This is a genomic window from Castellaniella caeni NBRC 101664, assembly GCF_001592225.1.
GTDB lineage: Bacteria > Pseudomonadota > Gammaproteobacteria > Burkholderiales > Burkholderiaceae_B > Castellaniella > Castellaniella caeni.
The window spans coordinates 1-42,199 of the sequence record NZ_BCWN01000027.1; the positions used below are offsets into that span (position 1 = coordinate 1).

A 42,199-nucleotide genomic window follows, 5' to 3' on the forward strand; every position below is an offset into this window, starting at 1 on the left:
ATGACGCCGACGATGTCGGCCACTTGCTGTGATTTGGCGTTGATGTCGGCCATGGTCGAGACCAGCTCGCTCACCGTGCTGTTGCCCGTCGTGGTGGTGTGCGCCGTGGTTTCGGCCAGCGTATTGGCCTGCTGCACGTGATCCGCGTTCTGGCGCACGGTGGCGGTGATTTCTTCCATGGTGGCGGCGGTCTCGGCCAGCGAGCTGGCCTGCTGCTCGGTGCGCGAGGCGAGATCCTGGCTGCCCGAGGCGATTTCGGTGGCCGCCGTCTGCACGGATTCCGCCGAGGTGCGGATGCGCAGGAAGACCGCCGAAATCTTGTCGGCAAAGAGGTTGAAGGCGCGCGCGATCTGCGTGAGCTCGTCCTGGCCGGATTCGCTGACGCGGCGGGTGAGGTCACCTTCGCCCGAGGCGATGTCCTGCAGCACGTCGCGCACGACGATCAGGCGCGCGAGCTGCTTGCGTACGAACAGCGCCATCAGCACCCCGGCGACCACCACGGAAATCGCCGCGATCAGGATGGCCAGCCACAGCATGTGGCTCAGCGAGGCCGTGGCCTCGGCGCGGTCGATGCTGATGCCCAGCACCCAGGGGGTGCCGGAGACCCGCGTGGCATAGAGCATTTGCGGTGTGCCACCGATGTCCACCACCTGGTGCCCGCCCTGGTCGGCCAGTTGCGCCATGAGCCGGGTGTTCAGCGTCGGGGCGAGGTCGGACAGCGGTTTGAGCGACAGCTTGGTATCCGGGTGAGCCAGGATCGTGCCGCTGCCGCCGTCGATCAGAAAGGCGAAGCTGTGTTGATAGGGATGGATGGCGGCGACTTTCTTGATGACCGAGGCCAGGGTCATGTCGGACGCTACCACGCCCAGTACTTTGCCGTCCTGGATGACCGGCTGGGCGAAGCTGAGGGTTAGTTCTTTGGTCTTGGAGTCTTCGTAGATGGGCGTCAGCACGGGCTTGCCCGCCGCCACGGCCTGCTTGTACCAGTCGCGCTGCGTACCGTCGTAGCCCGCTGGCTGTTCGCGGGTGAAGGCGTAGCTCTTGTCCGCGCGCACGAAATACGCCAGGTCGAGCCCTGATTTTTCGGCGGCCCGCAGGAAGGGGACGGGGTCTTTTTGCTGGAACGCCAGCAGCAGGGAGCCGGTGATGGCCTGCTTGTCCTGCGTCCACTGGGTGATTTCTTCCGCGTAGGTCTTGGCCAGCCGGTCGGTGTCCGCGTCCAGGGTGCCGAGGACGTCGGCCCGGACTACCCAGAAAACGGCGGCGGTCAGGATGACGAGGGCGAGGGACACGATCAGGACACTGACGCCGGTGAGGCGGGCACGCAAGGTGTGAAACATGGTCTTCTCTCTGGAAATGTTTCCGGGTTCAAGCATTTTATCGGGCTGTATCACGGCAAATTGCATGAATACAGGCCAATTGACCGGCAATGGTGGACGCAGGGGCACCGCCTGTGGCCAGGGTGAAGATGCCGGGGGTGTCATAACATGTGGGTTCCGGCGGCGCGAAGATATACCGCGCCGTCGTCCCGATTCCGCCGGAGGCCCGCTGCATGACCGTACCCGATCCGACACCCAGCTTCGATCTGCAGGCGGCTTTCCGGCAGTCCGCGCAGGCCTCCATCCTGTATGCGCCCGGCCGTTCGCCCGAAGATGTCGGCCTGGCCGCCCTGGGCACCGCGGCCACCGAAGCAGGCCTGCTGTGGGTGGGGCTCAAAGACCCCGCGCCCGAGCTGCTGTGCAACATCGGCCAGCGCCTGGGCCTGCCCGAGCGCGCCATCGAAGAAATCAACGCGCCGCACCGTCGCCCCAAGATCATCGAGTACGACCGCCTGACGCTGGTGGTGGCCATCACGGTCGAGATCGAGCACGAACGCCCAAGCTTTGGCGATACGCAGATTCTCATCGGCCCCGGGTATCTGCTCACCATCCGCCGTCATGCCGTCGGTTCGCACCGCGAGCTGCGTGGCCTGCTGGCCGACAGCCCGGACTTGCTCGAGCGCGGCAGCGACTACGTGGCTTCGACCCTGCTCGATCTGTTTGCCGACCGCTACGTGCAGGCGCTTGACCACATGGAGGCCCGGGTCGAGCGGGTAGAGCAGCAGTTTTTGTTGCGCGGCCTGCGCGAAAAGGACATCCGCAGGCTGTACCGCCTGCGGCGCGACCTCTTGCGCATGCAGACGGCCATCGTGCCGCTGGTGGAAATCTGCCGCCGCCTGGCGCGCGTGGATACGCGCAACATCGGCGCCGACAGCCGGGGCTATTTTGGCGAGGTGGCCGATCGTATCCAGCGGGTGGTGGAAGGGTTTGCGGGCCTGCGCGAGGCGCTGGCCTTTGCTTTCGAGGCCAGCATGATGATCAGCCAGATGCAGCAGACCGACATCACGCGCAAGCTGGCCGCCTGGGCCGCCATCCTGGCCGTGCCCACCGCCGTGGCGGGCATCTACGGCATGAACTTTCACGACATGCCCGAGCTGAACCTGCCATACGGCTATCCCGCCATGCTGGCGGGCACCGCCACCGTGTGCGGGCTGCTGTACTGGAAATTTCGCCACATCAAGTGGCTGTAGGGCGCAGTGCCTTGCGCCGGACGGGGGGCTCGGCCGCGAGAAACACCTGGTTTTATAGCATTGAAATGCCCGCGGGGGCCGAATATCCAGGTTCCAGAGGCAAGTTTCAGCACGTTGTACGCAAGACGGTAGTACGTTGACGGTTCAACCTTTGTCGGGAGTTTGCCGTGTCCGCACAATTTCCAACCTTAGCCTCCGATACCGAAGAACTGTCACCCTGGTGGATTCGATCCATCCTCATCGTGATGGTCTTTGGCCTGGCCATCCTGATTGCCATCACCACCGACGGCTACACCAAGGCGCCGCCCATTCCCGGCAAGGTGGTCGATGCCCAGGGCTCGACGCTCTTTACCGGCCAGGACATCCGCGACGGCCAGGGCGTATTCCTGAAGTACGGCCTGATGGACAATGGTTCGATCTGGGGGCACGGCGCCTACCTGGGGCCCGACTACTCGGCCGCGGCACTGCATCGCATGGGTGAAGACACCGCCAGCGCGATCGCTCAGCGCCGCTTTGGCCAGCCGCTGGACGCGCTCGATGCCGCCCAGAAGGCCGCCGTGCATGCCGAGGTGGCGGTGCAGCTGAAGCAGAACCGCTACGACGCGGCTGCCGACACCCTGACGCTGACCCCCGAAGAAGTCCTGGCCTGGCAACAGCAGCAGCCCTACTGGACGCACTACTTTCAGCATCCCGAGGAAAACGGCGGGCTGAAGGCCGGCCTGATTTCGGATGCGACCGAGCTGCGCCAGTTCTCGGCCTTCGTCTCCTGGGCCGCCTGGGCGTCGGTGGCCAACCGGCCCGGCTACGATTATTCGTACACCAACAACTTCCCCTACGATCCGGCAGTGGGCAACACGCCGATTCCGGGGGCGCTGTTCTGGAGCGCCATGAGCCTGCTGGTGCTGCTGGCCGGCATGGCCGCCGTGCTGCTGGTCTCGGGCAAGTTCGATTACCTGGGCTGGGTGTCGCGCGGCCACCGGCCACACCCCAACATCGTGCCGGGGCAGTCCAGCCCCGCCGAGCGGGCCCTGGTCAAGTTCTTCGTCATCGTCGCGCTGCTATTTCTGTTTCAGACGCTGGTGGGCGGGGCCACGGCCCACTACCGCGCCGACCCGGGCAGCTTCTACGGCATCCCGCTGGAAGACTGGTTTCCCAGCAACCTGATGCGCACCTGGCACCTGCAAAGCGCCATCTTCTGGATCGCCACCGCCTATGTGGCGGCGGCCCTGTTCCTCGGGCGTTCGCTGCGCAAAGAAGACCCTCCGGGCCTGCTCGTCTGGACGAACATCCTGTTTGCCGCCTTTGTGGCGGTGGTGGTGCTCAGCATGCTGGGCGAGTGGCTGGGGATGAGCAACCTGATGGGCGACTGGTGGTTCTGGCTGGGTAATCAGGGCTGGGAATACCTTGAAATCGGTCGCTTCTGGCAGATTCTGCTGATCGTCGGGCTGTCGGTCTGGTTCATCCTGCTGTTCTGGCTGTGCCGACCCGCGCGCATCCCCAACAAAGACGTGCGCCCCATTGCCCGCATGTTCCTCTGGGCCGCCTCGGCCATCCCCGTGTTCTACCTGCCTGCCCTGTTCTATGGGGCGCACACCAATTACACGGTGGTTGAAACCTGGCGCTTCTGGATCATCCACCTGTGGGTCGAGGGCTTCTTCGAGTTCTTCGCCACCACCGTGGTGGCCCTGATGCTCTATCAGCTGGGGCTGGCCAGCCGCAACGTGGCCTTGCGCGTCATCTACCTGGACGCCATTTTGTACTTCCTGGGCGGGCTCATCGGCACCGGCCACCACTGGTACTTCGTCGGCCACGTGCAGCTCAACATGTCGCTCTCGGCGCTCTTCTCGGTGCTTGAAGTCGTCCCGCTCACCTTGCTGACGCTGGATGCCTGGGATTTCGTCCACACCACCAAGGGCCAGGTGATGATCGATGGCCAACCCCAGCGCGTGCAGCACAAATGGACGTTCTACTACCTCATGGCGGTGGGCTTCTGGAACTTCGTTGGCGCGGGCATGTTCGGCTTCCTGCTCAACCTGCCCATCGTCAGCTACTACGAAGTCGGCACCCAGCTCACCCCCAACCACGGGCACGCTTCACTGATGGGTGTCTTTGGCATGCTGGCCCTGGCGCTCATGACGTTCGTGCTGCGCCAGACGGTGGATGAAAAACACTGGCCGGGGGTCGAAAAGTACATCAAGATCGGCTTCTGGGGCACCAACATCGGCCTCATCATGATGGTGGTCATGAGCCTGTTCCCCAGTGGCGTGCTGCAAATCTGGGACGTGGTCGAGCACAGCTACTGGCACGCCCGCAGCCTGGATTACATCGGCACGCCGCGCCAGCACCTCATCGAATGGCTGCGCCTGCCGGGCGACCTGGTGTTCATCATCTTCGGCTCCATCCCGATGGTGATTGCCGCCGGCAAGGGCTGGCTGAGCGTGCGGGCGCAGCGCGCCTGACGCCCGCCTCCGGCCCGGCGCCGCGGCGCCGGGCCGGACGGCAAGCGTTTGTGCCCGCGCACCCCCGGTGGGGTGCAATTTTTTGCTGTGTTGTCACGTGTCTTGGCAGGTAAAATCCAGTATCCGCTTGCAGGCGGGCATTTGCTGCCTGTCTGCTTGGTCGTTCATCTGCCGGGATTCATCATGTCCGAACCGCAATCTTCGCTTCGAGAGCTCACCCTGCGGGGCGTGGTTCTGGGGGCGCTCATCACCCTGGTCTTCACGGCCTCCAACGTCTACCTGGGCCTGAAGGTGGGGCTCACTTTCGCGTCCTCCATCCCGGCGGCGGTCATTTCCATGACCCTGCTGCGGGCGTTCCGGGATTCCAACATTCTCGAGAACAACATCGTCCAGACGCAGGCGTCGGCGGCGGGCACGCTGTCGGCCATCATCTTCGTGCTGCCCGCCCTGCTCATGATGGGCTACTGGTCGGGCTTTCCGCTCTTGCAGACGGCCATGATCTGCGCCTGCGGCGGCATCCTGGGGGTGGTGTTCACGGTGCCGCTGCGCCGCGCGCTGGTCGTCAACAGTGACCTGCCATACCCCGAAGGGGTGGCCGCCGCCGAGATTCTGCGGGTGGGGCAGGGCGGCGGTGCCCAGACCGCCCCGGGGGTGGCGTCAACGGGTGCCGCCGATGCCGGACAAGAGTCGGCTGCCGCGCGCGGGCAGGGGCACGGATTCCGGGAAATCCTCCTGGGTGGCTCGCTGGCGGGCGGCTTCAGCCTGCTCACCGGCGGCCTGCGCCTGGCGGCCGACAGCGTCGGCCATTGGTTCAGCGTCGGGCGGGCCGTGTTCCAGCTGCCGCTGGGCCTGTCGTTCGCGCTGGTGGGGGCGGGCTATCTGGTGGGCATCACCGGAGGCATCGCCATGCTGGTTGGCGTGTTTCTCGCCTGGGGCGTGGCCGTGCCCTGGCTGACGCACCTCGTGCCCATGCCCGAGGGCGCCACGCTGGCCAGCTTCGCCTCGGGGGTCTGGGTGTCCAAGGTGCGCCTGATCGGCGCCGGGATGATCGCGGTGGCCGCGGTCTGGACGCTCATCACCCTCATCAAGCCCATGATCGAGGGCATGCGCATTTCCCTGGCCGTGCTCAAACGCGGCCAGGGTGCCGCCAGCCAGGCGCGCGCCGATGCCGATCTGTCGCCCCGGCTGCTGGCCCGGCTGACGCTGCTCATGGTCGTGCTGCTGGGCGCCACCTTCTGGACGTTCGTGGCCGATTCGGGGCTGCCGGCCGTCACCGCCTGGACGCTGGTGGTGGCGGGCACCCTCATGGCGTTCTTCTTCGGTTTTCTGGTGGCGGCGGCCTGCGGCTACATGGCCGGGCTGGTGGGGTCGTCGGCCAGCCCGATCTCGGGCATCGCGGTCATTGCCATTTTGGCGTCGTCCATGGTCTTCATTGGCATCGGCCAGGCGCAGGGCGTGCTGGGCAGCCATGAATCGGTGCGCTTCTTCACGGCACTGGCCCTGTTCTGCACGTCGGTGGTGGTGGCCATCGCCGCGATTTCCAACGACAACCTGCAAGACCTGAAAACCGGCTGGCTGGTGCATGCCACGCCCTGGCGCCAGCAGGTGGCCCTCATCATCGGCTGCGTCATCGGCGCCGTGACGATTCCGCCCGTGCTCGAGCTGCTGTACCACGCCTACGGTTTCCTGGGCAGCCTGCCGCGCGAGGGCATGGACGCCTCGCAGGCGCTTGCCGCGCCGCAGGCCTCGCTCATGATCACCATTGCCGATGGCCTGTTCAGCCATACGCTCGACTGGTCGTACATCCGTTTCGGCATTTACGTCGGGGCCGCCTTCATCGTCTTCGACGCCCTGCTGGCGCGCTTCACGCGCTTTCATCTGCCGCCGCTGGCCGTGGCCATGGGGGTATATCTGCCGCCCACCATTGCCACACCGCTGTTCGTGGGAGCCTTGATCTCGTGGCTGGTGCGTCGGCGCATCCAGGCCCAGGCCCTGGCCGAGCAGCGTGATGCCGCCCCGCGTCTCGCGGCGGCGGAGCGCAAGGGCACGCTGTTTGCCTCGGGCCTCATCGTGGGCGAAAGCCTGGTGGGCGTGGTGCTCGCCATCGTCATCGTGGCCTCGGTGGCCTCGGGGGGCAGCGATGCGCCGCTCGCGCTGGCGGGGGCGGGCTTTGCGCCGGTCGCCACCCTGATCGGCCTGTTGGCGTTCGTGGCCATGTGCCTGCTGTTTGCGCGGCGCCTGCTGGCGCGTACCTGATCCAGGCCAGTGTCGGCGGCCGGGCCTGCCGCCTGCCGCGGGCCATCGCGGCGGGGCGGGCGCGCGTCAGTGCGGCGCGCCGCCCTTCACGAAGGGGGGCCGGGCCAGCCAGACCACGGCAATCAGTGCCAGGAAGGCAAATCCCAGGCCATCGAAGATGTTGTTGAACGACACCTGCATGGCCTGCTGGGTGATCGCCTCGTTCATCCCCGCGCCGTAGTGCTGCAGCGACCCGCCCGCCTGCTCGATGCCCTGGCGCACTTCGGGGTTGGCGAGGGTGATGAATTCCACCAGGTGCGCGTGGCTGGCGGCGGCGCCGCGTGTCCACAGATACGTGGTGATGGACACGGCGAAGCTTGCGCCCAGGGTGCGCAGGAACGTGGCTGAGCCCGAACCCTCGGCGATTTCCAGCCCTTCGAGGTCGGAGAGCAGAATCGTCAGGATGGGCATGAAAAAGAGCGCCACACCCAGCCCCATGATGAATTCGGTGAGGGCGATATGGATGAAGTCCACGTCCGTGTTGAAGCTGCCAAAGCGAAAGCAGACGAAGCTCATCACGGCAAAAGAGATGGCGGTGAGGATGCGCAGGTCGAAGCGCCCCGCGTATTTGCCCACCCAGAAGGTCAGCAGGATGGGGATGAAGCCGATGGGCGCCACCGCCAGGCCCGACCACAGCGCCGTGTAGCCCAGCGTGTTTTGCAGCCACAGCGGCAGCAGCAGCGAGACCGAGAAAAACAGCCCGAAGGCCAGCACCAGGGCGAAGGTGCCGGCGGCGAAGTTGCGGTGGCGAAACAGGCGCAGGTTGACGATGGGCTTGTCGTCTGTGAGTTCCCAGATGACGAAGACGGTCAGTGAGACTGCGGCCACGGCGGCCAGGATCCGGATCGTCGGCGAGTCGAACCAGTCCAGGTCGTTGCCCTGGTCGAGCAGAATCTGCAGCGCGCCCACGCCCAGCACCAGGGTGGCCACCCCCACCCAGTCGATGCGATCTTTGATGAGTTTTTCAAGGCGCCCGCCCATCTGCCCGAAGGCCAGCGAGGCGGCCAGCAGGCCGATGGGCACGTTGATGAAGAAGATCCAGCGCCACGAATACGAATCGGTGATCCAGCCGCCCGCCACGGGCCCCACAATGGGGGCCACGACCGTGATCATGCTGATGATGGCCAGCGCCATGGCGCGCTTGTCGCGGGGGTAGATCGACACCATCAGGCTCTGGGTGATGGGATACATCGGCCCGCAGACCGCCCCCTGAAGCGCACGAAATGTAACCAGCATGGGCAGGCTGGTGGCCAGGCCGCAGGCCAGTGAAAACAGGGAAAATAACAACACGGCCCAGACAAATGTCCTGACTTCTCCAAACCAACGTGATAAAAACCCTGTCATGGGAAGGGTAATGGCCTGGCAGACCGTGAACGAAGTGATCACCCAGGTGGACTGGTCGCGGCTGGCGGCCAGGTTGCCGGCGATGGTGGGCAGGGAGACGTTGGCGATGCTGATGTCGAGTACCTGCATGAACGTGCCCAGCGACAATCCGATGGTGGCCAGCACGAGACTGGCTGGCTGGAAGTTCGCGGGCGGCGTGTTTTCGGCAGGCGTCATCAGTAAACCTTTGTGGCCTTTTCTCTGCATTATGACGCTTTACCCGCAGGGTAGAATCAATCGATCGTGTGAATGATCAGATGAATGAGGCGCCATGACTGACTATGACGAGATACTCCGCCTGCTGAACCAGCAGGGCTGGGCCGTATCCGACACCGCCATCCCCGAGGCATGGCACAGCAGTCTGCTGGCACAGGCTCGGCAGCTGTGGGCGGACGGCGAGTTCACCGGCGGAGAAATCGGTCGTAGCGAGCATGACGCCCGTCAGCCCGCCATCCGGGGCGATGCCATCTGCTGGGTGCCGCCCGGCTCGGCGCTGGCTGGACACCCCTTCTTCCAGTGGATGGCGCAGCTGCGCCAGGTGCTCAACACGCACTACGACATGGGCTTGCGCAGCCAGGAATTCCACTTTGCCCGCTACGACGATGGGGCCGGGTACAAAAAGCACATCGATCAGCATCGCGGCACCGACTACCGCAAGATTTCCATCGTGCTCTATCTCAATCCGGGCTGGGATGCCGCCAACGGCGGCGAGCTGTGCCTCTACGACCCCTACAACCCGGACGTCGAGCTGCGGCGCTTCGCCCCCGTGGCCGGGCGCCTGGCCGTGTTCGTCAGCGGCGTCATGCCGCACGCGGTGTTGCCCAGCCACGCCAGCCGCTGGAGCCTCACCGGGTGGCTGCGCACCGATCAGATCTGAACAAGGGCCCGCGACATGGCAGACGATACCGAAGATGCCTTTGTCTTTATGGATGAGGAGCCCGCGCGGCCCGTGCCCAGCGCGCCCGCGGCCTGCTGGCACGTGCTGGTGGTCGATGACGAGCCCGACGTGCACGCCGCCACGCGCCTGGCGCTCAAGGGGCTCGAAGTCGAAGGGCGGCACCTGGTCTTCAGCCACGCGTATTCGGCACAGCAGGCCATCGATCTGCTGCGTCAGCACGACGATTTCGCCGTGGCGCTCATCGACGTCGTCATGGGGGGCGATGACGAAGGCCTGCAACTGGTGCGCCACATCCGCGAGGCGCTGGGCAACCGGGCCATCCGCGTGATCCTGCGCACGGGCCAGGCGGGCTACGCGCCGCAGCTCGACACGATCCGCGCGTACGACATCAACGACTACAAGACCAAGTCCGAGCTCACCCAGGTGCGCCTGTTCACCAGCCTGATGATGGCGGTGCGCTCTTATGCGCAGATTTGTCATATCCACGAGCTGGCCTATTACGACGCCCTGGTGCGGCTGCCCAACCGCAATGCCCTGCTGGCCGCGATCGACGCCCGCGCCCACCGGGGCGACGTGGTGGCCCTGCTCGATCTCGACGGCTTTTCCGACATCAACAGCATTCTCGACGACAGCTACGGCGATGCCGTGCTGCAGGCGGTGGCCGCGCGGCTGCGGGCCATCTTCAGTCCCACGGTGCTGGTGGCCCGCCTGGGCGGCGATCTTTTCGGTCTCTATGGCCGGGCGGAAGACCTCGGCCCGCAGCGCCTGGCCCAGGCGTTTGCCGATCCTGTGCCCATTGTCGCGGGCGAATCCCTGCGGCTGTCGGCCACGGCGGGCCTGGCGCAGCTGGAAGATGGCGAACAGGCCGGCGTGGCCGTGCTCAAGAATGCCGGGGCCGCGCTCAAGCAGGCCAAGCGCTTCCAGCGCGGCAAGGCGCTGTATTTCGAAGCCAGCCAGGCCGATGCCGCGCGCGACCGCATCCACATGCTCAACGAGCTGCGCGCCTCGTTTTCCGAAGAACGCCTGTTTTTGCATTACCAGCCTTTCGTGCGCCTGCGCGATGGCCGGGTCACCGGGGCCGAGTGCCTGCTGCGCTGGAAAACCCCCGATGGCCGCTACGTGCCGCCCGAACGCTTCATTCCGCTGGCTGAGCAATCCGGCCTCATGGTGCCCCTGGGCGAGTGGGTGATCCGCACCGCCTTGCGCTGGCGTCGGCAGCTTGCCGCCCTCGTCGATCCGTGCTTCCGGGTGGCCATCAACGTGTCTTACGTACAGTTCGCCGAGCCGGGCTTCGGCAGCCGGGTGCTGGCTCTGCTGGACGAGGCGGGGGTGCCGGGCAGCCAGGTCGAGATCGAGCTGACCGAATCGGTGGCCATCAACGATGTCGAGCTGCTGGCCACCCGCCTGCGCGAACTGCGCACCTGTGGCATCCGGGTGGCCATGGATGATTTCGGAACCGGCTATTCGTCCCTGAGCATGGTGCAGCGCCTGCGCCTGAAGCTCGATCGCCTGAAGATCGACCGCAGCTTCGTCAGCGGCGGCAACGACCAGTCGTTTGAAATCGCCCGCACGATCATCGCGCTGGCCGGGCATCTGCAGGTGGCCACGATTGCCGAAGGCATCGAGACCGAGGCCCAGCGCGCGGCCCTGCTGGCCATGGGCTGCGAAGAAGGGCAGGGGTATCTGTTCGCCCGCCCGCTGGACGAAGCCGCGTTTGCGCGGTGGCTGCTCGCGCGGCCCGCCGCCGTGCGGCCATGAAGCCCCCCACCTTCGCATCCGCTGCCCAGCTCGCGCAAGCCAGCCTGCGGCGCGAAAGCGCGCGCTTCAGCGTCCTGGCCCAGGTCTCCGGCATGGGGGTCTGGGAATGGGATCAGGAGCGCCAGCACTTGTGGTGCAGCCCCGAGTATTTCAAGATGCTCGGGCGCGATCCCGCCGCGTTTGGCAGCGGCGAGCGGCCCAACCTCACTGAGGTCTGGGCCAGCTGGCTGCATCCCGACGACCGCGAACGGGCCGTCCAGGCGTTTGCCGATTACCTGCGCCTGGCCCCCGAAGGCCTGTACGAGAGCGCCTTTCGCATGCGCCACAGCGGTGGCGGCTGGGTCTGGATTCTGTCGCGCGGCAGCACCTTGCGGGACGCCGACGGGCGCTGCACGAGCCAGACGGTGGGTGCCCATATCAACGTCACCTCGCTCAAAGAGGTGCAGATGCGCCTGCACGAAAGCGAGCAGCGGCTGCAAAGCCTGAATGCCAGCCTGGAGCAGCGGGTGCAGGAACGCACGGCCCGGCTCAGCACCGCCCTGAGCCGCCTGCGCCATGCCCAGGACGAGCTGCTGCAAAGCGAGAAGCTGGCCTCGCTGGGGGCCCTGGTGGCGGGGGTGGCGCACGAGCTCAACACGCCCATCGGCAACGCCGTCACCGTGGCATCCACCTTGACGCAGGCGCATCGCGATTTCCGCGACCAGGTGGCGCGCGGCCTCACGCGCGGCGCCTTGCAGCACTATCTGGCGGACGTCGAGGAAGGCGGCCAGATCATCGAGCGCAACCTCAGCCGCGCCGCCGAGCTCATCGGCGGCTTCAAGCAGCTGGCCGTGGATCAGACCAGCTACCAGCGCCGCCGCTTCGAGCTGCACGGGGTGGTACGCGAAATCATTCTGGCCATGCGCCCCGCCTTGCGCAAGACGCATTGTCAGGTGGTGGACGCGGTGCCCGAGGGCTTGCCGCTGGACAGTTTCCCCGGGCCGCTGGGGCAGGTGCTGATGAACCTCATCAACAACGCCCTCGTGCACGCCTTCGAAGGCCAGGCCGACAAGGTCATCACCGTGACGGCCCGGGCCGTCGGCCCGGCCTGGCTGTCGGTCAGCGTGGCCGACAATGGCTGTGGCATGGCGCCCGAGATTCAAAAGAAGATTTTCGACCCTTTCTACACCACCCGGCTGGGGCAGGGCGGGTCGGGCCTGGGGCTGCACATCGTGTACACCCTGGTCACGGGCCTGCTGGGCGGGCGCATCGAGGTGCAGAGCGCGCCGGCGCAGGGCAGCTGCTTCACCGTGCTGCTGCCGGTGTATGCCCAGCGGGCCGATGCCGATGCCGTTGGCGCCTGAAGTTGACGTGTCTTGCGGCTACTGGGGGTGCGGATTCACGCGCCGTCGCTTAACGCCGCCATACAATATGAGACGCGCATCTTCGAGGGAAACACCATGACGACGCCATCCGTCCTGAACCCCCTGGGTCAGCCCATCGGCCTGCCGCTGGGGGGCTGGCAGCCCCCTGCGCCGCCTTCGCACGAGCCCATGGAAGGGCGTTTCTGCCGGGTCGAGGCGCTCGACCCCGCCCGCCACGCCGAGGCGCTTTTCGCCGAGTACGCGCACGACCGGACAGGTAGGCAGTGGACGTACCTGTCCTATGGCCCCTTCGAGTCGCTGCAGGCCTATCAGGCGTGGCTCGCGCCCGCCGGCCAAAGCCGCGATCCGCTCTTTTTCGCCATCGTCCGCAAGGCGGACGCGCGCCCCGTCGGGGTGGCCAGCTACCTGCGCATCACGCCGCAGAGCGGCTGCCTCGAAGTGGGGCATCTCAGTTTTTCGGATGCGCTCAAGCACACGCCCGTGGCCACCGAGGCCATGGCGCTGATGATGCAGCGGGCCTTTGCGCTGGGCTATCGGCGCTACGAGTGGAAGTGCGACGCCCTGAATGCCGCCTCGCACGCCGCGGCGCGGCGCCTGGGTTTCCGCTACGAGGGCTTGTTTCGCCAGGCCACCGTCTACAAGGGCAGAAGTCGCGATACGGCCTGGTATTCGGTCATCGACAGCGAGTGGCCGCGACTGCGGCAGGCCTACGCCCAGTGGCTGGCCCCTGAAAACTTCACGCCCGACGGGCGGCAGCGCACGCGCCTGAGCGAGCTCACGCACGCGCCCGGGCCGTGATCCCCAGCAGGCCGTCGATGGGTGTCACGGCGCCCAGCGCCCGGGTGCCGCGTGGCGTCGCGCCTGGCCGTGGCGGCGGCCGGGTTCAGGCATATCATGGCGAAATGGCGGTGGGTCTGGCCCTTGCCGCACTACCCGAAAAAGGAGCACACATGCGTAAAACCCTGTCCACGATCTGCCTGGCGTCGGCGTTGTCCGTCTGCCTTGCCGCGCCCGCCTGGTCGTCCGACCTGCTGGGCAGCCTCAAGAGTGAGGCGGCCAAGAGCCTGGGCGGCGCCGACACGTCATCGCAATCAACCTCCGGCCTAGGCGGCCTGCTGGGCGGGGGCGCCACAGGTTCGGCCCTGGGCCTGCCCGGCCTCAGCGATGGCATGGCGGGCAATGCGGCGGGCGTCCTGCAATATTGCATCCAGAACAAATACCTGGGCGGCACCGACGCCACGAGCGTGAAAGACAATCTGCTCAACAAAGTGGGCCTGGGCAGCGCGCAGAAACAGCAGCAGGACACCGGCTACCAGCAGGGGCTGGGCGGCGTGCTGTCGGGTAGCAACGGCTCGTCGTTCGACTTCAGCAAAGTCAAGGGCGAGCTGAAAGACAAGGCCTGCAACTACGTGCTGGAAAATGCCTCGTCGCTGATGTAGGGGCGCTGCGCCCCGGTTCAGCCGGCCGCGTCCGGGCTGGCCTCGCGCCATGCGCCGGGCGCCAGGTCGGCGAGGTTCCAGGGCCCGATACGCATGCGCACCAGGCGCAAGGTGGGCAGCCCCACGGCGGCGGTCATGCGCCGCACCTGGCGGTTGCGGCCCTCGCGGATGACGAGTTCCAGCCAGGTGGTGGGGATGCTCTGGCGAAACCGGATGGGCGGGTCGCGCGGCCAGAGCCGCGGCTCGGTCAGCGGGCGGGCCCGGGCGGGCAGGGTGGGGCCGTCTTTCAGCATGACGCCCGCCCGCAGGCGCTGCAGCTGGGCGTCCGTCGGGATGCCCTCGACCTGCACCCAATAGGTTTTTTCCATCTTGTGGCGCGGGTCGGCGATACGCGCTTGCAGGCGACCATCGTTGGTCAGCAACAGCAGGCCTTCGCTGTCGCGATCCAGCCGTCCGGCGGGGTACACGCCGGGCACCTGGACGCAGTCTTTCAGCGTGGCGCGCCCCTCGTCGTCGCTGAACTGGCTCAAGACCCCAAAGGGCTTGTTGAGCAGCAGCAGGCGCGGCTGCGCGGGCGGCGCCTGCGGGGGCCGGTGGGCGGCGTAGTCGGCGGTGTCCACGGCGCCCAGGCCGGTTGTTCCGTGGGGGCGTGTGTTCATGGTGATGTCCTTGGTCGCATACCCGCGGACACCGCCGCGCACGTTGCGCCGATGCCGCCCGTGGGTGATGTTCAGGCGTTCAGCGAGGCGCAGTCGATGACGAAGCGGTACTTCACGTCGCCCTTGAGCATCCGCTCGTAGGCGGTGTTGATCTGCTCGGCGCGAATCATTTCAATGTCCGCGACGATGCCGTGTTCGGCGCAGAAGTCGAGCATTTCCTGGGTTTCGGGGATGCCGCCGATCATCGAGCCCGCCAGGCTGCGGCGCTTCGTGATGAGCTTGAACACCGTGGGCGAAGGGTGCGGCGAAGCCGGCGCGCCCACCAGCGTCATCGTGCCGTCGCGCTTGAGCAGGGAGAAGAACGGATCGAGGCTGTGCGGGGCCGCCACCGTGTTGAGAATGAAATCCAGGCTGTCGGCGTGCGCCGCCATCTCGTCCGGGTTGCGCGAGACGACCACCTCGTGGGCCCCCAGCGCGTGGGCCGCCTCGCGCTTGGATTCGGACGTGGTGAAGGCCACCACGTGCGCCCCCATCGCGTTGGCCAGCTTGATGCCCATGTGGCCCAGGCCGCCGATGCCGACCACGCCCACCTTGTGGCCCGGCCCCACCTGCCAGTGGCGCAGCGGCGAATAGGTGGTGATGCCGGCGCACAGCAGCGGCGCCACGGCGGCCAGCTGCGCCTCGGGGTGATGGACGTGCAGCACGTAGCGCTCGTGCACCACGATCTGTTGCGAATAGCCGCCCAAGGTGTGGCCGGGGGCGTCGGGTGTCGCCCCGTTATAGGTGCCGACCATGTGGTCGCAGTAGTTTTCCAGCCCTGCTTCGCAATCGGCGCAGTGCTTGCAGCTGTCGACGATGCAGCCTACCCCGACCAGGTCGCCGACCTTGTGGCTGGACACCTGCGCGCCCACGGCCGCGACGCGGCCCACGATCTCATGGCCGGGCACGCAGGGGTAGAGCGTGCCGGCCCATTCGGAACGCACCTGGTGCAGGTCGGAGTGACAGACGCCGCAGTAGGCGATGTCGATGCGCACGTCGTGTGCGCCCGGCGTGCGGCGCGTGATGGTGAGTGGCTCCAGCGGGAGGTTGCCCGCACGGGCGCCATAGGCGTTGATGGTCATGGTGTTGCTCCTTGTGTGGTGGTCATCGGCAAAGCCCCGCGTCGGCGGCAAGGGCGTCCCGGCGGCCACTTTGCTATGTTATGCCAATCGCCATCCGGGCGTGGGGACGGTGGCCGACGTGTGGTGTCACCGTGCGGCGCCGCCGGGCTGGGCCGCTTGCACTACAATTTTCCAATGAACGACAGCAGCCAATGGATCCATCAAATACGGGCCTGGGCACACGAGCTGGGTTTTTCCCACATCGGTGTCTCGGGGGTGGATTTATCCTCGGCCGAGCCGCAGTTCCTGCAGTGGCTGGCCAATGGCTACCATGGCGACCTGCACTATATGGAACGCCACGGTCTCAAGCGCACGCGCCCGGCCGAGCTCGTCCCCGGCACGGTCAGCGTCATCACGGCGCGCATGCCCTACCTGCCGCGTGATACCGCGCCCGACTGGCAAGAGCGCGAGCGTGCGCGGCTGTCCCGGCCCGACGAGGCCGTGGTGTCGCTCTACGCCCGGGGTCGCGACTATCACAAAGTGGTGCGCGGGCGTCTGCAAAAACTGTGCGACCGCATCGAAGAACTGGTCGGCCCGTTTGGTCATCGCGTGTTTTCCGATTCGGCACCGGTGCTGGAAAAAGAACTGGCCAGCCGCAGCGGTCAGGGCTGGCGCGGCAAGCATTCGCTGGTGCTGTCGCGCGACGCGGGGTCGATGTTCTTCCTGGGCGAAATCTACGTGGATTTCGCGCTCGAACCCACCGAGCCGGTGAGCGCGCACTGCGGCACCTGCACCGCCTGCATCGACGTCTGTCCCACGCAGGCCATCATTGCGCCCGGCGTCGTGGACGCGCGCCGCTGCATTTCGTACCTCACCATCGAAAACCACGGCCCCATTCCCGAAGAGCTGCGCCCGCTCATGGGCAACCATATCTACGGCTGCGACGACTGCCAGACGATCTGCCCCTGGAACAAATATGCGCAGACCACCGAAATCCCCGATTTCGACGAACGCTCGCCCCTGGTGGGCCGCCAGCTTGTCGATCTCTTCGCCTGGGACGAGGAAACCTTCCTCAAGCGCACCGAGGGTGGGCCGATCCGGCGCATCAATCACGAGCGCTGGCTGCGCAACATCGCCGTGGCGCTGGGCAACGCGCTGCGCGAAGCCGACGACGAACAAGCCCAGGTACTGCGTGCCGCCTTGCAAAGCCGCGCCGACCACGAAAGCCCCCTGGTGCGCGAGCACGTGGCCTGGGCGTTGGCGCAGCGGTGAGCGCTGGTTCGTCAGGGTTTTCGCGTGTATGCCTGTGCGATTTCGATGAAGTTGCGTGCGCGTCGTGTCAGATGCACCCCGCGTGGCCAGGCTAGAAGCACGTCCAGGCGTGGAAAGTTCTCTTTGATGTTTTGCAGTCAGGGCCAGCTGTACCTGCTGGGCTGACGCGCACAGCAAGCTGAGGCTTAATGGCCGATGGCTGACGCAAGCCACGGCCCATTATGCTGGTTCGGTACGCAATTTTGCAGGCACCGCCTCGAGGAGTCCGCGATGCGATACGTTGCAGCTGCCTTTTCATGCGTCGCTCTTGGCGCCGGCGCGCAGGCCCAGTCCCTCGATTGGCAAGGCCTTCTTCAACACGGAGTGAATGAGGCAATCCGCTCCATCCAGACCCCACAGCAGGCCCCGGCACCTACACCTGCCCCGGCTCGCAAGTCGGCACCTGCGTCGGCTACACCCCAGTCTTCCAGTTCGACGACGCGGCCTTCCACAGCCCGTCCGGTGCAGGCCCGCCAGACAAGTCCATCCAAGCAGACCGGCTCGACATCAGCGCCGTCCACCGCGCGTGAAACCGTCAACGCGCGCCTCGTGGACAACCTGGGGGTGACGCCAGCCGAGTTCCAGCGCTTTTTCGATCGCTTGAAAACCGAGGTCGCGGCCGGCAACCGCAAGGCACTCGCAAACATGGTGCATTACCCGCTGGGCGTCGGCGGCAGCGAGATCAAGGTGTTCACGAGGGCGGATTTCCTGACCCATTACGATTCGATCTTTACCCCTTCCGTTGTGGCTGCCGTCCGGGATCAGGCCTACGAGACCCTGTTCGTGCGCGACACCGGCGCCGCCTTTGGCGACGGCTTGCTATGGGTGTCGGGCAGCTGCATGGACTCGGGCTGTGCGAGGCGTGCCCTCAAGGTGATTGCCGTCAATCCGCCCGATGACGAAAGGACGGTGCAGCCGCCGACCGCCGTCCGGCCAAGCGCTGGCAAGGACGTGCTTCTCGGTAACTCGTTGCCCGAAGGCGCGCCAGGCAGTTCTGGCCCTTGCCGAGAGCTGCCTCCGGTCACTGGCTCGATCACCGTTGCCGGTTCGGTTCCGCCCGACGATGTGCACTGCTACCGGCTGGTTGGGCACAGTGGGCAGACGGTACACATCGAATTGAAATCGCTCAATACGGGCTTCACGATCGAGCCGTTGGCTGACAATCGCAGCGACCGGACCTTCAAGGCCAAGAACCAGCCCTACGATATTCTGCTGGGCCAGACCCTGCGCAGCGTGAGTGACGACTATTACGAAATGCGTGTCACGGTCAGGTGCGCGCCGGGCACCCTTACAGCCAGGGGGCCAGGGTTTTGTCCGCGGTGTCCGCCCAGCCCTTGTTGGCCGACGGGTTGGCGGGGCTGGGATGCAGCAAGTAGGCCGTTGGCACCCGGCCGTCCGTGATGATCTGCGCGCGGCCATGGGCAAAGCGCCCGATTCCGACCACCACGCGTGGCTGGATGACGTGGATCACGGCATCCAGCGCGGCGTCGCAGATACCAAACAGCGGGTCGCGCTCGGCCTTGTGCAGTTGTTCGGGGATCAGGTTGCGGTTATTGCGCAGGAACAGCAAAGGGCAGTAGTTCCAGACGAAAATGTCCTGGAAGAAGCGCTCGGGGCCGCCGAAACGCCGCTGCGCCCAACCCCAGAACCGGTCGCCGCTGCCTTCGCTGCGATGGCAGGCAAACCCCGCGATAGGGTACTTTTCGTGCTGGCTGGGCAGCGGGCCGCCCAGCGGTTTTTCGATCCCCAGCCAGTCGCGCGCCATGGCGACTTCGCCAAAAGGCACGCCGGTCTGGGCCATGCCCCATGGGCCGGGGTTCATGCCCACCAGCAAGATCCGGTGCTGGCGGCTGCCGTATCGCTGCAGGTATTCGCGGTGTGCCGACCACATGTAGATCAGCGGGTTGTAAACGTGGCTGGCACTGGGAAATGACAGCACTTGCAGGCTGCCTGCCAGCACGCGCGCGATGGCGGTGCTGGCGTTATCGGTATCTGGGGCGGAAATTGCGGTCATGGGGTCTGCTGTGGGGGAGACCAGAATCGGTCTCGGTGCTGCCGGTTGCAGCTCGAGAGCCATTGTGGTGCCGTGGGCAGCGAATTGCAATGCGGACGCCGCAGGTATGGGCGATGTGGTTCAGAACATGGGCCGGGCCGATTTCTGGGTGGCCTGGATCCTGCCGTAGGCCGCGTCATGGTTGGCCTGGTAGGCTTGCGTATAGGCTCCGATGTCGGTCAGCGTTTGCTCCACCAACCAGTCCACCGGGACGGTCTTGTCGCGTATTGAAGCCGGGTTGGGCGCGGGGTAAGGGCGCACGTCCGCTGTCAGGACAGGCCCGCACAACGATGCGTTTTGCTGCTCGTAGTGCGGGTTGAACGGGTTGAAATAAGGGCCTGGCAGCCTGGCTTCCATCATCGGCTTGCCGTCCTGTTGCTTGAGATCGGCTGGCTTGCCATGATCTGTCCAAGCTTCCGAGATGGGCCGTTCGGGGGCGCTGAAATCGCACGAGGCGCCCTGTGTATACCACCGAAGCGGCAGACTTTGCCGTGCCTGATTGGTAGGGTCTCCGTATTTTTCAAGCAGTGCGGTGCTGATGACGTCTTTAGGCGTCGTGTTGATGGCCATGTATATCTGCCGCCATACTCCCAAAACCTTGCCTGCCGCGAGGGGCGGCTCGTCGATGAGCGCGATGAGTTCCCGCTGGTCTCTGGAAACAAACAGCTTGCCCGCTGTCATGGGGGTCGGCAGGCCCGACTGTTGCCCCGTATCGGATGCGCGCCTGCCTTCCAGCACCTGGCCGACGTCCATGTGCTTGCGGATGATGGCTTCGGCTTCGTCGAACGGCATGCCGAGTTGAACCCCGACGATGTCCTGGCCGTAGGGGCCCGCAGGCACGCGATAATCGTCGTCCAGGGCGGGCACTGCCTGTGCCGCCGCGGTCAGACTTTGGATCGACAGCCTGGGGTCGGGCGGCTGGCGCCCGATTTCTGTCGTACGGTTCCGGTCGACCGAAAAATAGACGATTTCTTTCAGCGTGGCCTCGAGAATGATCGCTTGATGATCCCGGTCGCTGCGAGAGAGCTTGTGCCTGTCGACGAAGTCGGGCGGCAGCAGATCCGTGTAGTGCGGCTCCCTGGGCACGATGCGCGCTGCGGTGATGTCGAGCGTGACCTCTGCCTTGAACGTCTTGCCGCCTTGCTTGGACGGCGGCGGAACGCCGTCCTGGAGATGCAGGTACAGGGCCGCCAGTTCGGGGTGGTCGGGGACATAGCCGTTCAAGCCGCAGGCCTCGCCGATCTCGATGTATCGATCCGAGACTCCAATCGCAAAATCAAGCATTTGCAGGCGCTTCAATTGCTGCATCCGTTCGTCTTTTGTCAGATATCGTGAACCGGCCCGCTCTGGGCGCACGCGCAGAGATTCACTTCTTTGCTCCCGAATGATTGTGTTGCGCTGGGTGTTTTCGGCCGCGTCGGACGCCTGGCGTATTTTCGTGGCGGCCTGGTTTCTTTGAGGGAGGCGGGATGAATTGCCCAGGTTGGCGGCCGCCGCCGTGCAGCGCATCTCGCGCCATGAGCTGCCGTCCAACGCCACTTTCAGCTGCCACGGGGCGTCGGCCAGGGCTGCCGCTGTCCATGCCTTGAATTGGGAGGCCACCTTGGGCAGGTCTTGTGGTTCGGGGGCGCGTCGTCCCTTGATATAAAACGCGCCGCCGAAGGGTGCCGTGGGGGCTTGTTCAAAACGCCAGCGGCGCAAGGCGGCAGCGCTTGCAGCTGCCTCGGGCAGTTGATCCCCGAGCGCCTTGAAGACCAGCATATCCAGTACCGCGGGGCTGAGCGCAAGTGGGCCGTCGTGGCGTGGCGGCGTTGGCGGCGCGCTGGTCTGGGCGAAGACGCCTGCCAGCTTTTTGACATCGGCAAAATCACGTTGGGCAAGAACTCCTTGCTGGTTTTCAAGGCGCATGTGCAGCGGTTCGAGCTCGATGAGAAAGCCTGCTTGCCCATTGTCGCGGGTGATGGGCTTGATGCTTTCGAGCCGAAACACGGACTTTTGGCGCATGCGTGTCTTGGATGCGGACAAGGTCGTGCTGGGAACCTCGAGCGTATACAGGTCGAGCTGATCGGGGCCAGTCAGCAGAAGGTCGATGTTGTAGCGGGACGCATAGGCGATCTGGTCTTGGCGCAAGTGGTTTGCATCGATCGCTTTGTCGAAGGTGTTTTGCGGCAGGCGCCGACCGCCGAATGCCCGCAAGGTGGTGACTGCGGCTTTGCTGTTGGTGTCAGGATAGATGTCTAGACCGAGTTCGACCTCGTCTGGCAGCCCGGCCAGGTAGGCCGCCACCCAGCGCTCGATCTTTGGCTGATGCGCGGTGTCATATTGGCTCGAGTCGCGTGGGAAGACGGGCAGTCTTGAGTCATCGTTTGACAAGGCCTTTTCAGGTGGATTGGCATAGAACTGCACATCCCGCTGCTTGAGCTGCCCGAACAACGATTCCCAATATTTTTGCGTGTCGGCGTCGTGATTCGCTGGATGGGAAACGCGTTGTGCCAGGACGAAAATCTCGTCGAGTGCCACGGGTGACGGGATCTTGAGGCGTGCCGGGATTTCGCCGCGAACGAAGGCCCCGAAGTCGGGGGGGAGCGTGTAGTCGTGAATGGGCTTGTCAAGGTCGGGGCCGTACAGGCCCACAGACACCAGTTGCGTGTTGATGCGCCGCGCGTCGTAATCGACACCCAGGATGTCCAGGACTGCCACGACGTTGAGGTCACGGGTGTTGGTGACGGGATCGCCACGGGTTTTCGGATACGTAAATGACGCAATCTTTTCGAGGAGCTGGCGCGCGGCATCGGCCGTGATGGGCAATGTGGGCTTGGGCCAAAGCCCCGCCAAAACGGGCTGCAGGCCGCCATTGCGGGATGTGTCGCGAAAGCCGTAGTCAAAGGCCCACGACAGGCTTTTGTTGAACGTGAATTGCGCTTTGGCCGCGTCATATTGGTCGAGCGATACCCGGTGAATCAGCGCGATCCGAAAGGGTGCCGACGGAGCGGACGATTTCAGGAGTTCGAGATTTTGCGCATAGAAATTCCGGTACGAGTCCTGAGTCTCGAATTCGTTGTTGCCCTGAAAACATTTCGAATCCGAGAGCCCTTTCGATATGTAAGCCTGCTTGGCCTGCTCGGTGAAATACCTTGAAATCAGGCTGCATTCCTGTTTTTTGAGCGCAGAGGGTTCCCCTTTGGCCAATTTGGGGGCTTCGTGCGCAAAGGACATCAGTTCGAATGCGTTCCTTTGCCAGGTGTCGGGCCATATTGGCACACCCTTGAAATAATTGAAGGTGATGGGCTGGATGCCCGGGGGCGGCGTAGCCAGTTTGCGCAGGCCGACGCTTTTTGTTGCGTCGGTGGCCAAGGGGATCCGTTCCGTTGTGGCTGTGTCGGACGAGACGCTGACAGGCCGTATCTCTTGCGCCGACGGCATCGACTGCGCCGGGGCGGGCGCGGTGGTCACGGCGGTGCCACCTGTGTGCCGGTGTATGGCGGCCAGCGTGGCCGCTGTGCTTTTGTCGACCCTGGCCGTCACAGGCAGGCCATTGTCACGTTGAAAGGCGTTCAAGGCGGCGATCGTTTTAGGGCCTGCCGACCCGTCGGGCACGCCGGTGTCGTAGCCCATGTCATTGAGCATCTGTTGGGTTTGCTGGATTTCAACGCGTGAGAGTGTCGGGGCGGGGGCCGGGGCGCGTTGCTGCGGGTAGGGCTGCGGCGCTGGCGTGTGTGTCGGCGGTGGCACATATACGGGGGGCGGCGTGGGCCGTTGTTGCGTCAGCGGCGGGATGATGATTCTCAACAAGTCATTGAGGTTTTGTGCTCTCGCGTTTGGCACGCTTGTTATCAGCAAGGCCAGGCCAGCCGCCAACAGCCATCGTGGCCGCCGCGGAAAACATGCGGCCTGTTCATGGCGCCATCCGGTCTTTGTCGCCTGCATACGTGCCCTCCTTTGGGTGGACTGCACGCGTAGCAAACGATGTGCCCGCCTTTGCAATCACGCCTGGGCTGGATATGGAGTTGTTTTTTCGCAGTGTAGGGGACGGGAAATCAGCCCAGCCATAGGCCGAAAGACCCGGCGTACGGGATTGTCTTAGGTCTTTCGGCCCATGGCCGACATGGCAGGGACGAAAAAAGACGGCCGCTGATCATCGCCTATGACGTGACTGAAAATGGCGCGATCATGCCGAGGTCGAAGTGAGGCCTGCCTGTCTCGGGATCGGGGACGTAGCAGACCGCGAAGTAGTCTCCGTTCGCGAGATTCAGCACGGCCCAGTTGACGGATGCCGGGTTCATCGGGGCGACACCCGCGACGGCGGTAAATGGCGCGGCATGGGCCGTGGCCGAACTGGCATCCGCGCCGGTTGCCGCCGTGGGCTTGGTGGGCGGCGCCATCAATATGGCCTTGGCCTGTTCGAAAGAAACGCCGGGTGCAAGACGGTTGAGTACCATTTCATGCAGTTGCGCCCCGGTGTCCAGAACCTTCCAGAGGTGTTGGCCCCCCCGGATTTGGCGCGGCAGCTGATCGAAAGCGAAATCGACCAGATCGATGGTGAGGTCGGCCGCGGGGGCGTCTTCCGCGTGCGCGGCTTCTGTGACTGTCAGAGCCGCCAGCATGCCCATCTTGTAGTGGGGCATGCCCTGTGCGTCGGGGACGATGCAGATGACGACGTATGCGCCAGGGAGCAGGTTGATGATGACGGTCGATGCCTGGCCGTGATCCACGCTGCCCGGCCCGCCTATTGAAGACGACATGGCAAACAGCGCGGCAATATCCTGCTGCTTTGCGGCGCGCATGAAGTCGGCCGTCGTTGTCCCCGTGTTCAGCCGCATGAACATCGCGTGGTGCTCTTCGGCGCCCTCGTTGCGCAGCGTGATTTCTGTGTACCCGGCGGGAACCCGACGAGGCAGCTCGAATGCGTAGTCTTTGGCGGTCACTGCCAGCTTGTGGTAGCCCGTGTTTGGGTCGCCCGGGTGCGTTTCGGCTGCCCGCACGCCGCGCCCGACAAATACGGCAGCCAAACCGATGGCGCCCATGCGCATCAGCGCGGCCCGACGGGTCGAGAGCGCGTGCCGCGCGTCGAGACGCAGTGCGTCGTCATTGCCGCCAGCCATGTCATCTCCTGGTGAGTACACCGATGTAATTTGGATTGCGGCTTGTTGACAGGCAGTCCGCGCAGTCTGACCGCATGCTTGAACCTTCAAGAAAGTTTGTTCCCGTCGTGATTCCTTGTCAATATTCGGCCCTCGTCCGCTGCGTGCCTGCCGCCAATGGTGGGCAGTCTCAAAAATCGTGTGCATGGCATATGCGCGTGACATTTGCATCACGTTGACCACGCACCCAGGCGGGTTCATGTGTAAGCTGGCCCGTCAGCGCACAATGCGTGTCCAGGAGGCCATCCGAGATGAACGATCAGACCGAACTTGACGCCCTGAAATCCGCGATGCAGGAAGCCACGGATTTCAGCCTTGTGTGGCATCAGTTTTTTGATTTGGCCAGTTCGCCTGGCTTCGTCGATGCGTCCGACCCCGGCCAGCTGGAATTCCTGGTGCCTGTGCTCAATGCGATTTTCGACGCTGGTGGAGCAGGGGCCCCGCGCACGTTTCAGGCGCCCATCGTGCTTCGCTATCGGGATAGCGATTTTTATCATGGCTCCGTAGACTGTCCTGAACACATGGGCGCGTTCATTTATTTCAAGCAGATTGATCAAGGGATGCTGGCCTTGACAAATGTCCGGTCGTTGGCGAGCACCTTTTTCAGGTTTGCCTTGGCTTCAGTTGATCACCGATGCGCGGTTGTCCTGCCGGATCAGCAACAGGATGGGCCTGTCGAGCATTGACCTGAGTCAGATAAGCAGCAAGGGACGTAAGCCTGCATGGAAATTGAGCTTTTTCAAAAGTAGTTGGTGTCGATGGAACGGTTTAGGGGTAACGCCCGCGTCAGCCCGTTGGGCGATGACCTCGGCAGCTGTTTGTCCGTGTGCGGCGTAGTGCAGCTTATTTTGCACGGTTTTGAAAAACAGCGTACTGGCCTGGGCTTTGGGATCGTAGTCCACACTGGTGGCGTAAAGATCCAGAACCTGTCGGTAGAGGACTTTTTCGCTAGAGCGTATGTCGCGGATGCGATCCAGCAATTCCTTCCAGCAGCTGCCGCCGCCCAAGTTCTTTAGGCGGGCGTCGTCCATGGTGAAGCCCTTGACCAGATACTCGCGTACCCGCCCGGTGGGCACGGAATAGGGCGTCGACTGCGCTTGTCGATCAGTTCCAGGTTGCCGATCCCTACCCAGTCAGGGGCGGCCTGATGGTGATCGCTGCTGCAGTAAAGTCCGTTCTTCAGTATCCATGGGAGGTTATCCCGGTGGACGATCCGCCAGATCAGGGCTTTCTGTGGGTTCAGACTGGCGCGATAGTCAGCCACGATATTTTGCGGCCAAGTGCTTTCGGACTTCCACTACGGACCGCGCCCGCTCAGGGGCATCCTTCAGTGCCTGGGCTACCGGAACCACCTGCTCACGCAGCCAGGCGTCTACGGCTTGGTCGTAAGCCTCCGGTCAGTAAGGTCTGTCGCACGCTGGGCGTGGATGCCGTAGAACTTGCGTCGTGCGTGCGCCCAGCACCCGGCCACTGGCAGCAAGTGCGCGTGAGGCGTTAGCCGGAGCACCCCCAATATTGCATTGATCCCAAAATGGGACTATTATCCTCCCATGAGAGTGATCGCCGTCAGCACCCTGCGAAAGTTCTGGGAAAGCCATCCCAGTGCAGAGCAGCCGCTCAAGGCTTGGTTTGACGAAGCCCTCCAGGCCAAGTGGCTGCAGCCAGCCGATATCAAGGCTCAATATCGCCATGCCAGTGTGCTCAAGAATCGGCGGGTCGTCTTCAACATCAAAGGCAACGATTATCGGCTCATCGTTGCCATCGCCTATAAGTTGGGTATCGTCTATATCAAGTTCATCGGCACGCACGCTGAATACGACAAGGTCGATGTTGAAACTGTGGAAATGGAGTGAACCATGGAAATCCGTCCTATCCGTACTGATGTAGACTACAAGGCCGCGTTGAAGGTCATCTCCGGCCTGGTGGAACATGACCCAGACATCGGCACTCCGGATGGAGACCGTCTGGATGTGTTAACGACACTCGTGCAGGCGTATGAGGCCACAAATTTTCCAATGGATCTGCCTGATCCGGTCGAGGCTATTAAGTTTCGTATGGAACAGGCGGGGCTGACTGCAAAGGATCTGGAACCCATGATTGGCCAGCGTAACCGCGTCTACGAGATTCTCAATCGCAAACGGTCGCTGACCCTGCCGATGATCTGGCGGCTGCATAAGGGCCTTGGGATACCGGCAGAGAACTTGATCCAGCCAGTTGCTTTGCATGGATGAGTTTCGGATGCACAATCCCCCGCACCCGGGCAGTCTGCTGAAGGAAGATATGCTGCCCGCATTGGATCTCACCGTCACAGAGGCTGCCGCGCAGCTAGGCGTGTCGCGCGTGCAGTTTTCCCGGTTCATCAACGGACGGTCTGGCGTGACGCCAGAGCTTGCACTGCGGTTGGCCAAGTGGATTCCCGCCCCGACAGCCATCATGTGGTTGCAGATGCAGGCCGATTATGGCTTGTGGCAGGCCGAGCATTCCGGGCGTGTGCTGGATGTGACGGCAGCGCAGCATCATGCGCATGCGTAGCCAGATGCGAGACCGGGCAATCGGCTGACGACCGGCTGCCCAGTGCTTTTTTCCAGTTGCAGGCGGGCCGCCCGCCTTGGCGGTTTGTACGCCTTCGACGACCACCGTGGCGCTTTCAGCCGGGCCCTGTGGGTTGCGCACCAGCCTTGCCGGTGTGATCGACAACGACTTACACTGTATTGCAGTTGCTATGCAAGAGTCCGAGGACAGTATGAAAACCGCCACATTTCCACCGCTCAGGGTTGACCCGCAGTTGCGCCAAGACACTGAAAACGTCTTGCGCGACGGGGAAAGTCTGTCGCAGTTCATCGAACAAGCCGTCCGCAGTCAGGTTGAGCTACGCAAAGCCAATGAAGCTTTCCTGGCGCGTGGCTTGGCCTCGAGCGGACGAGCCCGGCAGACTGGTCGCTATGTCGACGCCGATGTGGTGTTGGAGAAATTGCACGTCAAGTTGGATGCGGCTAAGGTGCGTACCAGTCGCTCATGAGCTATACCGTTCGTTTTACGGAGGAAGCCGAGGCGGATTTGGTGAGGCTGTACGAATTCTTATTAGAGCAAAACCCGCACAGCACGGAGTTGGCTGAGCGAGCCTTGGCGCGTATTGCCCAGGCGATCGATTTATTGAAGCTGTTTCCGTTTACATGCCGCAAGGCATCAGCCCACGCTCCTTATTTGCGCGAACTGGTGATCTCGTTTGGCGCCGCTGGATATGTGGCACTTTTCGAGATCGAGCCCCACGACGTCGTGACGATACTGGCCGTGCGGCATCAGCGCGAGTCAGACTACCATTGAGATGCGCTGCTTGAAGTAGATCCGTCTGCCAATTCCTGGTGTCGCTTGACAGACCTCTGGAAACCCACCTGCCCTCCAGACAACAAAAAACCCAACGGAGAACCGTTGGGTTAGATGTAACTGGTGGTGGAGTAGGCCCCTGGATCACAACTCGTTTTCCATGCGAAATGAGCATGATTGGAACTGTTGGGTGGTAGGGATAGTTTCTAGAAAACGTTGCGTGTTGCGCAACGTGCGGTTACGATGGGAATGATCAAGTCATTTCGTCACAAGGGCCTGCGCCATTTCTTCAAGACGGGTAGTGCCGCAGGCATCCAGGCAGGCCATGCCAAGCGTTTGCGCATGCAGCTGACTGCCCTGGATACGGCGACCACGATTGATGACATGGATCTGCCTGGTTTTCGCCTGCATCCGCTCAAGGGCGACCAAAAGGGTCGCTGGGCCGTGACTGTCAACGGGAACTGGCGCGTGACGTTTGAGTTTGCCGATGGTGATGCGTATGTCATCGACTATGAGGATTATCACTGATGAACATGTACAACCCTCCCCATCCTGGCGAGTTCATTACCGAGGTTTATCTCGCGCCTTACGGGGTCAGCACGCGGGCGCTGGCGTCGCGTCTGGATGTTGCGCCATCGACGGTCAGTCGGGTGCTCAAGGGCACCAGCCGCGTGACCCCTGACATGGCCCTGCGTCTGTCCAAGGCGCTTGGCCGCAGTGCCCAAAGCTGGCTGGCGATGCAGGATGCGCATGACCTCTGGGTGGCCCAGCGGCACTTGGATCTGTCTGGCGTCAGTAGGCTGGAATTGGCCGAAGCCTGATCCGATGCCTTTTATGCAGATCCACAATCCACCTCACCCAGGCAGCCTGCTGAAAGAAAGGGTTCCCAGCATTGTGGAGTCAGCAATAGCTTGGGCGAGTTGTCAATCGTCGATATCAATTACAAATGGTAGTATCTTTCCCTGACGTGGGTTGTGCGTTGCCGTAAACGGCGTCGCGCGTTCCTGTAATTCAATACTGAGGGGATCAATATGGTGAAGATGATGGTTGGGGCCGTGGCCCTTGTGGCGCTTGCAGGTTGCTCGACTTATTCGGTCAGTAGGTATGCCATTTCTGCAGATAACGTCGTGGCGTTGCGGTCATTGCAGGGGCAGAAGGTAGGTGTCGGCGAGTTCACATCATCACCGAAGAATGAGAAAACAGGGGCGGATCTTGCTGAGATCATGTGTAGGGGCGTCGGCCCGATCAAGACGCCAGATGGGGAGTCGTTTGCGAGCTACATCAAGAAGGCGATGGTCGACGAGATGAAGATGGCTGAGATCTACGCGCCCGACGCAGCCACTGCGATTTCAGGCAATCTTGACGCTATTGATTTTTCATCGGCAGGAGGTCACTGGGACATGCGGCTAACGCTGAAGTCGAGCAATGGCAGGTCAATGAGCCTGACGGAGTCTTACCCCTACACCACAAGTTTTTACGGAGAGACCGCCTGCAATCAGACGGCCCAGGCGCTTATGCCTGCCGTGCAAGATTTGGTTGGTAAGGCGGTGAGATCACCTGAGTTCAAGACTTTGGTAGCCCAGTGAGGAACTACCGGCTTGAAGGTATCCCCGGTTTTCTGGTCAGCCTTCTTCGGGTTCAGCGAAAGATATTCTTTGCTCCACTGCTCGAAAGCCTCAGACAGTACGGGCAGTTCTTCGCGGCGGGTCTTCGTGGCCTCTTCGGTGGCGCGTTCCTTGGCCTCTTGGTGGGTCAGTGCATCCGCCTTCGGCAGGTCAACAGCTTGGCCCCAGTCCTTACGGTGTCCGGGAGGTATTCACTGGCGGGGCGCTTGGTGTCCCCGGTGATTGCCAAGTATTCATTGATGGCCTCAGCGTCTTCTGCCCAGTGCGCCATGACATCAGCGGCCCAGCGATCAGCCAGCTTCGGGGCATCGTCAGCGATCAGGACGGGCACCCCTGCAAGTTCAGCCTGTGCGGCCTTGAAGGCTTGGCAGCTTTCTGCATAGGCCACGGCGAAGCGTTCACAGGCGATTGTGAAGTCTCGTGTGCGCAGGGATTCTTTCCAGTCGCTGCCCGTTTGATGATTGGCTGTATGGCTTTGGGGATGCGGCGGCGTAGGTAATAAATACCGCTGGCGAGGTCTTTTTGAGGGGTTGCCATGGTGCCCATGTGTACCTGTCCTGTGTACCTATGAGGGACATGGAAGGTTTTCTAGGGGAATGAGCTTTGAAGAAACACCAGTTAAATCAATGATTTAGATCAACTGGTGGCCCGGGGCGGAATCGAACCACCGACACAAGGATTTTCAATCCTCTGCTCTACCGACTGAGCTACCGGGCCAAGACGGTGAATCATACACGATATTTCTGCCGTGTGCAGGCAGGCTGCACGCAAAGGTGGCCCAAGTAGGGGCGGCAGACCTATAATAGCCAACATCATCACGTGCAAAGTGTTCTTGCGGCATGTCCGTTGACGTCCTGACTTTCGGCCTAAACCATGTTTCCGCGCCCGTCTCGGTGCGCGAGCGCGTGTCGTTTCCGATCGAACTCCTCAAACCGGCGCTGGCGGCCCTGCGGTCTACCTTCGGCGCGTCCGTGCGCGAAGCGGCCATCCTGTCCACCTGTAATCGCACCGAAATCTACTGTGCAGCCGATCCTGGCATCAGCACGCAGCTGCCCGCCTGGTTGGCCGATTTCAACCGCCTCGAAGCCGGGCAGCTCACGCCGCACCTCTACCAGTATCAGCGCAACGACGCCGTGCGCCATGCCTTTCGCGTGGCCAGCGGCCTCGATTCCATGGTGCTGGGCGAACCGCAAATCCTCGGGCAGATGAAAAACGCCGTGCGTGCCGCCGAACAGGCGGGCACGCTGGGTACGCTGCTGCATCAACTCTTTCAGCGCACGTTTTCGGTCGCCAAAGAAGTCCGCTCGCAAACCGCCATTGGCGCGCACTCCGTGTCCATGGCTGCGGCCGCGGTACGCTTGGCCGAGCGTGTGCTGGGCGATCTGTCCGCGTCCAACGTGCTGTTCATCGGCGCGGGCGAAATGATCGAACTCTGTGCCACCCACTTCGCCGCGGTGCAACCCCGCCAGGTGGCTGTGGCCAACCGCACCATCGAACGCGCCGAGCTGCTGGCATCCCAGTTTGATGCGCGCACGCTCAAGCTGTCTTCATTGCCCGAACACCTGGCCGAATTCGACGTGGTCGTCTCCTGTACGGCCTCATCCCTGCCCATCCTCGGCCTGGGGATGGTGGAAAGGGCTGCGCGCTCGCGCCGCCACCGTCCCATGGTGATGGTCGATCTGGCCGTGCCGCGCGACATCGAACCCGAAGTCGGGCGCTTGGCCGATGTCTATCTATATACGGTAGACGATCTGGGGCGCATGGTGCAGTCGGGCACGGATGCCCGCCGCGCCGCCGTGGTGCAGGCCGAAGCCATCATCGAGGCGCGCGTGCAGCACTTCATGCACTGGCTCAGCAACCGCGCCATCGTGCCCGCCATCATCGATTACCAGCAAAGCGCCGATGCCCTGCGCCAGGCCGAACTCGACCGCGCGCGGCGCATGCTGGCGCGCGGCGACGACCCCGACGCCGTGCTCGAACACCTGGCCTACAGCCTCACGCACAAATACATGCACGGGCCGCTGGCGGCGCTCAACCGCAGCGAAGGGGCCGAGCGCAAGCAGCTGCTGTCCCTGCTGCCGCGCCTCTTGCCCGAATCCGGCGCGCGCCGCCGGTAGCGTCCCTCCCGCGTTTGCCTTCTTCGGGCGTGTTGCCTTCCGGCACGCCTGCCGTTTTTTTCAAGATTTCACCCAAGCCCCGGAACCCCCATGAAAAGCTCGATGCGCAGCCGCCTGGAACAGCTCAGCCACCGTCTGGCCGAGATCGACGCCATGCTGGCCGAGCCCGACAGCGCGAGCGACATGGATCGTTTTCGCAAGCTGTCGCGCGAGCGCGCCGAACTCGAGCCCGTGGTGCGGGTGTTCGAGTCCTGGGAGCGCGTCGTGGGCGACCAGGCCACCGCGCGCGAGATGCTGGCCGACCCTGACATGAAGGCCCTGGCCGAAGAGGAACTGGCGGGCGCCGACGAGCGCATTGCGCAGCTGGAATCCGAGTTGCAGATTCTGTTGCTGCCCAAAGACCCGGATGACGACCGCAGCGTGTTTCTGGAAGTCCGCGCGGGCACGGGGGGCGACGAGAGCGCCCTGTTTGCCGGCGACTTGTTGCGCATGTATTCGCGCTACGCCGAAGTGCGCGGCTGGCGCGTCGAACTGATGTCCGAAAGCGCCTCCGAACTGGGCGGCTATAAAGAGGTCATTGCCCACATCGAGGGCGATGGCGTCTATGGCCGCCTGAAGTTCGAGTCGGGCGCGCACCGGGTGCAGCGCGTGCCCGAAACCGAATCCCAGGGGCGCGTGCATACGTCAGCGTGCACCGTGGCCATCATGCCCGAGGCCGATGCCCAGGCCGCCGTGCAGATCAATCCCAACGACTTGCGCATCGACACGTTTCGCGCCAGCGGCGCGGGCGGCCAGCACATCAACAAGACCGATTCGGCGGTGCGCATCACCCACCTGCCCACGGGGCTGGTGGTCGAGTGCCAGGACGACCGCTCGCAGCACCGCAACAAAGACAAGGCCTTGCAGGTGCTGGCGGCGCGCCTGAAAGACCGGCAGCAGCAAGAGGCCCACGCCAAAGAGGCCGCCCAGCGCAAAAGCCTCGTGGGCTCGGGCGACCGCTCCGAACGCATCCGCACCTACAACTTTCCGCAGGGGCGGGTGACGGATCATCGTATCAACCTCACGCTCTACAAGCTGGCCCAGGTGATGGACGGTGATCTTGACGAAATCACCAATGCGTTGCTCTCCGAACATCAGGCCGAGCAGCTGGCGGCCCTGGCGCTGGAATAGGCCCCCGTGTCCACCTTGCGCGACGTCCTGGCGGCCAGCCCCTTGCCGCGGCTCGAAGCCCATGTGCTGTGGCGCCAGGTGCTGGGGGTGTCGCGCGCCTGGCTGATTGCGCACGATACCGACCCCTTGACCGCAGGACAGCTGGCGGCCTACCGCGCGCTCGAATCGCGTCGCCTGGCGGGTGAGCCCATTGCGTACATCGTGGGACACCGCGAGTTCTGGGGGCGTGATTTTCACGTCACACCGGCGGTGCTCGTGCCGCGGCCCGACACTGAAGTGCTGGTCGAATGCGGCCTGGGCGCCATTGCGTCGCTGTCCGCGCCGCGCGTGCTCGAACTGGGTACGGGCAGCGGTATCGTGGCGCTGACCCTGGCGCTCGAACGCCCGGATGCCCAGGTGCTGGCCACCGACGTGAGCGCGGCGGCGCTGGCCGTGGCGCAAATGAACGCACGGGCTTTGGGGGCAAAGCTATTGTTTTCCTTGGGGAATTGGTACGATACTGGGTTGAGTTTGGGCACGTGTGATTTGATCGTGTCCAATCCGCCGTACATCGATGCGCGGGATGCCCACCTGGTTCAGGGCGATCTGCGCTTCGAACCCTCGGTGGCGCTCACCGACGGGGCCGATGGCCTGGCCGCCTTGCGCATCATCGTGCACGGGGCGCCCGCTCATCTTGCCGCCGGGGGGGCGTTGTGTGTCGAACATGGCTGGGATCAGGCCGCCGCGGTGCGCGGCTTGTTCCAGTCGTCGGGTTTCGTCGATGTCGCCAGCGTCCAGGATCTGGCCGGCATCGAGCGGGTTACTTGGGGCCGCCTGCCGGCCTGATTTTTCAATGAGATCATCATGAGCGAAGCAGTTCAATCCGAAGTCCAGAATTTCATCCGCGAAACGGTCACCGGTCATCCGGTCGTCCTGTTCATGAAAGGCACGGCCCAGTTTCCCCAGTGCGGGTTCTCGGCGCGCGCCATCCAGGTGCTCAAGGAAGTGGGCGTGACCAAGCTCGTCACGGTCAACGTGCTCGAAGACGCCGAAGTGCGCCAGGGCGTCAAAGACTACGCCAACTGGCCCACCATCCCGCAGCTCTACGTCAAGGGCGAATTCGTCGGCGGCACCGACATCATCAACGAGATGCACGCCAACGGCGAGCTGGCCCCCCTGCTCAAAGACGCCGGGGCCATCGAGTAATGCCGCCGCGCCGGCTGGTGGTCGGCATCAGCGGGGCGACGGGCGCGCAATACGCCATTCGCCTGCTGCAGTTGGCCCGCACCCAGGCGGTCGAGACCCATCTGGTCATTTCCCCGTCCGGCGTGCTCAACATCCGCCACGAACTCGGGCTCAGTCGGCAAGACGTGCATGCGCTGGCCGATCAGGTCTACAGCCCGCGCGACGTCGGCGCCACCTTGGCCAGCGGCAGCTTTGCCACCACCGGCATGGTGGTGGTGCCGTGTTCCATGCGCACCCTGGCCGCCGTGGCCCACGGCCTGTCCGACAACCTCATCACGCGGGCCGCCGACGTCACGCTCAAAGAACGCCGGCGTCTGGTGATGGTGGTGCGCGAAACCCCGTTCAACCTCGCCCATCTGCGCAACATGACGGCCGTCACCGAAATGGGTGGCGTCATTTTTCCGCCTTTGCCGGCGTTCTACATGCGGCCCGCCTCCATTGACGAGATGGTCGATCATACGGTATGCCGCGTGCTCGAACTCTTCGACATTCACGTGCCGGGGCCGCGTTGGGAGGGCATCGCTCCCGCCACGTCCCATCCGCCCGCCGCCATCTGATCCGGCGGCCCCGATTCCTCACCCATTGCGCCCATGATCAAGAAAGTCCCTGTTTCCCAGTTATGCGTCGGCATGTATATCCAGGATCTGGGAGGTTCCTTTCTGGATCACTCGTTCTGGCGCTCCCGCTTTCTGATTTCCACCGAACGCAAGCTGCGCAAGCTGCAGGGGTCGCGGCTCGAATGGGTCTTGATCGACACCCAGCGGGGCCTGGATGTCGGGCAGCAGGCCGAGACGGCTCAGCCATCGCCGGGTCAACCGGCCGCGCCGGGCGGCGCGGGCACCGTCGCCGCGCCGCCCGCGCAGGCCGAGCAGCAGGCGTTCGAGGACGCCAAAGAGATTCTCGATGAGTCGCGCGAGCAGGTGAAGCAGCTGTTCTCCGAGGCCGATCTGGGCAGCAAGATCGACATGAGCCATGTGCAGGGGCTGGTACAGGACATGGCCGATTCCATCGAAGGGCATCCGGATGCCCTCACCAGCCTGGCGCGTATCAAGAAGGCCGACCAATACCTGTACGCGCATTCGGTGGCGGTGGCTGCCCTCATGACCTCGCTGGCGCGCACCATGCGTTTGTCGGACGAGCACGTGCACCTGGCCGGGATGGCCGGGCTGCTGCACGATATCGGCAAGGTGCACGACCCCGACGAGATGTCCGGCAAGGTGGGCGGGCGCCAGATCCAGGCGCCCCAGGAAATCCAGCGCAAGCACCCGGCCGCGGGCGCCGCCATGCTGCGGCAGGACGCCAGCGTGCCCGCCGAGGTCATCGAGGTCTGCCTGCACCACCACGAACGCATGGATGGCACTGGCTTTCCCGACCAGCTGTCGGGCAAGCAGATCGGCCTGCTGTCGCGGATGGCGGCCATCTGCAATTTCTACGACGAGATGACGTCCAGCCGCCCGTTTCGCAAAGGCTGGGATCCGGCTTTCACGCTCTTCAAGATGCTGAAATCCGAGGGTCAGTTCGACATGGACGTGCTGGGTGCTTTCGTGCGCACGGTGGGACGCTATCCGGTGGGCTCCATCATCAGCCTCACCAACAGCGAACTGGGCCTGGTCGTGGCGCAAAACCCCGACACCCCCGAACAGCCCGTCGTCAAGGTGTTCTATTCCATCCGCTGGGCGCACGCCGTGCCCGAGCGGCGGGTCAATCTGGCCGACCCGGATTGCGGCAGCGCCGTGCTGCCGGTGCGGGTGGCCATGGACTGGGCGCAGTCGGGCCTGCCGGTGCCGTCCATCATCGACTGACCGCTTTGCGCGGCAGCCAGCGCCAGAACATCCAGGCGGCCAGCAGGCCCAGGCTGCCGATGGTCATGATGCCGACGGCCAGCGAGGCCACGGCGGTCAGCCCCGACAGCAGCAAGGGGCCGCCGCTGCTGCCCAGGTCGGTGATCTGGCGCCAGATGCCCAGAAAGACCGTGCGCCCCTCGCGCGGCGAGGCGTCGGCCCCGATGGTCATGATGATGCCCGAGCCGATGCCATTGCCCAGGCCTAGCACCAGGCACAGCGCGAGCAGGCTGGCGAAGCCCGTTGCCATCCAGGGCATGGCGAGCAGGCTCGTGCCCATGATGAGCATCGAGGGCAGGGTGACCCACAGGCGCCCGCGAGTGTCCATGATCTTGCCCGCCGGGTAGAACAGCAGCATGTCCATGCCCCCCATGAGGCCGTAGATCAGCGCGGTGGTGGCGGCGTCCAGACCGATGTGATCGGCCCACAGTGGGATGACGATCTGGCGGCAGGCGCGCAGCGCGGATACCAGGGCGGTGGCGGTGCCCAAGGTGAGGAAAGCGCGGGCGTGCTGGCGCATCAGCGTACGCATGTGGATGCGCGCAGGCGCGGCGGCGCCAGTGGTGGCGCGCGTTTCGAGATCGGGGATGACGAGCGACAGGCCGCCCGCGCCCAGCATGGCCAGCACCGCCATCCAGTAGGCCCCCGACAAGCCCATCAGGTGGATGAAGCCGGCGGCGGCAAACGGCCCGATGAACAGGCCGATGCGCATGGTGCCGCCCAGGGTGGACATGGCGCGTGCCCGCATCTGCAGAGGGACGGCTTCCACCAGGAAGGTCTGCCGGGCCAGCAGGAAGACGGCGCTCGCCAGCCCGATCATGAAGACGCCCAGGCCGAGCAACCAGGGGCTGGTGGCCGTGAGGCACAGCACCAGGGCCAGCAGGCTGAAGGCCGCCGCGCCCACCATGGCGCGCCGCTCGCCGTAGCGGGTGGCCAGCGCGGCGGCGGGCAGGTTGGCCACCAGCGAGCCGATGCCCACCAGCGCCACGATGAGGCCGGCCATGGCCGAACTGGCCCCCAGGTCGCGCGCGCTGAGCGCCAGTACGGGAAACATGGCGCCTTCGCCCATGCCAAAGAGCAGCGAGGGGCCAAAGGCGGGAAGCGCGATCTCGCGCAGGCTGAAGTCGGATGAAGGAACGGACACGCGTGTCGGCGGATGACAACGAATCGGTCATTGTCGCATGGCGTGCGTCGGATGCGGCCCCGGCCCCAGCCCCGTGGAGGGGCGCTCAGGCGCTGCTGCGTCGGCTGTGCGTCTGGCGTTCGTGCACGATGGCCAGCCAGTCGGGGATCGGCATGGGGCGCGCCAGCAAGAAGCCCTGCAGCGCATGGCAGTCGTGCACGAAAAGAAAGCGCGATTGCTCTTCGGTTTCCACGCCTTCGGCCACCACGCGCAAATTGAGCTGGTCGGCCATGGCGAGGATGAGCTGCACGATGGCGATGCTGTCGGCGTCGTCGGGCACGTCCTGGATGAGGCTTTTGTCGATTTTCAGCTCATACAGCGGCAGGCGCTTGAGATAGGCCAGGTTCGAGTAGCCCGTGCCGAAATCGTCGATGGAAAAACGGATGCCCAGGCGCGCGAGGGCCTGCATGCGCTGGGCGACGGCCTGGATGTCCTGGATGAGCACCCCTTCGGTGACCTCGAAGATGAGCCGGTTGCCGGGCACGCCCTTGCGTTCGAGCATGTCGCGCACGTATTCGACGAACTGGGCCTCCATCAGGCGCTTGGGGCTGATGTTGACCGACAGCGGGTAGATTTCCCCCAGCGCCTGCAAGGACAGCAGGGTGTCGCAGGCGACGTCGAGCGTCCAGGTGCTCAGCAGGTTGATGAGGCCGGATTCTTCGGCCACGGGGATGAACAGCGCGGGCGAGATGAGCCCGTGGCTGGGGTGGCGCCAGCGGGCCAGCAGTTCGCCGCCCGTGACGCGCCCATCCCGGCCGAACTGCGGCTGGATGTGCAGGGACAGCTGCGGCGTGTTGATGGCTTGCAGCAGGTCTTGTTCGAGCCACAGGCGCTGCTCGACCTCGGCCTGCAGCTCTTGTTCGTAGAAGGTGGATTGGTTGCCGCCCTGTTCTTTGGCGCGCTGCGTGGCCAGTTCGGCTTCGCGCATGATGGCGTCGGTCGAGGGGCTGTCGGCGTTGATGAGGGTGAGGCCGACGCTGGTGGTGACGAAAGCGGGGGTATCGTCCTGGATGGACAGAGCGCTGCCGCAGATGGCGAGCCGCAGTTTTTCGGCCACGTGCATGGCTGTGCGGGCGGCGTCGTGTTGTTCGGTGCCCAAGCCGCTGAGCAGCACGACGAACTCGTCCGAACTGCTGTGGGCGACGAGGTCGTGCTCGCGCGTCAGGCGCACCAGGCGCTCGCCGATGCCGCGGAGTACCTGGTCGCCGAAGCGGTAGCCGTGGGTGTCGTTGATGCGCTTGAAACCGTCCAGGTTCACCTGCAGCAGTGCGCCATAGCTTTTGTCGCCCGCGACCCGCTGCATCAACTGGGCCAGGCGTTCGAGGGCCATGCGCCGGTTGGGCAGGTTGGTGAGGCTGTCGTAATAGGTGAGCCGCTGAGCGGTCTGCTCTGCCTGGATGCGGTCGGTGATGTCGGTGGCCACCACGCAGATGGCGTTGACTTCTCCTTTGGCGCCGAGCAACGGGGCCTTGATGGTGAACAGCGTGCGCGGCTTCTGGTCGTGCGGGCGCAGGATGACCTGCTCGGTGACGCTGCGGGCCTGGGTGTCGAACACGGCGCGGTCGCCTTGTTCGATGGACGCCAGCGAGGCGGGGTCGTGGATGAAGTCGGCGTCCCGCTTGCCGATGACGGCGCCCGGCCCGGCCCCCAGGAAGGCTTCGAGCGTGTGGTTGGCAAACAGGTATCGGCGCGAGCGGTCTTTGATGCTGACCACTGCGTCGATGCTGTCGAGGATGATGTTCAGCTGCTGCTCGCTGGTGCGCAGCCGCTGGCGCTGGTGGCGTACCTGGGCGCGCAGCCACAGCGTGATGAGCAGCGCCAGCGCCAGCAGGCCCGTGAGGCCGGCGATGATCCACAGGGCGTGCTGGCCCAGCGTGGAGCGCGGCTGCGGCGAGCGCCAGTGATCGAGCGTGCGGAAATAGAACGAGTTGGGTTCGGCCTGCCAGACCCCCAGATAGCGGTCGATGGCGGCCAGCACCGCCGGGTTGGCCCCCTTGGGCGTGGCGAAAAAGGCCTGGGTGGGCTGGAAAATGATGGACGTGGCCACCAGCCCGTAGACCTTGGCCGTCAGTTCGCCGATGTAGAAGTCGGCCGCCACGGCGTCGGCCTGGCGCAGATCGACCATCTGGAAGCCGTCTTCGAGCTTTTGCACCGGCACGAGCCGCGTCTTGATTTTCAGGGCCGCCAGGGTGGTGTTCAGGTAGTCTTGCTGAGCGGAGCCCGCCAGCACGGCCACGGTCTGCCCATCGAGGTCGGTGATGGAGCGCAGCTGGCGGGTGGCCGGGGCGAAAATCTGCGACCAGCTGTGCAGGGCGGGCACGTGATGAAAGTTATAGATCTTGGCGCGTTCTGGGGTGTAGTACACGTCGGGCAGCAGGTCGATCTTGTGGCTGCCCAGCAATTGCATGCACTGTTCCCAGTTGCACGCCTGGGTTTGCAGGCTCCAGCCCTCGCGCCGGGCGATTTCGTTCAGTAGCTCGCCCAGGATGCCCGCAGGCTGACCCTGGGCATTGATGTAGACGTCGGGGCGTTGGTCGTAGATGCCGACCCTGAGCGTGAGCGCCTGGGCCTGGGCAGCAAACAGGGCCAGACCGAGGGTCAGGGCTAGCTGTAAAACCGCGAGAACCACACGGAAGGGCAGGCGCATAAATGGGGTTGACCTGAGTGAGAGCGTGCCGGCTTGCGGAGCACGCCCTGTCTGGCTGAGGGTGGCGAATGGCCGCAGGCGGCGTATGAATCGGAGACTCCTGACGCCATCATACGGGCTGTGCATGCCCGCCAATGGATCACACAGCATGGCGGAATGTCAACAGTTTTGCGAATTGTGGGGGGGCGCGGCACGCGGCGTACAATCCGGTGAAGTCTCCGTTCTCCCAAAAGGTGAATCATGTCCCAGGCGTTTCTCACAGACATCCAGGCGCGGCTCGATCAGTTGCGCACCGATGGTTTTTACAAGGCCGAGCGGGTCATCGACAGCCAGCAGGCCGCGCAAATCCGCCTGGCCAGCGGCGCATCGGTGCTCAACTTCTGCGCCAACAATTACCTGGGGCTGGCCAACGAACCCAGGCTCATCCAGGCGGCGCAAGACGGGCTGGCCGCCGATGGCTTCGGCATGGCGTCGGTGCGCTTCATCTGCGGCACGCAGTCGGGCCACAAGGCGCTCGAATCCGAGCTGGCCAGCTGGCTGGGCATGGGCGACGCCATTCTGTATTCCAGCTGTTTTGACGCCAATGGCGGCCTGTTCGAAGCGCTGCTCGACGAGCAGGATGCCATCGTCAGCGACGCGCTCAACCACGCCAGCATCATCGACGGCGTGCGCCTGTGCAAGGCGCGCCGTTTCCGCTACGCCAACAACGACATGGCCGACCTGCGCGCCCAGCTGCAGGCCGCCCGCGCGGGCGGTGCGCGTCACATCATGATCGCCACCGACGGCGTGTTTTCCATGGACGGCATCATCGCCAACCTGTCCGCCATCTGCGACCTGGCCGACGAGTTCGGCGCCCTGGTGATGGTGGACGATTCGCACGCCGTGGGCTTCATCGGCGCGGGTGGGCGCGGCACGCCCGAATTCTGCGGCGTGCAGGGCCGGGTACATATCCTCACGGGCACGCTGGGCAAGGCGCTGGGCGGGGCCTCGGGCGGCTACGTGGCGGCGGACGCCGCGGTGGTCGATCTGCTGCGCCAGCGCTCGCGTCCCTATCTGTTCTCCAACACCCTGGCCCCGGCCATCGTTGCGGCCTCGCGGCGTGTGCTTGCGCTGCTGCAAAGCGAAGAAGGGGCCGAACTACGCGCCCGGGTGCGCGCAAATGGCGAACACTTCCGCCAGGCCATGCAGGCCCTGGGCTTTCGTCTGGTGCCGGGTCAGCATCCCATCATCCCCGTCATGCTGGGCGAGGCCGCGCTGGCCGGGCGCATGGCCGAGGCCCTGCTCGCACAGGGCATCTACGTCATCGGCTTCTCCTATCCTGTGGTGCCCAAGGGCCAGGCCCGCATCCGCACGCAGATGTCCGCGGCACACACGTCGGCCGACATCGACCGCGCGGTGGCCGCCTTCGCGCAGGTGGGGCGCGATTTGGGCGTCATCGCTTAAGCCCGGCTCGCGCTGTTTCGCCGTTGCGCTGCGCCTGGCCGCGCAGCGCAGGCGGGCAGGCGCCATTGTCAACACTGATCATTTCATACCGGAGTTCTCATGAGAGCCTTGGCCAAGATGCAGCCCGCTGTGGGGCTGGAACTGGTGGACGTCCCCAAGCCCACCATTGGGCATAACGACGTGCTCATCCGCATTCGCAAGACCGCCATTTGCGGCACGGATATTCATATCTGGAAATGGGACGAATGGGCCGCCCGCACGATTCCCGTGCCCATGCACGTGGGCCACGAATACGTTGGCGAAATCGTCGAGGTCGGGCAGGAAGTCCAGGGCTTCAAGGTGGGCGATCGCGTCTCGGGCGAAGGTCACATCACGTGCGGGCACTGCCGCAACTGCCGGGCAGGGCGCCGCCACCTGTGCCGCAACACCCAGGGGGTGGGCGTCAACCGCCCCGGCGCCTTTGCCGATTACCTGGTGATTCCGGCCTTCAACGCCTTCCGCATCCCGGATGACGTGTCCGATGACGTCGCCGCCATCTTCGATCCCTACGGTAATGCCACCCACACGGCCCTGGCCTACGATCTGGTGGGCGAAGACGTGCTCATCACCGGCGCGGGCCCCATCGGCGCCATGGCCGCCGCCATTGCACGCCACGTGGGCGCGCGCAACGTGGTGATCACCGACGTCAACGACTATCGCCTTGATCTGGCGTCCCGCATGGGGGCCAGTCGCACGGTCAACGTGGTGCGCGAAGACCTGCGCGACGTCATGAAAGAACTGGGCATGACCGAAGGCTTTGACGTGGGGCTGGAAATGTCGGGGGTGCCCAGCGCCTTTGCAACGATGCTCGAGCAGATGAACCACGGCGGCAAGATCGCCATGCTGGGCATCTTGCCCGATGGCGTGGGGGCGGCCTGGAGCCAGGTGATTTTCAAGGGGCTCGAAATCAAGGGCATTTATGGCCGACAGATGTTCGAGACTTGGTACAAGATGGTGGCGATGCTGCAAAGCGGGCTCGACCTGTCGCCCATCCTGACGCACCGCTTTCCGGTGGCGGACTATCGCCAGGGGTTCGAGGCGATGCTGTCGGGGCAAAGCGGCAAGGTGGTGCTTGACTGGCAGTAGGCGGGCGCTGCTGGTTCTGCTGGTTCTTTAGCCGCACCGGCGTGCCGATTGTGCCTGGGTTCCAGGACAGG

Annotated in this window: 40 protein-coding genes and 1 tRNA gene; 27 read left to right on the forward strand and 14 right to left on the reverse strand. The window is 64.3% G+C overall.

The features are described from left to right. Positions 1 to 1,340: methyl-accepting chemotaxis protein (locus tag CCA01S_RS13735; RefSeq protein ID WP_066459473.1), on the reverse strand; the 1,340-nt coding region annotated here is incomplete at its 3' end. 212 nt (positions 1,341 to 1,552) lie between these two features. On the opposite strand from CCA01S_RS13735, the gene CCA01S_RS13740 reads away from it, so the two are divergent. From CCA01S_RS13740 to CCA01S_RS13750, 3 genes are all read left to right on the forward strand, one after another. After that, a complete protein-coding gene (locus tag CCA01S_RS13740) occupies positions 1,553 to 2,569 on the forward strand; it encodes a magnesium and cobalt transport protein CorA (RefSeq protein WP_084386782.1) in 1,017 nt (338 codons plus the stop codon). Between the two features lie 167 nt (positions 2,570 to 2,736). After that, on the forward strand, positions 2,737 to 5,028 hold the full coding sequence (locus tag CCA01S_RS13745) for a nitric-oxide reductase large subunit (RefSeq protein WP_066459475.1): 2,292 nt from the start codon (positions 2,737 to 2,739) through the stop codon (positions 5,026 to 5,028). A gap of 183 nt (positions 5,029 to 5,211) precedes the next feature. Continuing rightward, positions 5,212 to 7,284, forward strand: a complete 2,073-nt coding sequence (locus tag CCA01S_RS13750) for an OPT family oligopeptide transporter (RefSeq protein WP_066459547.1) — start codon at positions 5,212 to 5,214, stop codon at positions 7,282 to 7,284. Positions 7,285 to 7,350: 66 nt separating this feature from the next. Here the strand turns inward: CCA01S_RS13750 and CCA01S_RS13755 are convergent, their stop codons facing one another. After that, entirely contained in the window at positions 7,351 to 8,883 is a 1,533-nt protein-coding gene (locus CCA01S_RS13755; protein ID WP_066459479.1) for a DHA2 family efflux MFS transporter permease subunit, read from the reverse strand. A 94-nt stretch (positions 8,884 to 8,977) separates the two neighbouring features. Between CCA01S_RS13755 and CCA01S_RS13760 the strand changes: the two genes are divergently transcribed. The 5 genes from CCA01S_RS13760 (at position 8,978) to CCA01S_RS13780 (ending at position 14,165) form a co-directional block, all read left to right on the forward strand. Beyond that, complete coding sequence (locus CCA01S_RS13760; RefSeq protein ID WP_066459481.1) at positions 8,978 to 9,583, forward strand: 2OG-Fe(II) oxygenase; 606 nt, start codon at positions 8,978 to 8,980, stop codon at positions 9,581 to 9,583. Between the two features lie 15 nt (positions 9,584 to 9,598). Continuing rightward, a complete protein-coding gene (locus CCA01S_RS13765; protein ID WP_066459483.1) occupies positions 9,599 to 11,362 on the forward strand; it encodes a putative bifunctional diguanylate cyclase/phosphodiesterase in 1,764 nt (587 codons plus the stop codon). Next, the gene (locus tag CCA01S_RS13770) at positions 11,359 to 12,705 is read left to right on the forward strand and encodes a PAS domain-containing sensor histidine kinase (RefSeq protein ID WP_084386790.1); all 1,347 of its coding nucleotides are present in this window, start codon (positions 11,359 to 11,361) and stop codon (positions 12,703 to 12,705) included. The genes CCA01S_RS13765 and CCA01S_RS13770 overlap by 4 nt, the downstream gene beginning before the upstream one ends. 96 nt (positions 12,706 to 12,801) lie before the next feature. After that, positions 12,802 to 13,524, forward strand: coding sequence for a GNAT family N-acetyltransferase (locus CCA01S_RS13775; protein WP_066459486.1), 723 nt, complete (start codon positions 12,802 to 12,804; stop codon positions 13,522 to 13,524). Between the two features lie 152 nt (positions 13,525 to 13,676). Beyond that, positions 13,677 to 14,165 (forward strand): DUF2501 domain-containing protein, encoded by a 489-nt coding sequence (locus tag CCA01S_RS13780; RefSeq protein ID WP_066459490.1) that lies wholly within the window; start codon positions 13,677 to 13,679, stop codon positions 14,163 to 14,165. Positions 14,166 to 14,182: 17 nt separating this feature from the next. Here the strand turns inward: CCA01S_RS13780 and CCA01S_RS13785 are convergent, their stop codons facing one another. After that, the gene (locus tag CCA01S_RS13785) at positions 14,183 to 14,824 is read right to left on the reverse strand and encodes a pseudouridine synthase (RefSeq protein ID WP_084386784.1); all 642 of its coding nucleotides are present in this window, start codon (positions 14,822 to 14,824) and stop codon (positions 14,183 to 14,185) included. Positions 14,825 to 14,895: 71 nt separating this feature from the next. Continuing rightward, a complete protein-coding gene (locus CCA01S_RS13790) occupies positions 14,896 to 15,945 on the reverse strand; it encodes an NAD(P)-dependent alcohol dehydrogenase (RefSeq protein ID WP_066459491.1) in 1,050 nt (349 codons plus the stop codon). Between the two features lie 174 nt (positions 15,946 to 16,119). Here CCA01S_RS13790 and queG point away from each other — a divergent pair, with 174 nt between their 5' ends. Then, positions 16,120 to 17,196: a tRNA epoxyqueuosine(34) reductase QueG gene (queG, locus tag CCA01S_RS13795; RefSeq protein WP_084386785.1), complete on the forward strand. Its 1,077-nt coding sequence runs from the start codon at positions 16,120 to 16,122 to the stop codon at positions 17,194 to 17,196. A gap of 501 nt (positions 17,197 to 17,697) precedes the next feature. Next, positions 17,698 to 18,636, forward strand: coding sequence for a hypothetical protein (locus tag CCA01S_RS13800; protein ID WP_157076545.1), 939 nt, complete (start codon positions 17,698 to 17,700; stop codon positions 18,634 to 18,636). Here CCA01S_RS13800 and CCA01S_RS13805 read toward each other — a convergent pair. The 3 genes from CCA01S_RS13805 to CCA01S_RS13815 form a co-directional block, all read right to left on the reverse strand. Then, the gene (locus CCA01S_RS13805; protein WP_066459493.1) at positions 18,524 to 19,249 is read right to left on the reverse strand and encodes a uracil-DNA glycosylase family protein; all 726 of its coding nucleotides are present in this window, start codon (positions 19,247 to 19,249) and stop codon (positions 18,524 to 18,526) included. The two genes, CCA01S_RS13800 and CCA01S_RS13805, sit on opposite strands and share 113 nt — an antisense overlap. Positions 19,250 to 19,369: 120 nt before the next feature. Further along, positions 19,370 to 23,215 (reverse strand): peptidoglycan-binding domain-containing protein, encoded by a 3,846-nt coding sequence (locus tag CCA01S_RS13810; protein ID WP_084386786.1) that lies wholly within the window; start codon positions 23,213 to 23,215, stop codon positions 19,370 to 19,372. A gap of 215 nt (positions 23,216 to 23,430) precedes the next feature. After that, positions 23,431 to 24,390, reverse strand: coding sequence for a hypothetical protein (locus CCA01S_RS13815; protein WP_066459502.1), 960 nt, complete (start codon positions 24,388 to 24,390; stop codon positions 23,431 to 23,433). 290 nt (positions 24,391 to 24,680) lie between these two features. Here CCA01S_RS13815 and CCA01S_RS13820 point away from each other — a divergent pair, with 290 nt between their 5' ends. Next, positions 24,681 to 25,115 (forward strand): hypothetical protein, encoded by a 435-nt coding sequence (locus CCA01S_RS13820; RefSeq protein ID WP_066459504.1) that lies wholly within the window; start codon positions 24,681 to 24,683, stop codon positions 25,113 to 25,115. Between the two features lie 6 nt (positions 25,116 to 25,121). Here the strand turns inward: CCA01S_RS13820 and rhuM are convergent, their stop codons facing one another. The 3 genes from rhuM to CCA01S_RS16390 all read right to left on the reverse strand — a co-directional run bounded on the left by rhuM (position 25,122) and on the right by CCA01S_RS16390 (position 25,936). Then, a complete protein-coding gene (gene rhuM, locus CCA01S_RS13825) occupies positions 25,122 to 25,505 on the reverse strand; it encodes a RhuM family protein (RefSeq protein WP_066459506.1) in 384 nt (127 codons plus the stop codon). Further along, a complete protein-coding gene (locus CCA01S_RS16335; RefSeq protein WP_198150025.1) occupies positions 25,442 to 25,693 on the reverse strand; it encodes a DarT ssDNA thymidine ADP-ribosyltransferase family protein in 252 nt (83 codons plus the stop codon). The genes rhuM and CCA01S_RS16335 overlap by 64 nt, the downstream gene beginning before the upstream one ends. A 108-nt stretch (positions 25,694 to 25,801) precedes the next feature. Then, entirely contained in the window at positions 25,802 to 25,936 is a 135-nt protein-coding gene (locus CCA01S_RS16390; RefSeq protein ID WP_439951511.1) for an IS66 family transposase, read from the reverse strand. Positions 25,937 to 25,979: 43 nt separating this feature from the next. On the opposite strand from CCA01S_RS16390, the gene CCA01S_RS13830 reads away from it, so the two are divergent. From CCA01S_RS13830 to CCA01S_RS13865, 8 genes are all read left to right on the forward strand, one after another. Next, positions 25,980 to 26,282 carry a type II toxin-antitoxin system HigB family toxin gene (locus CCA01S_RS13830; RefSeq protein WP_066459508.1) on the forward strand — a complete coding sequence of 101 codons (303 nt, stop codon included), beginning with the start codon at positions 25,980 to 25,982 and terminating at the stop codon, positions 26,280 to 26,282. Between the two features lie 3 nt (positions 26,283 to 26,285). Then, a complete protein-coding gene (locus tag CCA01S_RS13835; RefSeq protein WP_066459509.1) occupies positions 26,286 to 26,660 on the forward strand; it encodes a helix-turn-helix domain-containing protein in 375 nt (124 codons plus the stop codon). A gap of 7 nt (positions 26,661 to 26,667) precedes the next feature. Continuing rightward, positions 26,668 to 26,961, forward strand: a complete 294-nt coding sequence (locus CCA01S_RS13840) for a HigA family addiction module antitoxin (RefSeq protein ID WP_232305135.1) — start codon at positions 26,668 to 26,670, stop codon at positions 26,959 to 26,961. 211 nt (positions 26,962 to 27,172) lie between these two features. Continuing rightward, a complete protein-coding gene (locus CCA01S_RS13845; RefSeq protein WP_066459553.1) occupies positions 27,173 to 27,448 on the forward strand; it encodes a YlcI/YnfO family protein in 276 nt (91 codons plus the stop codon). Continuing rightward, the gene (locus CCA01S_RS13850) at positions 27,445 to 27,753 is read left to right on the forward strand and encodes a type II toxin-antitoxin system RelE/ParE family toxin (RefSeq protein ID WP_066459514.1); all 309 of its coding nucleotides are present in this window, start codon (positions 27,445 to 27,447) and stop codon (positions 27,751 to 27,753) included. The genes CCA01S_RS13845 and CCA01S_RS13850 overlap by 4 nt, the downstream gene beginning before the upstream one ends. 249 nt (positions 27,754 to 28,002) lie before the next feature. Beyond that, positions 28,003 to 28,281: a type II toxin-antitoxin system RelE/ParE family toxin gene (locus CCA01S_RS13855; protein ID WP_066459516.1), complete on the forward strand. Its 279-nt coding sequence runs from the start codon at positions 28,003 to 28,005 to the stop codon at positions 28,279 to 28,281. Next, positions 28,281 to 28,574: a HigA family addiction module antitoxin gene (locus CCA01S_RS13860; protein ID WP_066459518.1), complete on the forward strand. Its 294-nt coding sequence runs from the start codon at positions 28,281 to 28,283 to the stop codon at positions 28,572 to 28,574. The genes CCA01S_RS13855 and CCA01S_RS13860 overlap by 1 nt, the downstream gene beginning before the upstream one ends. Before the next feature lie 210 nt (positions 28,575 to 28,784). Next, positions 28,785 to 29,339, forward strand: coding sequence for a hypothetical protein (locus CCA01S_RS13865; protein ID WP_066459520.1), 555 nt, complete (start codon positions 28,785 to 28,787; stop codon positions 29,337 to 29,339). A gap of 166 nt (positions 29,340 to 29,505) precedes the next feature. Here the strand turns inward: CCA01S_RS13865 and CCA01S_RS13870 are convergent, their stop codons facing one another. Next, entirely contained in the window at positions 29,506 to 29,766 is a 261-nt protein-coding gene (locus CCA01S_RS13870) for a hypothetical protein (RefSeq protein WP_066459522.1), read from the reverse strand. 253 nt (positions 29,767 to 30,019) lie between these two features. Beyond that, positions 30,020 to 30,095 (reverse strand) — tRNA-Phe (locus tag CCA01S_RS13875). A gap of 122 nt (positions 30,096 to 30,217) precedes the next feature. Here CCA01S_RS13875 and hemA point away from each other — a divergent pair. The 6 genes from hemA (at position 30,218) to CCA01S_RS13905 (ending at position 35,691) form a co-directional block, all read left to right on the forward strand. Then, on the forward strand, positions 30,218 to 31,495 hold the full coding sequence (hemA, locus tag CCA01S_RS13880) for a glutamyl-tRNA reductase (protein WP_066459525.1): 1,278 nt from the start codon (positions 30,218 to 30,220) through the stop codon (positions 31,493 to 31,495). 90 nt (positions 31,496 to 31,585) lie between these two features. After that, positions 31,586 to 32,665 carry a peptide chain release factor 1 gene (gene prfA / locus CCA01S_RS13885; RefSeq protein WP_066459527.1) on the forward strand — a complete coding sequence of 360 codons (1,080 nt, stop codon included), beginning with the start codon at positions 31,586 to 31,588 and terminating at the stop codon, positions 32,663 to 32,665. Positions 32,666 to 32,671: 6 nt separating this feature from the next. Beyond that, positions 32,672 to 33,490: a peptide chain release factor N(5)-glutamine methyltransferase gene (gene prmC, locus CCA01S_RS13890; protein ID WP_066459529.1), complete on the forward strand. Its 819-nt coding sequence runs from the start codon at positions 32,672 to 32,674 to the stop codon at positions 33,488 to 33,490. Between the two features lie 18 nt (positions 33,491 to 33,508). Continuing rightward, positions 33,509 to 33,850: a Grx4 family monothiol glutaredoxin gene (gene grxD, locus CCA01S_RS13895; RefSeq protein ID WP_066459531.1), complete on the forward strand. Its 342-nt coding sequence runs from the start codon at positions 33,509 to 33,511 to the stop codon at positions 33,848 to 33,850. Next, positions 33,850 to 34,446: a UbiX family flavin prenyltransferase gene (locus tag CCA01S_RS13900; RefSeq protein WP_066459533.1), complete on the forward strand. Its 597-nt coding sequence runs from the start codon at positions 33,850 to 33,852 to the stop codon at positions 34,444 to 34,446. The genes grxD and CCA01S_RS13900 overlap by 1 nt, the downstream gene beginning before the upstream one ends. Before the next feature lie 33 nt (positions 34,447 to 34,479). Then, complete coding sequence (locus CCA01S_RS13905; protein ID WP_084386788.1) at positions 34,480 to 35,691, forward strand: HD-GYP domain-containing protein; 1,212 nt, start codon at positions 34,480 to 34,482, stop codon at positions 35,689 to 35,691. On the opposite strand, the gene CCA01S_RS13910 is transcribed toward CCA01S_RS13905, so the two are convergent. Both CCA01S_RS13910 and CCA01S_RS13915 read right to left on the reverse strand, forming a co-directional pair. Next, positions 35,681 to 36,874, reverse strand: a complete 1,194-nt coding sequence (locus CCA01S_RS13910) for an MFS transporter (RefSeq protein ID WP_066459538.1) — start codon at positions 36,872 to 36,874, stop codon at positions 35,681 to 35,683. The genes CCA01S_RS13905 and CCA01S_RS13910 overlap by 11 nt on opposite strands. A gap of 85 nt (positions 36,875 to 36,959) precedes the next feature. Further along, complete coding sequence (locus CCA01S_RS13915; protein WP_066459540.1) at positions 36,960 to 39,560, reverse strand: EAL domain-containing protein; 2,601 nt, start codon at positions 39,558 to 39,560, stop codon at positions 36,960 to 36,962. Positions 39,561 to 39,800: 240 nt separating this feature from the next. On the opposite strand from CCA01S_RS13915, the gene CCA01S_RS13920 reads away from it, so the two are divergent. Next, positions 39,801 to 41,003 carry a glycine C-acetyltransferase gene (locus CCA01S_RS13920; protein WP_066459542.1) on the forward strand — a complete coding sequence of 401 codons (1,203 nt, stop codon included), beginning with the start codon at positions 39,801 to 39,803 and terminating at the stop codon, positions 41,001 to 41,003. Positions 41,004 to 41,102: 99 nt separating this feature from the next. Beyond that, positions 41,103 to 42,128, forward strand: a complete 1,026-nt coding sequence (tdh, locus tag CCA01S_RS13925) for an L-threonine 3-dehydrogenase (protein WP_066459545.1) — start codon at positions 41,103 to 41,105, stop codon at positions 42,126 to 42,128. Positions 42,129 to 42,199 lie beyond the last annotated feature (71 nt).

Excerpts from the sequence above, each read along its gene's own strand:
- CCA01S_RS13740 (WP_084386782.1), top strand. The coding sequence starts at position 1,553 with ATGACCGTACCCGATCCGACACCCAGCTTCGATCTGCAGGCGGCTTTC.
- CCA01S_RS13750 (WP_066459547.1), top strand. The coding sequence starts at position 5,212 with ATGTCCGAACCGCAATCTTCGCTTCGAGAGCTCACCCTGCGGGGCGTG.
- CCA01S_RS13755 (WP_066459479.1), bottom strand. The coding sequence starts at position 8,883 with ATGACGCCTGCCGAAAACACGCCGCCCGCGAACTTCCAGCCAGCCAGT.
- CCA01S_RS13760 (WP_066459481.1), top strand. The coding sequence starts at position 8,978 with ATGACTGACTATGACGAGATACTCCGCCTGCTGAACCAGCAGGGCTGG.
- CCA01S_RS13765 (WP_066459483.1), top strand. The coding sequence starts at position 9,599 with ATGGCAGACGATACCGAAGATGCCTTTGTCTTTATGGATGAGGAGCCC.
- CCA01S_RS13770 (WP_084386790.1), top strand. The coding sequence starts at position 11,359 with ATGAAGCCCCCCACCTTCGCATCCGCTGCCCAGCTCGCGCAAGCCAGC.
- CCA01S_RS13775 (WP_066459486.1), top strand. The coding sequence starts at position 12,802 with ATGACGACGCCATCCGTCCTGAACCCCCTGGGTCAGCCCATCGGCCTG.
- CCA01S_RS13780 (WP_066459490.1), top strand. The coding sequence starts at position 13,677 with ATGCGTAAAACCCTGTCCACGATCTGCCTGGCGTCGGCGTTGTCCGTC.
- CCA01S_RS13785 (WP_084386784.1), bottom strand. The coding sequence starts at position 14,824 with ATGAACACACGCCCCCACGGAACAACCGGCCTGGGCGCCGTGGACACC.
- CCA01S_RS13790 (WP_066459491.1), bottom strand. The coding sequence starts at position 15,945 with ATGACCATCAACGCCTATGGCGCCCGTGCGGGCAACCTCCCGCTGGAG.
- queG (WP_084386785.1), top strand. The coding sequence starts at position 16,120 with ATGAACGACAGCAGCCAATGGATCCATCAAATACGGGCCTGGGCACAC.
- CCA01S_RS13805 (WP_066459493.1), bottom strand. The coding sequence starts at position 19,249 with ATGACCGCAATTTCCGCCCCAGATACCGATAACGCCAGCACCGCCATC.
- CCA01S_RS13810 (WP_084386786.1), bottom strand. The coding sequence starts at position 23,215 with ATGCAGGCGACAAAGACCGGATGGCGCCATGAACAGGCCGCATGTTTT.
- CCA01S_RS13815 (WP_066459502.1), bottom strand. The coding sequence starts at position 24,390 with ATGGCTGGCGGCAATGACGACGCACTGCGTCTCGACGCGCGGCACGCG.
- CCA01S_RS13820 (WP_066459504.1), top strand. The coding sequence starts at position 24,681 with ATGAACGATCAGACCGAACTTGACGCCCTGAAATCCGCGATGCAGGAA.
- CCA01S_RS13830 (WP_066459508.1), top strand. The coding sequence starts at position 25,980 with ATGAGAGTGATCGCCGTCAGCACCCTGCGAAAGTTCTGGGAAAGCCAT.
- CCA01S_RS13835 (WP_066459509.1), top strand. The coding sequence starts at position 26,286 with ATGGAAATCCGTCCTATCCGTACTGATGTAGACTACAAGGCCGCGTTG.
- CCA01S_RS13840 (WP_232305135.1), top strand. The coding sequence starts at position 26,668 with ATGCACAATCCCCCGCACCCGGGCAGTCTGCTGAAGGAAGATATGCTG.
- CCA01S_RS13845 (WP_066459553.1), top strand. The coding sequence starts at position 27,173 with ATGAAAACCGCCACATTTCCACCGCTCAGGGTTGACCCGCAGTTGCGC.
- CCA01S_RS13850 (WP_066459514.1), top strand. The coding sequence starts at position 27,445 with ATGAGCTATACCGTTCGTTTTACGGAGGAAGCCGAGGCGGATTTGGTG.
- CCA01S_RS13855 (WP_066459516.1), top strand. The coding sequence starts at position 28,003 with ATGATCAAGTCATTTCGTCACAAGGGCCTGCGCCATTTCTTCAAGACG.
- CCA01S_RS13860 (WP_066459518.1), top strand. The coding sequence starts at position 28,281 with ATGAACATGTACAACCCTCCCCATCCTGGCGAGTTCATTACCGAGGTT.
- CCA01S_RS13865 (WP_066459520.1), top strand. The coding sequence starts at position 28,785 with ATGGTGAAGATGATGGTTGGGGCCGTGGCCCTTGTGGCGCTTGCAGGT.
- hemA (WP_066459525.1), top strand. The coding sequence starts at position 30,218 with ATGTCCGTTGACGTCCTGACTTTCGGCCTAAACCATGTTTCCGCGCCC.
- prfA (WP_066459527.1), top strand. The coding sequence starts at position 31,586 with ATGAAAAGCTCGATGCGCAGCCGCCTGGAACAGCTCAGCCACCGTCTG.
- grxD (WP_066459531.1), top strand. The coding sequence starts at position 33,509 with ATGAGCGAAGCAGTTCAATCCGAAGTCCAGAATTTCATCCGCGAAACG.
- CCA01S_RS13900 (WP_066459533.1), top strand. The coding sequence starts at position 33,850 with ATGCCGCCGCGCCGGCTGGTGGTCGGCATCAGCGGGGCGACGGGCGCG.
- CCA01S_RS13905 (WP_084386788.1), top strand. The coding sequence starts at position 34,480 with ATGATCAAGAAAGTCCCTGTTTCCCAGTTATGCGTCGGCATGTATATC.
- CCA01S_RS13915 (WP_066459540.1), bottom strand. The coding sequence starts at position 39,560 with ATGCGCCTGCCCTTCCGTGTGGTTCTCGCGGTTTTACAGCTAGCCCTG.
- CCA01S_RS13920 (WP_066459542.1), top strand. The coding sequence starts at position 39,801 with ATGTCCCAGGCGTTTCTCACAGACATCCAGGCGCGGCTCGATCAGTTG.
- tdh (WP_066459545.1), top strand. The coding sequence starts at position 41,103 with ATGAGAGCCTTGGCCAAGATGCAGCCCGCTGTGGGGCTGGAACTGGTG.